The sequence below is a fragment of the Sunxiuqinia sp. genome, from assembly GCF_055140945.1.
Genome location: NZ_JBSQYS010000037.1, coordinates 1 through 48,529, shown reverse-complemented (window position 1 = coordinate 48,529; position 48,529 = coordinate 1). Strand labels below are relative to the sequence as shown.

The window sequence follows — 48,529 nt, the reverse complement described above, 5'->3', positions numbered from 1 at the left end:
TAAGCATTATTTTGCCCTAGTTAAGTGGCATGGAAAAGAGAATGAAAGAACGGATTGTGCAATATTTTCAACGAACAATATCACAAATGGAGCGGTTTGCGAAAACACTGTTTATTGTTTTGTGGGGGCTCCTCTATTTTTCGGCGGGTTTTGCTGCGAGCAACGAAGTAAGTTTCGACTCATTTACTCAGGAAAGCGGCCTGCCTAATAATTTGATACAGACAATTTATCAGGATCATAATGGATGGATGTGGATTGGCACCAGCCAGGGATTGAGTCGTTTTGATGGATATGAGTTTGTAAACTTTGTGCATTCTGATGATGATACAACAAGCCTGAACGGAAATTTGGTGAGGGTTATTTTTGAAGACAATAGAGGGCGTCTTTTGATTGGCACCGAAAATGGAGGGTTGAATGTGTTCGACAGGGAGTTAGAAATCTTTTATCGTCCCTACGAAAACAAGCTCCATTTCAGTGGCGAAGACATGTCTGTTAATGATATTGAGCAAGATGCCGCCGGAAATTTATGGTTGGCAACCAATCACGATATTTTAATTATTGATACGTTTGGTACTGTTTCTCGCCTGTCGCTTGCTCCCGAAGATTCACAAGATAAGAATGAGGCGTTTGTACGTGTGATTGAATTTGATCAGAATGGAATGCTTTGGGCTGGTACCAACGAGAGCGTTTTTCTGATTAACACCCGGCAGCAAACTTTTGAGAAGTTGAATTTGCCGTTAGCAGGAACGGGGCGCGATGAAATTTGGGAGCTTTTTCAGGATAAAAATGGGGATATGTGGATTGGCACCTACTCCAACGGTGTTTTTGTCGTCGATTCGGAGTCAAAAAAAATAGAATCTGTTGATTTGGAGTCGTCGTTTGAACGAACTAAGACGGTTCGTTCAATTTCACAAGGAGCCCACGGCAACTACTGGATTGGCACGCGTGGAGGAATTTTTGTTTATACTAAAAACGATGGAGTAGCTGCTTATTATCACAATGATGAGCGGGAGTCAGCTAGTTTGATCAACAATTCGGTATTGGACATTATTCACGATAATCGTGGTGAAGCATGGATTGGAACGCGCGGAGGATTGAATTTGTTGGCAAAAAATAAACAGGTATTTGAAAATTATATTCCACATCCATCCGACGATGGTAATAAGTATTTGAATAGTAGTATTGTTTATGCATTTTGGATTGACAGGGAGCAGAATATTTGGGTTGGAACTGAGGATGGAGGTATTAATATTTATCATCCGCAGAAAGAAAACTACAGCTATCTGAGAGCCAGCGTTGATGATCCAAAATCGATTTCAAGAGACTGTATTAAGGCATTTCAGGAAGATAAGAAAGGAAATCTCTGGGTAGGGACTTTCCTTGGAGGAGTTGATGTGGTAAACCTGAAAACGAAGAAAGTTGTCCGGCATTTCGATGCCAATCCATCAAACGAAGGGAGTATTTCGGATAATAAAATTTGGGACTTTCTACTGGACCACAATGGAAATATGTGGGTAGGTACATCAGCCGGAATTGACAGATACGATTCGCAGAATGACGAGTTTATTCACTATCCTCAATTGGCAGGGCAGGAGCAGGTAAACTGGATGGAGATGGACTCCTTTCGCCGTATTTGGTTTGGAACATCTGATATGGTTGGTATTTATGATCCTGAAAGCAAGAAAGTAACTCGTTTTAGTGAGCATTCAAGGGCTTTTGTTGAGGACTCGAAAGGTCGTTATTGGCTTACTACTTTAGATCAGGGAATTGCACAGTATTCAAGTGTAACCGGGGCTTTACAATACTACGATGCAGAAGATGGTTTATCGAATGATCAGGCTTTGTGTGTTTTAGAAGATAACAGCGGAAAATTGTGGGTTAGCACCTCAAACGGTTTGTCGAAGTTTGATCCTGAACGGGAGACTTTTCAAAACTTTACAAGTAAGGACGGACTGAGAAGCAATCAATTTTCTTATGGGGCTGCGTACAAAGCTGAGGATGGACGGTTACTTTTTGGTGGAGTTTCAGGCTTTAATATCTTCAACCCGAAAGAAGTGAAGCTGGAAGATGGCGATGTTCCCTTAGTTTTAACTGATCTGCGGATATTTAACAAGAAAGTTCCAATAAACAGCGACAAAGGAGTGCTTAAGAAAAGCATTTCAGAGACTAAGCATTTGGTTTTACCCTACGAGCAAAACGTGTTTACACTTGAGTTTGCAGCATTGAACTACGTGAATAGCCAAAATAATTTATACAGCTATTATTTAGAAGGTTTTGATAAAGATTGGAACGAGCCTAGTCAAAACCGAACAGCCACCTATACCAATTTGAATCCAGACGATTATATACTCCATGTTAAGCGAGTTGTTCCGGGTGAGATTGAACTTGAAAGTGAGTTGAGTCTGATGGTTACCATTTTGCCGCCTTTTTGGAAAACTATTTGGTTCCGTAGTTTGATTATTTTAATCATTTGTGTGCTGATTTATTTGTTGATCCAATTCTTCCTTTATCGTGAAAAGATTAAAAGTGAATTGATTTTGGAACGAATGAAAGCTCGCAAATTGCATGAGCTGGATATGCTCAAGTTGAAGTTTTTCACCAATGTATCGCACGAAATAAGAACACCGCTAACCTTGATTCTTGCGCCACTCGAAAAGTTAATTAAGCAAAAAATGACTACGCCGGAAGTTGGTACCAACCTTGAAATGATGCACCGAAATGCGAAACAGCTTGATCGTTTGGTCAATCAGCTACTGGATTTTCGGAAGCTTGAATCCGGAAACTTGAAACTGGAGCTTGTGCAGGGAGATATTGTAAGTTTTATTGCAAAAATTGTGGAGTCTTTTCAGGGATATGCCACAGAGAAGGACATTCAGCTAAAATTCAATTCCTTAAAAAAGAGCTTGACTGCACGCTTTGATGCCGATAAGCTTGAGAAGATGATCAATAACTTGCTTTCGAACGCATTCAAATTTACCGGAAAAGATGGTCAGATCACGGTGAATTTGTCTTTGGTTTTTGATACGAATGAGGAGGATTTGGCATCGGAAAACCCTGATAAGGAATTTATTGAAATTACTGTTCGCGATACCGGGCAGGGAATTTCGCAAACCAATGCGTCCAAAATATTTAACCGTTTTTTTCAGGCCAATGAAAAGGAGGTGCAAACAGGAGCCGGAATTGGTTTGTCGTATGTGAAGGAACTGGTGAAGCTTCATCATGGAAAAATATATGTCGAGAGTAAACCCGGCAAGGGCAGTAAGTTTACCATTCGGCTGCCCCATGTAAAAGACGAGTTAGCGGAAGCGCCTCATAAAACAGAAGCGCTGAAATATTCTGAGATGGAAGCCGTAAATGAATCGAATTTGGTTCGTGAGCCCGAGCATTTGAATAGTCGCATCATGTTGGTCGTTGATGATAATCCTGATGTGAGGAAATTGATCAGGAGTCATTTTGACTCCAGGTTTCAGGTGTTTGAGGCTGCTGATGGCCGAATTGGCTGGAAGATGGCATTGGAACAGGTACCCGATGTGATTGTTAGTGATGTGCTGATGCCCGACATTGATGGCTACGAGTTTTGTAAAAAGGTAAAGAAAGATGAGCGTACATCGCACATTCCGGTATTGCTTTTAACCGCGCTTCATTCAAAAGATCACGAAATAAAAGGATTGTCGAGTGGCGCGGATGATTATATCACCAAGCCTTTTGATCTGGCTATTTTGCAAACAAAAATTGAAAATATGCTTTCGATTCGCGATTCACTAAAACAGAAATACTCTGGTGAAATAACACTTCAGCCTAAAAATATCATCATTTCTTCGCCCGAAGAAAAATTTCTGCAGAAAGCAGTTGAAGTGGTCGAAAACAATATTGCTGACACCGATCTGGATATTGAGCGTTTTGCTCAGGAAGTTGGTGTCAGCCGTATGCAATTGTACCGTAAGTTGAATGCATTGACGGATATGACAGTCAAAGAATTTATAAGAAGTATTCGCTTGAAGCGAGCCACTCAATTACTGCTACAGGAAAAAATGACCGTCAGTGAAATAGCTTACGCCGTTGGTTTTAAAGATCTGTCACACTTCCGGAAATGCTTCCGCCAGACTTACGGCATGAATGCGACAGAATACAAGCAAAAAAAACTGAATTAGGTCGGGCCACTCTAATTTCAATACGACAATCGATTAAATCCAGTTTTTCTTTTTCAATAGCTTGTTTGCCACAGGATGAAAAGCCAAAGTCGTATTTGTAGCGTTTGTTTGTATTTTGTTGGTTGCCAGTTGTTTTATAGGTGCGCGAGTGGTGTGTGGGAAAATAGACCCCGCTATTTGGTATGTATTTCCCTCTTTGATATTGAGGCCTATTCTTTTTGGGAATTAATATAAACCGAGTGTGAGATTATCGTCTTATTTTTGGTAAGCTTAATAACAGGCATCAAAACTTATGGATAAAATGCGAAAAGATCTGAAAAGAAATTCCTGGACCATAACGATCGTTGTGATCGGGCTGGTTGTCGCATTGGTTATTCTTGTGAATATTATTTTTTAAAATAAGACTCCTCCCTAAGTTTGTTTATGCCTCTAAAAAATAAAACAAAATGTACCTGACAAAAATTAAACATGCTTATCTGATTCTGGCACTGATTGGCTTTGCCTTCAGCCAATGTACAACAACCGAAAAAAAAGAAAAGGAGTCTGACGAAATCGTTGCAGACTCAACAGCGATTAAAATGGCCGTTCGTATGGCCGACTCCGAGATGGTTCACTTCCCGGAAGCTTCAACCGTAGATTTTAGACCTGAAGGAAAATGGAGTTATACTGCCGGGCTGGTTTCTTCAGCCATGGTCGAATTGTCTGAAGAAACGGGTGATCCTACTTATTACGAATATGCCAAAGGATATGCAGATCAGTTTATTAACGAAGATGGTGAAATAAAAGGTTATAAAAAGAGTGATTTTAATATTGATAAAATTAACTCTGGTAAATTCTTGTTTGATCTATATGAAAAGACAGGCGATGAGCGCTACAAAAAGACTATTTTCATATTACGCGATCAATTGGAGGATCACCCACGTACTTCGGAAGGTGGGTTTTGGCACAAAAAAAGATACCCTCATCAAATGTGGCTGGATGGTTTGTATATGGGAGCTCCGTTTTATGCCGAGTTTGGAAAAGTGTTCGACGAGCCGGCAGCATTTGATGATGTGATCAATCAATTCGTCACCGTACACAAGCATACCTATGATTCAATCGTTGGATTGAACTACCACGGCTGGGATGAAAGCAAAGAGCAGCGTTGGGCAGATCCGGAAACCGGATGTTCTCCTCATTTCTGGGGACGTGCAATGGGATGGTACGCTGCAGCTCTGGTTGATGCTTTAGGTTTTATTCCTGAAGATCATCCTGAAAAACACCAAGTAGTTGAGATATTGCAAGAAGTAGCAGCCGGTTTGAAAAAGTGGCAGGACGAAGAAACAGGTCTTTGGTATCAGGTGTTGGATCAGGGAGACCGGGAAGGAAACTACCTGGAATCGTCTGCTTCAAGCATGTTTGTTTATGCATTGGCTAAAGCCACTCGAGTAGGATATATTGACGAAGAATATCGTGAGGTAGCCGAAAAAGGATACGCTGGCATTTTGGATAACTTCATTAAAGAAAATGAAAATGGCACGATTAGCCTAACCGATGTTTGTTCTGTAGCAGGACTTGGCGGCGATCCGTATCGTGATGCCTCTTTTGAGTATTACATTAGCGAGCCTATTCGTGATAACGATCCAAAAGGCGTCGGTCCATTTATCTTGGCCAGCCTGGAAATCAGCAAATAATGAATTAAGAGATCAAAAGGGTTGAAAAGTATTGTCATTTTGAATTTGTTTCAGAGTGACAATACACTTTTTTTTATCGTATTGTCACTTTTTTAGGTGAATCAAAAACTCTGCGACATTAGAAGACAGACCTGAACGATCAAAATATAGAAAACATGCAATTAAAAAACTACGGGCTACTGGTACTTTTTATTCTACTAAATACATTTGGTTTTGCCAATGTTGGGCAGCAATTTGATTTTGTAGTTTCGAAAGATGGATCAGGCGATTTTACCACTGTTCAGGAAGCCATTGATGCTGTTCCTCATTTTCGGAAAGAGAGAACGACCATCTTTATCAAAAACGGTGTTTACAAAGAAAAATTGATTTTGCCGACTTCTAAAAACAAGGTCACTTTTATCGGTGAAAGTGTTGAGAACACCCTTATTACAAACGATGATTATGCTTCCAAAGAAAATTGTTTTGGAGAAGAAATGGGAACAACCGGTTCGTCTGGCTTTTATGTGTTTGGCAACGACTTTAATGCCGAAAATATCACCTTCGAAAATTCAGCCGGGTTAGTTGGTCAGGCGGTTGCTGTTCGGGTTACCGGCGATCGCATTTTCTTTAATAATTGTCGTTTTTTGGGAAATCAGGACACCCTGTACCCGCAAGGAGAAAATAGTCGTCAATACTACAAAAACTGTTACATTGAGGGTACGGTCGATTTTATTTTTGGTTGGTCAACAGCTGTCTTCGAAGATTGCGAAATCTTTTGTAAATCCCCAGGCTATGTGACGGCCGCGTCAACCTTGGAAGAAACGCCCTTTGGCTTTGTCTTTTTGCATTGTAAAATCACAGGCGATGCTCCGGCAGGCTCCGTTTATCTGGGCCGTCCCTGGAGACCCTATGCAAAAACTGCTTTTATTGAATGTGAACTGAGCGAAGTGATTAAAGAAGAAGGTTGGCATAATTGGGGAAAAGAAGAAGCAGAAAAAAAATCAACTTACGTTGAATACCAAAATACAGGTGAGGGTGCTAATTCAGAAAAACGTGTAGCGTGGGCGCCACAACTAACAAAAGAGCAAAGAGCCAATTATACGTTAGAGAATATTTTTGATGGGTGGATGCCCGGAAAAGCATTTGTTGAAAAACGGAGATAAATTAACAAACTAAATAGAACATGAAGCTTAATAAACTACAATTACTAATTATCGCATGTCTTGTAGGCATGTTGAATCCTGTGTTAGCACAAAAAGGAGATGTTTCAAAACAGTATATTTCAAACGTATGGGTAGCCGATAACGGCGATGGAACGTATAAAAATCCCATTCTTCATGCCGATTATTCTGATCCGGATGCTGTGCGGGTTGGCGACGATTTTTATATGACTGCATCGTCGTTTAATTGTGTTCCCGGCTTACCGATTTTGCATTCTAAAGATTTGGTGAATTGGGAATTGATTAATTATGCTTTACCTAAACAACCACCCTTTGATGTGTTTGATAAACCACAACACGGCAATGGCGTGTGGGCTCCCTGTATCCGTTATCACGAAGGCGAGTACTACATTTACTATCCTGATCCTGACTTTGGAATTTATATGACAAAAGCTGAAGATCCGGCCGGTCAATGGTCTGAGCCTGTTTTAGTACGTGGAGGCAAAGGCCTGATTGATCCATCACCGCTTTGGGACGACGATGGGAAAGCTTATTTGGTATATGCATTTGCAGGAAGCAGAGCGACTGTAAAAAGTGTATTGATGCTGAGTGAAATGACCCCTGATGGAACACAATTGATAGGCAATGATGTCATGTTAATTGATGGTCACGAAGCTCATCCAACAGTTGAAGGGCCTAAATTTTACAAACGAAACGGTTACTACTATATTTTTGCTCCAGCCGGAGGTGTTTCAACTGGTTGGCAGTTGATATTACGCTCAAAAAATATTTATGGTCCTTACGAAGAGAAAGTTGTTTTAGAGCAAGGAGAAACAGATATTAATGGCCCTCATCAAGGAGCTTGGGTAGATACCCAAACTGGCGAAGATTGGTTCATCCATTTTCAGGATAAAGAAGCCTACGGACGTATTGTGCACTTGCAACCCATGAGTTGGGAAAACGATTGGCCTGTGATGGGAGTTGATCAGGATGGCAATGGAATCGGTGAGCCTGTTGCATCGTACAAAAAACCCGACGTTGGTGGTACTTACCCAATTGTAACTCCGCCCGAAAACGATGAATTTAATACACATAAGTTGGGAATTCAATGGCAATGGCATGCTAATCCGAAACTTAAATTTGGTTACCCATCAGGTAATTTGGGGTATTACAGGTTAAACTGCAAACCTCGCCCTGAGAATTATGTAAGTCTTTGGCCTATTCCGAATTTATTATTACAAAAATTTCCGGCGGAAGAATTCATGGCAACGACCAAACTGACCTTCAATCACCGATTTGATGGCGAGGAAGTCGGGTTTGTTGTGATGGGTGAAAACTATCAATACATTTCCTTAAAGCAGGTTGGCGAAAAGCTGATGGCCCGAGTGGTAAATTGCGAAAATGCCCGCACAGGAGGTGTCGAAAAAGAACTGTATAGCGACGATTTTGATAGCAATACCGTTTATTTCCGAATTAAAGTAAAAGAAGGAGCTGTTTGCAGTTTTAGTATCAGTAAGAACGGAAAGAAATTTAAGGAAGTTGGAGAGGATTTCTCTGCAGTTCCTGGTCGTTGGATTGGTGCAAAAATTGGCTATTTCGCGCTTCGCGATGGAATCATCAATGATTCGGGTACCGTTGACATCGACTGGTTTAGAATTGACGAGCTTAAGAAATAATTCATGCAGCAAAAACTAGGTAAATATTGTGCAATTGCTCTGATGCTGATTTTAGGATTGTCACCAATCCTAAAATCATGTACCGACAAGCAAGAGGAACCTAAAGAAAAAGTAAGCAAGGTTTGGTTGATTGGAGATTCAACGGTTGCCAATTATGCTTTAGAAGAAGATTACCAGTCGAAACGACATCCAATTACCGGTTGGGGGCAGGTATTTCAGCCATTTATGTCAACAGACAGCATTATCCAAATCAGACAATTGACTGATGCCGACAGTTTGCTTGTTGACGACCGAGCCAAGGGTGGGCGCAGCACTCGTACTTTTTTTCAGGAAGGACGCTGGCGAGCTGTTTATAACGAAATGCAAGTCGGCGATTTGGTCTTGATGCAGTTTGGACATAATGATGCAGCGGAAAGCAAGCCCGCGCGATATGTTAATATTGAGGGCTACAAAGAGTTTTTACGCTTGTTTATCAATCAAACACGCGAAAAAGGAGGTACTCCAATATTAGTAACTCCCGTTGCCCGAAACTATCCCTGGGAAGATGGCCACCTTCAAAACGTTCATGGAGATTACCCTGATGCGATGAAAGCGGTTGGTGATGAAATGGATGTTTTGTTGATTGACTTGAATCAACGATCAATGGATTCTTTTTCTGAAAAAGGGAAAGAGTACGTATCAAAAAATTATTTCATGAACTTACCTGCCGACGTTTACGAAGCCTATCCAGATGGACAGGATGATAATACGCACTTTCAACCAGAAGGAGCAAAAGAAGTGGCTCGATTGGTTTATGAAGAAATGAAAAAAATAGGAAAACAATAAATACATAATAGAATGAAAAAGCTAGCTAGATTTTTTACAACGCATTTATACCTGTTGTTATTTGTCGCTGTCGCTTGTACAGCACAGCAACCTAAAGTCGAAAAATCAATTGATATTTATGAGGGAGTTGAATTTGAAATGCCAACGGTCATTGAACCAAGTTTCCCAGATTATTCAGCATCGATTACAGAATATGGTGCAGTTGGTGATGGCCAAGTATTAAATACCAAAGCATTCGCTGATGCGATTGACGAAGTTGCTGAAAAAGGTGGCGGAATAGTATCTGTTCCTCGCGGAATTTGGCTGACCGGACCAGTCGTATTAAAGAGTAACATCAATCTTCATTTGGAAGATGGTGCGTTGATTATTTTCAGCACGAATAAAGATCTTTATCCGTTGGTTGAAACCAGTTTTGAAGGACTGAATACCGTACGTTGTCAGTCTCCGATTTCAGGGAATGATCTGGAGAATATTGCTATTACAGGAACTGGTGTGATTGATGGTTCAGGCGATGCCTGGCGTCCTGTTAAGCGGTCGAAATTGACAGATAAACAATGGAACGAGTTTGTCAAGTCAGGTGGCGTTGTCGATAAAGACGGACGCATCTGGTATCCTTCTCAGCAATATCTTGACGCAGTTGAGATGGCCGATATGAATGTGGTTCAGAAATATGATAACATTGAGGATTACAATAAGATTAAAGATTTTATGCGTCCGGTGATGGTGAGCCTGGTAAATTGTAACAAGGTATTGCTTGACGGACCTGTTTTTCAAAACTCTCCGGCCTGGAATATTCACCCGCTAATGTGCGAGAACTTGACGGTCCGCAATATTGATGTCCGCAACCCATGGTACTCGCAAAACGGTGATGGTATAGATGTTGAGTCATGCAAAAACACGGTGTTGTACGACTCTTCTTTTGATGTGGGCGATGACGCAATTTGCATCAAATCAGGAAAAGATGAAGATGGACGTGAACGTGGAATTGCCAATGAAAATATGGTGGTTAAGAATTGCATTGTTTATCATGGACATGGTGGTGTAACTGTTGGAAGCGAGATGTCCGGAGGCGTAAAAAACCTGCACGTTTCAGGATGTACTTTTATGGGGACTGATGTTGGTTTGCGTTTTAAAAGTACCCGTGGGCGCGGCGGTGTTGTTGAAGGAATCTATATTTCAGATGTCGATATGATTGATATTCCGACCAATGCGATTTCGTTCAACTTATATTATGGAGGCAAATCGGTTTCTGAAATGTTGGCAGACAAGGATAATGAAAAAATAGAGGAAGTTATCCCTCCGGTAACGGAAGAAACTCCTCAGTTTAAAGATATCACGATAAAAAATATTCGATGCAAAGGTGCTCATCAGGCGATTTATTTACAGGGTCTTCCTGAAATGAATCTGGAGAATGTTTTGTTGGAAAACCTAACGATGGAAGCAGAAAATGGCTTGCTATGCATGGATGCAAAAGGCATTACGGTGAAAAATCTTCACTTAAAGACAAAGGTGCAACCTGCTCTTAATTTTTATAATGTGAAAGATGTGAGAATTTCAGGGCTTGAAATTCCGAAAGCTGATCAACCCATGATTTCAGTGAGTGGAGCAAAGACCGAGAATGTGGAAATTAAGATAGTGTCGGATATAAATGTCGATGAAGTATTGGTTCTCGATAAGGAAGTGAATAGTAGTGAGGTGAAGGTTAGTAAGTAATTTCAAGACGTTGAATTATGCAAAAACTAATTCTAATCATTCTGTTTTTTCCATTTTTTGTGCAGGCACAGCAGTTGGCATTTCCCGGAGCTGAAGGCTTTGGGCGCTATACAAAAGGTGGACGCGGTGGCGATGTTTATATCGTAGACAAGCTGACTGATAATCCTGATAGTCCTCAAGAAGGCTCACTGCGTTGGGCACTTGAGTTGGATGGCAGGCGAACCATCGTTTTTGCTGTTTCCGGAACAATTGCACTCAACGCTCCTTTAAAAGTTAGCCACGGACATGTGACCATCGCCGGACAAACAGCGCCGGGAGATGGAATCTGCGTGAAAAATTATGCTTTTTCGGTTAGTTCAAGCGATGTGATTATTCGTCATCTGCGTTTTCGATGTGGCGACGAAACATTACAAAGTAGTGCACAGGATGCCATGAATGGTAAGCGCAAGGAGGATATCATTATCGATCATTGCTCCTTAAGTTGGTCGATTGATGAGACAATGTCTTTTTACGACAACAAGAGCTTAACGGTTCAGTGGTGTATTGTAAGTGAGAGCTTGTATGATTCGGGACACAAAAAAGGCAAGCACGGTTATGGTGGAATTTGGGGTGGAACAGGAGCCTCATTTCATCATAATTTAATTGCCAGTCACACCAGCCGACTGCCACGTTTTAATGGTGCCCGGTTTGATACTACTCCTGAAACCGAATATACTGATTTCAGAAATAATGTGATTTTCAACTGGGGCTTTCAAAATGTTTACGGTGGCGAAGAGGGCAACTACAACATGGTGAATAACTATTATAAGGCAGGTCCGGCTACAAAAAGAAATGGCGAGCTACCACATCGTATCCTAAGTTTAACGCATGAGTACATCAAAAATAAAGGCAAAGAAAATGCAGATACTTTGGGAGCTGGCAAGTTTTATATTGAGGGAAATTATGTAGAAGGTTTTCCTGAGGTTACCGCCGATAATTGGACCAAGGGAGTTCAAAAAGCTAGTGATGAAGTTATCCACGAAGCCCGATTAGAAGAACCCGTGCCGTTTGCACCTGTTAGTACGCAGGATGCTGAAGAGGCGTACCGGTTGGTATTGAAATACGCAGGAGCAACGAAACCCGAAAGAGACCCGATTGATCAACGAATCGTTTGGGAAACAGAAACCGGCGTTTGTAAATTTGGTGATAGCTGGGGAGCAAACTCCGGAATTATTGATTCGCAAAAATCAGTTGGAGGCTGGCCTGAATTAAAATCAAAGCCGGCACCAACGGATACCGATCGGGATGGCATGCCTGATGAATGGGAAGTAAAAAATAAACTTGATCCTAAAAATGCGTCCGATAGAAATGGTGATCGCGATGGTGATGGATACACCAATTTGGAGGAATATTTAAATGAATTGGCTGAATGCTAAAATCAAATTTCAACAAAAGATACTGAAAACGAGTAGGTAAAAATTTGCACATGTAGACGATTGGTAACAACTGGTTTATATTGATGTGCGTAAAATAAAATGATTAAAAACGGATGAAGAATACCATTTTAATAGTTGTGCTTGCATTGGTTCTGTCGGCATGCAGCACAAAAGAAAAAAGCATTGATGTTTTTATGGTTGGCGATTCAACCATGGCAAATAAAAAGGCCGAAGTTTATCCTGAAACAGGGTGGGGACAAGTTGTAAGCCAGTATTTTGATTCTTTAGTTACGGTTCATAATCACGCGGTGAACGGACGCAGTACCAAAAGTTTTATAGACGAAGGTCGGTGGCAAGTTATTTTGGATAGCTTGAAGAAAGGTGATTTCGTTCTGATTCAATTTGGGCACAACGACCAAAAAATTAAGGACAGCACACGATACACCATTCCTTTTGAAAGCTACTCAGAAAATTTGGAAAAGTATGTGTTGGAAACTCGTGAGAAAGGTGCGACTCCAATTTTACTAACCTCTATTATTCGCCGTAAGTTTGACGAAAATGGACAGTTGATAGATACGCATGGCGATTATCCTGTAGCAATGAGGCAGGTAGCAGAGACGCTTAATGTTCCTTTAATTGACTTGCAAAAGCTAACGGAAGACTTGGTTCAGTCGATGGGCGATGAGCCTTCGAAAGAGCTTTATTTGTGGACCGAACCTACTGAGAGATTTCCGGAAGGTAGAGAAGATAATACGCATCTTCGAGTTCAAGGTGCAAAGAAAGTAGCCGAATTAGCGACACGACAACTTGCAGAGTTGCCCAATGACTTGGCAGAACACGTTGTTGTGATCGATTAATTTTGTACAAAACAGTATTGATTATTTTTTATGCAAAAGAGATCCTCTCAAAACTATTTTATGAGAAGATCTCTTTTTTTTGAAGTATTGGATCGATCAATATCAGAAGCATTGTGGGAGATTTATAAACCTGATGACTGCATTCATTTAGGCTAATTGTGTCACATTTCAATTGGTGAGATATCGAATGCAGGGTTAATTTTAAGGAACAATCTCTAGCAAGTTTTAATTTATACTCCTTTCGAAAAACCAGAAACTAAAATATCAAATGATGAAAAGCACAGCTAAACTATTATTATTACTAATTACGATCAGTTTATCCTGCACCAAAGCGGAGAAGCCGGAAACGAATTTATTAAAGCTCTGGTACAATCAACCAGCCCAGGCATGGGAAGAAGCTTTACCCGTCGGTAATGGTCGATTGGGAGCGATGATTTATGGTACTCCATCCATTGAGCATTTGCAATTGAATGAAGAAACTGTATGGGCCGGAGAGCCTGGAAATAACCTTCCCAAAAACTTCATCGACGTTTTGTCCGGTGTTAGAAAGCTGTTGTTTGAAAAAAAATACAAAGAGGCTGAATCGCTATTAATGACCCGTTTCCCGCGTCATGCCCCGGAAGACAACAACTACGGAATGCCATACCAAACCGTTGGAGATTTGTATGTTGAATTTCCGGGACACGAAAATGTAACCAATTATTACCGGGACCTGGATATTGCCAATGCCATCAGTTCTGTAAGTTACACTGTGGATGGCGTCTCCTACCTACGAGAATTCCTCTCAACCCCGGTTGATCAAGTGATAGCAATGCATATGACAGCCAGTCAAAAAGAGAAGATTACTTTTACCCTTAAAACAACTACACCACATACTTCTTATAAGGTTATAACACAAGACAGCACATTGATTTTATCAGGGAAAGGAGAAACGGTAGAGAATAAAAAAGGCAAAGTGGAGTTTGATGCTCGTTTTTATCCGGTACTTGAAGGAGGAACACTCACTCAAACCGATTCAACCCTTACTGTTGAGAATGCCAATTCAGCCACTGTTTACATTTCTATTGGGACTAATTTTAAGACCTACAAAGACCTGAGTGGTAACGCGGAGGAAGTCGCAAAAAGCTACCTGTCAAAAGCCGCTGCTAAAACCTACGATGCCATCAAAGGAGCGCACGTGGAGAATTACCGTCAGTATTTTGATCGTGTTCAGCTGGATCTCGGTGTCACTGATTCAATTAACAACCCAACAGACCAGCGGATTCGTGACTTTGCAAATGCCGACGATCCTCAGTTGGTTTCGCTATATTTCCAGTTTGGGCGCTATCTGTTGATTTCATCTTCGTATCCGGGGACGCAGCCAGCTAACTTGCAGGGAATTTGGAACTACCAACTTTCACCGCCGTGGGATAGTAAATACACTGTAAATATTAATACAGAAATGAATTACTGGCCCGCAGAGGTGACAAACCTTTCAGAGATGCACCATCCGTTGTTTTCGATGTTGAAGGATTTGTCCGAAACAGGTAAAGAATCAGCTCGGCAAATGTATAATGCCCGAGGATGGATGTTGCACCACAATACCGATATTTGGCGTATTAACGGGCCAATTGATGGGGCTTTTTATGGCATGTGGCTCATGGGGGGTGCCTGGTTGAGCCAGCACGTATGGCAACATTACTTGTTTACCGGAGATCAAGAGTTCTTAGCGGAGTACTACCCGGTTTTGAAAGGCATTGCGACTTATTACGTGGATGTATTACGACCTGAGCCAACACACGATTGGTTAGTTGTTGTGCCGTCTATGTCACCAGAGAACAGGCATTCTGAAGGGACTTCATTGGCAGCTGGAAATACAATGGATAACCAGTTGGTTTTTGATGTTTTTTCAAACCTGATTGATGCTGCTGAGGTTCTGGGAGAGGATAAAGCTTTTGCTGATACTGTAGAAAGTATGAAAGATCGTTTACCGCCGATGCAAATTGGGCAACATTCCCAGTTGCAGGAATGGATGTTTGACTGGGATCGAACTGATGACCATCATCGTCATGTTTCGCATTTGTATGGATTATTTCCCAGTGACCAGGTTTCTCCGTACAGTTCTCCGGAATTATTTCAAGCTGCAAAAAAATCACTGGAATATCGAGGCGACAAATCTACAGGTTGGTCTATGGGGTGGAAAGTGAACCTTTGGGCTCGGTTATTGAATGGCAACCGAGCCTATAAACTCATTGCCGATCAATTAACTCCATCACCGCTCGATAAAATTGGTGAAAAAGGTGGAACTTATCCTAACTTGTTTGATGCACACCCACCATTTCAAATTGATGGTAACTTCGGATGTACTTCCGGTATTGCCGAAATGTTGATCCAAAGTCATGATGGAGCTATACAAGTATTACCCGCATTGCCATCAAACTGGCTCAACGGAGAGGTCAAAGGGCTAAAAGCCCGGGGAGGATTTACTGTTGATATGAAATGGAAAGATGGCAAGGTTGATTTGTTAACAATTTACTCAGACCTGGGAGGTAACTGCCGATTAAGAGTGGCTACTGAATTGACTGGCGATGTGGAGTTGAAGCCAGTTGAAGAAGATACTCCTAATATTAATCCATTTTATCAAAAGGCTGGGATCAAAAAGCCGTTAGTTAGCGAAAAGGCGGACATCAAACCACTGGAGCTTCCAAAATCATTGCTATTTGATATACACACTGAGGAAGGCGGTACTTATCATTTTTCAGCTAAATAATAGAAATTAGCTAGCTTGTAGGTAGTTGAATTTGAAAAGCCAGCCATTCTTTTCATCCCCGTGGTTACTTTTTTACTTTTCGATTCTGAAATTTGTAATATTCAAAATTGGGAGCAGATACGGATGATATTCTAATAACGGTAATGGAGTTATTCTAAATGATATTTGTTACGGAGAGCCACTCGGCAATCAGACTATTTCTCATGTTTGTTAATTCTTGCTAAAGAGTGCTAAAGAATGTTTTACGATGCACTTCTGGAATAGATCTTGCTATTTGATCAGTAGAAAAAAGAAAAACAGGAGGAAAAATAATGAAAAAGATAGCTTTATTGATCATGTGCGTTGTTGTATCGAGTACCATTTTTGCACAAAAAAATGACAAGGACTCGGTTCTGTCCAAAAAAGAGATACGGCAGATCGAGATGGAGAAACAATATGAATTAACAAAGTATATGTTGGAGAATAAAAGCTTTGTGCTGGAGGCCGATTTTTTACAGGATAAGTATGGAAATCGAGTCTTTGCGAGTTCCAACATCAACTTCGTATCAGTTGACTCAGCAACAACAGTCATTCAGGTTGGCTCGAACTCCCGCATTGGGCCGAATGGTGTTGGTGGAGTAACAGCTAAAGGTACCATTACAAAATATGAGCTTAAGGAGAATGAGCGAAAGAGAACTTTTAGTTTGGCTTTAAATGTGATGACTCCACTAGGAATTTACGACTTGCGGTTTTCAATCAGTCCGTCAGGAAACACAAGGGCAACCTTAACAGGTTTAAGGCGGGGGCAGCTAACCTTTGAAGGTGACTTGGTTCCGTTGGAAGAATCACGTGTTTATGAAGGACAATCGCTATAGGGTTAAGAACAGAAAGGGCATTCGAAAGAATGTCCTTTTTATTCTTATAAATACTTGATATATGGGACTGAAAAAAGAAATGCAACTCGATTTGGCGAGCTGCATTTCTTTTTTCAGGTGTTAAATTCCTTATCCGACTACAAATAGCATCCATATTTGTGTGGTGAAAAAGCAAATAACCAGTCCCATAACAATGGGTAGAAAAGTTGAAACAAGTGTCCATTTCCAACTTTTGGTTTCTTTAAAAATTGTATAAATGGTTGTTGAGCACGGATTATGCAGCAAGCTGAAAAGCATCAGGTTTACGGCCGTAAGCAAAGTCCAGCCTCCCGCGTGCAATATGTTGGCAGTGTCGCCCACCGAGTCGAGCTCGAACATAACTCCATCACCGGCTCCTCCGGTTAGTTTTGTGCTTAATACGGTTAGCATCAATATTGTTGGAATAACTATTTCGTTGGCTGGAATAGCAATGATATAGGCCAGTAAAATAACTCCATTCAACCCAAATATAATGGCAAAAGGATCGGACCACTGAATAAAGTGTTCGGCCAGACTGAGTTCACCGATATGAATATTGGCTACCAGCCAAATAACAATTCCGGCAGGAATTGCAAAAATGATCGCACGCCAAAGTACGAATATGGTTCGGTCGATCAGCGAGGTATAAAGTGTTTGCCATATTCTAGGCGGTCGATAGGGAGGAAGCTCCAGACTAAAAGCGGATGCTTCACCACGCAATACAGATTTGCTCAATCCCCAGGAAACAACCAAACTCAGGAATATTCCAAAAACCGCTATGCCCACAACTGCTCCGGCGGAAACGACTCCGGCAAGCTGTGCTGGAACAAGTCCTCCGATAAAGATTGAGGCAATTAATATTTGCGTGGGCCAGCGACCATTACACAGCGAAAAATTGTTGGTGATAATGGCTACCAATCGTTCGCGCGGACTATCGATTACGCGGGTGGCAATCACTCCGGCGGCGTTACATCCAAATCCCATACTCATCGATAGTGCTTGCTTACCATGTGCTCCGGCTTTGCGGAACAGGTTGTCCATATTGAAGGCCACTCGTGGCAGATAACCAAGATCTTCGAGCAAGGTAAATAGTGGAAAAAAGATCGCCATTGGGGGCAGCATTACTGCGATGACCCAGGTCATTGACAGGTAAGCACCATCAATTAGAACACCATCAAGCCACCAGGGCATGTTAATTGATGCCGCTGCACTCTTTAATATTGGGTGTATGTAGTCGACTAATAGCGATGCAAGAAGACCGGATGGATAGTTGGCTCCAGCTACAGTTAGCCAGAAAACGGTGGCAAGCATCAAAAACATCAGTGGAAAACCGAGCCATCTGCTTGTGACAATTTTATCAATTTTAAGATCGGTGCTATAGGCTTCTTTTTCGCCTTTTTGTGTTACTGTTTTTCGGGCAATCTGCGAGGCATTGGCGTAAATCGATTCAATTACAGTATCATGAAAGTTTAGCCCCAATTCCCATCGGGCTGAGTTGGCCTCATTTAATATATCTTCTCTTTCTTTATTGGATGTATTTTGCATGTTATTGTTTTTAGGATTGAACCACTGATTCGTTTATGTTGATACTTCCCAGTTCGCCGCTGCGAATAGCCTCAATGATGCTGTTATCGCCTTCGAGCAGGCGTAGCGCTACCCAATTCGTGTTCGGAAGATTGGGGTATTGCCTGGCAAGTTTCTCGGCAAGAGTTGAAATGGCATGTTGCAATTTGGGTGACCGGTTCTTGATTTTGTGAGGTTTACAAACGTACTTGCCGGTCGCTACTTCTTCAATAGCTGCTAAAAGTTCCTGCATACCTTGTTTTCGTCTGGCCGCAGTGGGAATCACCGGAATTCCCAATTCTTTGGATAAGGCTCTTGTGTCAATTTCAATACGATTTCGTTTGGCTTCATCCATTAGGTTGAGGCACAAAACAGCACGGTCGGTTATTTCTAGTATTTGCAGTGCCAGGTTCAGGTTGCGTTCCAATCTTGTGGCATCCACTACAATGACGGTCACATCTGGCTGACCAAACAAGATGAAATTTCGTGCTACTTCCTCGTCAGTACTGGTTGAAAGCAGTGAGTAAGTTCCCGGAAGATCGATTACTTTATAGCGCTTTTCATTATAACTGAATCCTCCTTCGGCTCGTGTAACTGTTTTCCCCGGCCAGTTGCCGGTATGTTGACGAAGGCCGGTCAGGTTATTAAAAACCGTACTTTTCCCCGTGTTTGGGTTTCCGGCCATGGTGATTACGTAGTCCACATCATCCAGATTCAGTCCTAGCTTTACCAGGTTGGCAGCATTGTGGACGGAACAATTGTTGCAGTTGTTCGTATTTTGTATAATTGACTTCATGTGTTTCTAGTTTAAAATTCTCAAAAGGTATTGAATGGAACTCGTTTCTAATCACTGTTTCATGCTCGTCTCTTTTTGGCGGTCGATAAAGATTAATTCGGCTTCTTTCTGTCGTATTCCGATGGTGGTTCCCATTACCCTGTAGCCAACCGGGTCGCCGGAGGCGCTTCTTATTTCGGGTGAAATCAGACTTCCGGGAACAATCCCCAGGTCCATCAGCCTTCGTCGTTGTTGTCCCCGACAATTTGGTGAGATTGCTGCTACCTTGGCTTTTTCACCAACAGCAAGCTCTGAAAGCAATTCGTATTTCTGTGTTAATGGCACTTTCCCTGAAAGCAGCTCTACCGTGATGTGTGCTGCAAAAAGCGGGGTTAGGATACATTCGTCACCATCAGCAGCAAAGGTGATCTTCTTTTCGTTAACGTCGGTTACATATACTTGCATGCCGGGATATAGTCCGAGCACCACCAATTGTTCGTAAATATTTCTGGGCTCATCTTCGATATGAATAATGCGCCCAATGTTGCCTTCTTTTAATTGGCTCAGGGACTTTCCTTTATGATCGGGTAGGTTTCCCTCTGCGGTCGGAATCGGATCACCATGAGGATCAAATACCGGGTGTCCCATTTGGGCTGCCAGTTTTTCGGTATCTTCCGGTGTTACCTGATGCTCAATTTTATCGGCATGGTTATGCCAGTCGGCTTGCGAAACACTGGTTTCGTCCGCCAGGTATCTTTCCCAAATACGATGCACCCGAATTACACGAAGGGAGTAGGAGCGGCCAGTATCAGTCAATGTTATATTTTGATGATTGATAGCGATCAGTCCCATGGAAAGCAGGCGTTCGAGCAATTTACTGGTTTGGTCTCCGGTAATGTTCAAGTTGCCGGCAATTCCGTTCATGTCGCATGTGCTGTTTCTGTATTCACAATCGAACAGGTACTTCAATGCATCTTCCAGATGAACCCGCTGGTTGTTCATGTTTACTTTCGAAAGAAGAGCGATTAAACCCTTTTCGGGCCAAAAGATCCAGAAGAGGATTCCGGTGATCACGACCCCGGATAAAATCATGGTTCCGGGCTGGATCTGTAATATTGATAGGATATTCATTTCGTAAACGTATTATAGTTTCATTTTATCGCTATTATTGAGGTAGTCGGAAGCTTAGACCAGCTCCGACAAAGCTGTCGGCAGCATTCTCTGAAAGTCCGATTCCTCCCGAAATATCAACTTGGAGATTTGGCAGCAGCAAATAGGTAACTCCGGCATCCAGGAGGTGTTCTTCTTTATCGTTCGCACCCAGCAAGCCGAAGCTTTCAGCAAAGACTCCAATTTTGTCAGAAATACCGATGCCCAGGGCAATGGAGTAGAAATAGCCGGGTGTTGGCGTTTCTCCATCCCATTCAGCTCCCAAGTTATAGCCCAGCGAAATGCGGTCCGAAAGCGTGTGCGAAATGGATAGACGCATATTGGCCGCCGGCTCCGAGGGTTTGTATTCTTCATTGGCTGTAAAAGGCAAAGTCAGTGCACCTAAGATAGCGATGGCAGGCATTCCTTTTTGCTCATCACTAATTTTTACTTTGAAGCCGGTGTATAGTGGTCCAAATCCAGAAATTGAGTTTGAGGAGATCTCTGTTTTATCCCCAAGGTACTCCAAGCCTAAACGCAACTCGAAATTTGGCAGAATACCATAACGCAACAAGGTTGAATTATAAGCGTATGAGGTATGCTGTACCTGATTAGTTTTGTCATTGAATACAACAAAGCCGGTCTCTATTTGTAGCGCGTTTAACGGAACAACTTCAGCTGATTCTGTTTGATCAGGCCTATCGGTAATCAATTCTGGAATATTTTCCTGGGCTTTAGCACCCGCTGCAATTAGAATTAGGAGGAAAAGTAATCGTACGTTCATTTATTTCTATTTTAATTTTTTGACATAAATTGTATTTGCAAGCTCCATCGTCAGCAGAAGCTTTGTATCGCTTAATTCTATTTCAGTCATCTTGTTTTTCTTATAATGTTTCTTCACACAAAGTTTCGAGCCAATTTTGAGCTGATTCGAGTGGCAGAAATCAAAATATTCTTTGTCAGAACCTGATAAGCGTGCTATTTCATATTCACATCCGGTTTCAGCCAACGACAGAATGACGTTATTTTCGTTTGTTGGAATGATACCTTGCTTTGTGGGGATTGGGTCGCCGTGCGGATCAGTCAACGGATTTCCCAGAAATAAGTCAATTTTATCAGTTAGAAAATCAGAAGTCAGGTGCTCCAGTAATTCGGCTTCGCGATGTATTTCGTGCATACTTAGCTCAAATACCTGATGAAGGAAGGTCTCCCAAAGCCGATGTTTCCGAAGAACACTCAAAGCCAACTTTTTCCCGGCGGGCGTTAGCTTTAGTTCTTTGTATTTCTCGTAATTAATAAGCTTTTTACGAGCGAGTTTTTGGGCCATGTCTGTTGCCCCGGCATTGGTAATTCCCAATTCTTTAGCAATTGAACCGGGCTTGGTGTCTAGATCTACTCCTTGCTCATATTTGTATATGGCTTTAATAAAATTCTCTGTTGAAGTTGAAATGTTGTGGCTCATTCTAAAACAAATATTTAAGTATGCTTAAAAAAACAAACAAGCATATTGAAATAAGGTTTTTAGAAGTGCTTGTTTTTTTGATCTTTTTTTGAGCGTACAATGGATGCCAAACTTGCTTCGTGGAAATTGGGGTTACGAATAATTCGTTTTAAAAAGCAAAAATCGACAAATTAGATTATTTTTGTGGGGATTATTTTTAACTGACCCCATTTTCCCAAAACTTATTTGCTGTTTATTGGTTTAAAGTTATTCTTAATAGTTAATCAGTTTTTAACCGTTGTCCGCTGATGAGTTCCTGCAGGATTAGATTCGGTCCGAATTTATATATCAATTCAAACATGAAGTTAAACAACAGAAAGATCAATCCAAATCAGGTAACCGTGAAGCGGTTAGTATTGTTAAATCGCTATTACCGGATTTCCCGATTTTATGAATTTATACGCAATACCTCGGTAAAGGGAGGAGTTATTATTGCCGCTTTTGTATTGCTGATCGTTGGTTTGGATTATTTTGTGCTAGACTTTGATGCGTTGCTGAACCAGCTGGTGGAAACCTATTCGGCAGGGAAAGTATTTCTGGTTTTTTTCCTTTCTGAAACGTTTTTGGGCTTGCTGCCTCCCGAAATTTTTATTGCCTGGGCTTCAAAGGCTGCGTCACCGTGGCTCTTTCTGTTTGTGTTATCGTTCCTGTCATACTTAGGCGGTGTTTTATCGTATTTTGCAGGAAATCGTTTGTTTCTGATTCCAACTGTTAAGGATTATATTGAAATAAAGATTAAAAGCCATATTGTCAATTTGCGCAAGTGGGGAGCTTTGTTCATCGTCATTGGAGCGCTTTTGCCCTTGCCGCATTCGATCGTTAGTGTGGCGTGCGGATTAATTAAATTTAATTTCCGCAGTTACCTGCTATGGGCACTGTTTCGTTTTGGGCGTTTTGCAATTTACGCGTTCATTATTTTCCAAATTTTTTAGCTACTCGAGGTTGTTTTGGTGTAGAAGGATACGTTGACTAGAAAGAGAGCTCTCTTTTACAGATATTGAATATTTTCAAGGGCTAAACAGATAACAATGAATCGATATTCAAATTGGTGAACTAGCGATTGCCCTGACAAATATGTTTAGTAATTTAGCAAAACTAATTTTAGAACGGATTGTCATGAAATTTCACCCAATTAAGTTATTTGTTTTCTTGTGTGCATGTCTTTTATCAGTAGAAAGTCAAGCTCAAACTCCCGATTTCAGAATGGTTGGTTTTGCCACGCTGGATGGAGGAACTACAGGAGGAGCGGCCGGACAGACTGTTACTCCGGAAACATTTGTAGAGCTGAAGCAGTACGTTGAAGATCCATCAACACCGTATATTATTCGGATTGAAAAGGAGTTTAATACCGGTGTTCAAACGTGGGTGGATGCAGACGGGAGCATTGTTACCAACGAAGCTGCCGGAGCTATAGAAACTACCTTCGGCGCGATCTTCAAAGTTGGATCAAACAAAACCCTTCTTGGTGTCGGAGACCAAGGCTTTTTAAATCGAATTGGACTTGTTATTCAATGCCAGTCTAACATTATCATCCGAAATATCAAATTTACCATGAAAAATGTTCCTGCTACCCGCGATGGGGAATATAAGATTTTAGATACGGATGGGACAACCACAATTGGCGATCCGGATTGTATTGGTATACAAGCCGATGCTGAGAGTGTTCCGGAAGCCGAACGCATCAGCCAGCATATTTGGATTGACCATTGTGAATTTTACAACGAAAACATCGATAATAAAGACCGCTACGATGGTTTGGTCGACAATAAAAACAATGTGCAGAATCTCACCATTTCCTGGTGCTATTTTCACGATCATTCTAAAGCATTACTTTCGGGTAAAGGCAGCAGTGACGATTATAACCGAACCATTACATTTCACCACAACTATTTCTATCAGGTCTTTGGTTCGCGTTTGCCTCTTCTAAGATTTGGGCAACACCACTATTTCAACAATTTTATGGAGAATTGTGAAGGTGATGGTTTAAATCTCCGCATCAACACAAACTGTTACATTGAACGCAACTACTTTAAGGATTCGAAGAAGCCGGTATTTGGGAAGCTTTCAGAAAATGGTCAGGGGAAATTGATCGACAATATCTTTAAAAATTGTAGTCGACTACCTGATGGAGTTACGAATGTTGATGGAGCAAAATCGGAGCCTTTGAGTAGCTCCGAGGAGTTTGTGCGGGAATGCAACTTTACTCCGTCGGACTTATACTCTTATGATGATGTATTGACGGCTACTGAAGATGTTCCTGAGGTAGTAAAAGCATACAGCGGAGTTGGTGTTATTTCGGGCGATGCCACTGCGATTAATACGACTCAAAAATTAGATCAAGCGGTTTGGGTTAGTGATCATGAACTTGTAATTCGGGCAGTACCAAACACCACTGCAGTGGTCTACGATCTGAGCGGAAGAACCGTTTATCAGGCTATGTTGACAGATGAGATTAGCCACATTCAATTAAATAAAAAAGGAATATATGTGGTGAGGTTAATCCTGAATAGTCAAGCAACCAATTATAAAGTAGCTTTTTAGGTGAAAAGGTTGAAGGGTGTAAAATCTCGATAGTCTGTTTCCTTTTTGCTGCCATATTCTGTGTTTGTACAAAAAAATTGCATACCAATCAGGTAGGTTACTTTTTTTTGAATTGATTCGGAAGCAAAGTAATGAGACCAGAGTTGAAAATTAGCTCTTTTGTAACACAATATTTGATCAACTAAAAGAGGTGTCCTTAAATTTTGAATCGTTACTTTTAGCCAGAAGTAAATTCTCCAAAACTTAATCTTTGATTTGTGGTTAATTAAGCTGTTTTGTGAGTTGTAGCCTAATCAATAAAAACGATTTATGTGGGAAGTGGTCTATAAGGTTTTAACAGTTGTTACTTCTGGTATTAGTCTCTTGATGGGACTCTATATGTTGTTGCTTTATCGAAGTACATTTGGGGTGAGAGGCATTCGGTATTGGGCTACGGGAAGTCTGATAATTGGGGGGGGATTGCTTTTTAAGCTTGTGCCACCTTTCGGTAGTTTTTGGACAATTGTTATTCCAACAATTTTTACTGCAACTGGGCTTTATCTTTATTTAGCAGGTATATGGCTGTTTAAAGGAAAGAAAATCAAGACCTGGGTTGTAGTTGGATTTCCGGCAATACACCTCATTCAGTCCATCGTGTTTTATCAGTTCATTCCATCACACTCCATTCGTTCAATTGTATATGCAACCATACTCATGATCTATTGTATGATAGCTATTTATGAGATGTTAGTGTTAAATGATGAGCAAAATCATCTCCGAAATCTATTTCGGATCAATGCAGTAGCGTTTTTTATTTTTTTGATCATATTGGTTCTCAGTATTGCATCAATGTTAACTACACCAAATTTTGATCCTACTAATATTGACGAATTTGCATTAATCCGTGTGGCAATTTCCGGCTTTTTGATGACTGTTTTGACTTTTGGGTTTATGTCAGCAGTTAATATTCAACTGCAAATGCAGCTTGAAAGGCAACTGGTCTCCAAAAACAAATTCCTTAAAATAATTGCTCACGATTTGCGTGGTTCGGTCGGGACGATGAGCAGCTTTCTGAACCTGCTGAACAATGCACCGGATATTCTTGAGAAGGAAAGAAATCATTACCTAGCCGAATTGGAAAAGCTGAGTGAATCTACTTTTCATCTGCTCCAAAATTTATTGGAATGGTCGTCAGGTTCGAATAATACGTTTCAAGGGGATTTAGAGCCAATTAAACTGACTCGTTTGGTTGAGGAGCATATTGATCATTTTGTGAGTTTGGCCAGATTTAAATCGATTGATGTAGATTATGACCAGAGGCCAACAGCACCAATCAATGGAGATAGAAAGATGCTTGAAACCGTTGTTCGAAATTTGTTTTCAAATGCCTTGAAATATACTCCAGAATATGGTCGAATTGAAATTAAAACGGAAAATTGGAACGATAAGGTTCGGCTGCTGATTAAGGACAGTGGAGTGGGTATCCCGCCAGATAAGCTGAAGGAGATCTTCACTTTTGAGAAAAGCAATTCATCGCTTGGAACTAATGGAGAAGTTGGATCGGGTTTTGGTTTGGTTGTATGTCACGATTTCGTTAAGAAGAACAGGGGCTTCATTAAAATAAATAGTCAATTGAATGCTGGAACGGAAGTTATTTTGGAGTTTCCTACGATAGGTTCCAATGGCAAAGGGATCGACGAGGGCGCTGAGAAATTGAACTGTAAAAAGAAATGGCTTACTCCCGAATTCTCGCAAAATGTAGGTGGTAAGAAAACCAGCATTAGGAGTTAACTGATGTTTGATAAACGAATTTTTTTGGAGCTAATAGAAGCGTTAAAAGCTACATCTTTGTAAAACCAAGATAGAAAATGCATGTTCTAATTCGGGTTGATAGCTAAGACACAATAAGTTAAATTGTGAAGAGTCAAATTCGTTGCAACTCATAAACCATAAAAAATAAAGCCAAGCCGCCACCAACCAAAAACAAATTTGGAAATCTTGCCCAGCTGGATTTTTTCAATCCTAACACGAAACCCACAATGGCAATTATGCCGGCAATAACCAGCCCTGAAAAATAAGTTAAGGCTTTAGCTTCAACAGGTGGCTCTTGTCCGTTAGCTATTTCGGGAACCGTAATTTGATCACCCAAAATAACCCACAATGCAAACAGAGCTAACACAACAAATGTACCTTGACCCAATTGCTGAAATAGTTGCTTCTTTTTAGTCCACGAGTAAATGATCAAGCCAATACCTAAAAATAAAATCCATTGTGAGGTAGAGGTCAGCGTAAGGAATGCTTGTCGATCCATTATTTTAAATTTGGTCAAAAGTGTTCATTTTTTAGTAAAGAAAAAAATGAACTTGATTTATTCTATTTGGTTACATTTGTTAGCTTATAAACAGAAAAAATTAGTTGAATACAATGACAAAGAAATTTACAGTACCCACAAACATAAAAGGTCTGATTTTTGATTTGGACGGCACAATTGCTGACACGATGCCCATTCATTATATTGCCTGGAAAAATGCAGCCGCCCGTTATGGCATTGATTTTACCACCGAATTGTTCGAGCAATTGGCAGGTATTCCATTGTATGGAACGGTAAAAAAATTGAATGAGCTTTTCAATAAGAATATTGATTCAAAAGAAATGGGCGATTCTAAAGAAAAGGAATACGAAGATAATATGGACAAGGCACAGCCTGTAGAGCCGGTTGTCGACCTTATTCGAGAATATTACGGCAAGATGCCAATGGCTGTTGGAACCGGTGGTGGACGAGAAATCTCAAAAAAGGCCATGCGTATTGTTGGGGTTGACAAATATATTGAACACTTGGTTTCGGCCGATGATGTGATGAAGCATAAACCACATCCGGAGACTTTTTTGAAATGTGCTGAGCTGATTGGTGTTGATCCAAAGGACTGCCTGGTTTTTGAAGATGGTGTATTGGGAATTGAAGCAGCGAAGGCAGGCGGCATGCAAGTGATTGACGTTAGAGATTATTATCAGGTAACCATCGGACAAGAATAAGGCTATGAGATCAAAAATTATCTTTTTATCATTGTTGGTTGTTTTTCTGGTTTCCTGCCAAAGGGATCCGTTAAAAAAGAAAGCAACAATTGTTTTTTACAATCTTGAAAACCTCTTCGATACGATTGACGATCCGGCTATTGATGATGAAGAGTTTTTACCGGAAGCTGACAGACATTGGAACACGGAACGCTACGAGAAAAAGCTACAGGATATTGCTCAGGTTATAGCAGCCATAAACACAGAAGAACTTCCGGAATTGATTGGCGTTTGTGAAATTGAGAACCAAACTGTGTTAAATGATTTGGTTGAAGAGGAACCGTTGGCAGGTGGAAATTACCAGATTGTACATATCGACAGTCCTGATAAACGCGGAATAGATGTTGGCTTACTTTACCGAAAAGGAGAATTTAAAGTGTTGGACAAAGAAGCCATTCTGGTCGATCCGGGTTTTGAGACTCGTGATATTCTTCATGTGTTTGGCAAGCTGGGGAAAGACAAAGTGCATGTGTTTGTCAATCATTGGCCATCGCGTTGGGGTGGAATGGAAAAATCGCAACCGAACCGGATTGTTGCGGCTCAAACCTTAAAAAACAAGGTGAATGATATTTTAAAAGATAATGCGAAGGCAAAAATTATCATCATCGGCGATATGAATGACGAACCGGATAATAAAAGTTTAGCTGAAATTTTAGATGCCCAAACGCCCGACTCTAAAGCCGATCTCTATAATTTGATGATTCCGCTGGACGAACAAAACCTGGGTAGTTATAACTATCGTGGAGATTGGAATATGATTGACAATATCGTGGTTTCCGCTTCCGTTTTGCACGGCAACGGATTTGTTGCCAACGATCAACTCGGGCAGGTTTTTCACCAGCCGTGGATGGAGTATCACAACAACTCGGGACAAATGTCGCCCAACAGAACTTATGGCGGGCCCAATTACTATGGCGGAATCTCCGACCACTTTCCGGTGTTCTTGCAACTAAATTGGGATAAATAGTAAAACAGGAATTATTGTCCTGGATTAAGAAAATCGAGAAGCAGCTAAATGGATCTTAAAGTAGTTTCACCATATCAACCAACGGGAGACCAGCCCGGAGCAATCCGCCAGCTTTCTGAAGGGATCCGGCAAGGGGAGCGAAATCAGACTTTGCTGGGGGTAACGGGGTCTGGAAAAACGTTTACAATGGCAAAAGTAATTGAGGAGGTGCAACGCCCAACCTTAATTTTGAGTCACAATAAAACCCTGGCCGCTCAGCTTTACAGCGAGATGAAAGCCTTCTTCCCGGAAAATGCGGTGGAGTACTTTGTGTCGTATTACGATTATTACCAGCCCGAAGCTTATTTGCCCACCACCGATACTTATATTGAAAAGGATCTTTCGATTAATGCCGATATTGAAAAACTACGACTGAGCACAACTTCGGCACTTCTTTCCGGAAGGCGCGATGTAGTGGTGGTTTCATCGGTTTCGTGTTTGTACGGTATTGGAAATCCGGAGGATTTTCATGCCAATGTTACAAGTGTTAGCGTGGGCGAAACCTTGAGCCGGAATCAGTTTTTACACAAATTGGTCGATGCACTTTATTCGCGAAATGAGGTTGACTTTACGCGCGGTAACTTCAGGGTGAAAGGTGACACGATCGATATTTTTTTAGCTTATGACGATAAAGCTGTTCGGGTTGTTTTTTGGGGCGACGAAATTGAAGAGATTTACAGTTTTGATCCGGTTGAGGGCACGACTATCGAGTCGATGGAAACGGCAATTATTTATCCGGCCAACATATTTGTAACTACCAAAGAGCGTATGAAATCGGCCATTCATCAAATTCAGGATGACCTGGTGAAGCATGTCGATTTTTTCAAGGAAATTGGCAAACCACTCGAAGCCAAGCGTATTTTGGAGCGGGTGGAATACGACATGGAAATGATGCGTGAATTGGGCTATTGTCCCGGAGTTGAAAACTACTCTCGCTATTTTGATGGGCGTGATCCCGGTACCCGGCCCTTCTGCTTGTTGGATTATTTCCCGGATGATTTTTTGACCATTTTGGATGAAAGCCATGTTACCATTCCTCAAATTCGGGCGATGTATGGTGGCGACCATTCCCGAAAAATAAACCTGGTCGATTATGGTTTCCGGCTTCCGGCAGCGATCGATAACCGACCATTGAAATTTGAGGAGTTTGAAGATCTGGTGAATCAAACTATGTACGTTAGTGCAACACCTGCAGATTATGAATTGGAAAAATCGGAGGGGGTAATTGTTGAGCAAATTATTCGGCCAACCGGACTGCTCGACCCTGTTATTGAAGTGCGTCCTTCGGGCAACCAGATTGATGATCTGATTCACGAGATCCATCTCCGGATTAAAAAGAATGAGCGGATTTTGGTGACAACGCTTACCAAACGAATGTCGGAAGAGTTGAGTAAGTATCTGGTGAATATGGGGATTAAAACTCGTTATATTCACTCGGATATTGACACGATGGAGCGCATCGAAATTATGGAGGAACTACGCAAAGGCGGTTTTGATGTGCTGGTCGGAATTAACCTGCTGCGTGAAGGATTAGATTTGCCCGAAGTTTCGCTGGTTGCCATTATCGATGCCGATAAGGAAGGCTTTTTACGCTCCGAGCGATCATTGACACAAACAGCAGGACGTGCGGCGCGAAACCTCAATGGGATGGTGATTATGTATGCTGATAAGATTACCCAATCGATGCAAAAAACGATTGACTCCACGAATTATCGTCGCGAAAAGCAGCTGAAGTACAACGAAGAAAATGGCATTACACCTACGGCTATCGTAAAACCAACGCGTGAAATTATTGGTTACGCGTATCGCGATGACAAGCAGAAAGCATATTCCGGAGGAGCTGGTCATCCCGACATCGCGGCTGATCCGGTTGTTCAATACATGAGCATTGATGGTTTGGAAAAAGCCATTGCGAAAACGAAAAAGGAAATGCAAAAAGCTTCCAAAGAGCTCGACTTTATTGAGGCTGCCCGCTTGCGTGATGAAATGTACCGTTTGCAGGAAATTGTTCTGCAAAAGAGAACGTAGTCGGGATTTACAGCATATAGCCTTTCCCAAAATGTGACGAATATGGCACTTTCTCTAGGTAATGGTAATATTGGGGGCAAAAGTTTACAAGTTATCGTGTTCAGTTCGGTTGATGATTTCGTTTTGCAAATCTTCACCCAGGTCATTAAAATAATCGCTATATCCGGCTACGCGGACAATCAGGTCTTTGTAATGCTCCGGATGTTTTTGTGCATCACGCAGCGTGTCGGCATTCACCACGTTAAACTGAATATGGTGACCGTCCATTTTGAAGTAACTGCGAACTAAACTGGACACTTTTGAGATGGATGTTTCATCTTCGAAAAATGAAGGGGTAAACTTTTGGTTGAGCAACGTTCCTCCCGTTCTCAGATGATCAATCTTTGCAGCTGATTTAGCCACCGATGTTGGCCCTTTTCGATCGGCTCCCTGTACCGGCGAAATACCTTCCGATACGGGTGTTTTTGCCATACGACCATCGGCACTTGCCTGCATCACACTTCCGAAATAAACATGGCAGGTTGTAGGCAACAGGTTGATGCGATAGGCAGCACCACGAGGACTTTTGTGCCCATTCACCGCATTGTAATAGAGTTCGAAAACGTCTTTTAGTTGATCGTCAGCCCGGTCATCATCGTTACCATATTTTGGAGTTTTATAAACCAGTTTGTAGTGCAGGTCTTCGGCACCTTCGAAGTTGTTTTCCAGCGCTTTCAGAAAGTCATTCATGCTCGTGTTTTTTTCTTCAAAAACATGTTGTTTTAGGGCTGTTAACGAGTCGGTGATTGTTCCCATTCCCACTCCCTGAATGTAGTTGGTGTTGTAACGCGCACCTCCATTGATGTAGTCAGTTCCTGTGGCCACACAGTCATCAATAATGATTGACAAAAATGGCGTCGGAATGTGAGTCATAAATGTTTTCTCGATGATGTTGCTACCTTCAATTTTGATATTCACAAAATGTTGAACCTGCTTTTCGAAGGCATTCATCAGATCCTGCATGGTTTTAAACGATTTTGGATCTCCTGTTTGAAGCCCGATTTGCTTTAGGGTTCGCGGATCGAATCCATTGTGTAAAGTAACTTCCAGTATTTTGGGCAGGTTGAAATAACCGGTTAATAAGTAACTCTCGGTACCAAAGGCACCACTTTCCACACAGCCACTGGCACCACCATTTCGGGCATCAATCAAGCTTTTTCCCTGGTTTGTTAGTTCTTGAATAATGGCATCGGTGTTGAAAATGGAAGGCTGTCCAAATCCGGTTTTTACAATTTTTACTGCTCGGTTGATAAAGCTTTCCGGGTTCTTTTTACTTAGCTGAACCATGGAGCTTGGCTGAAGCAGGCGCATCTCTTCAATGACATCCAGAATAATGTACGACATCTCATTCACGGCATCCGATCCGTCCGGTTTAACCCCTCCTAAATTTATCAGGGCGAAGTCGGTGTACGTGTTGCTTTCCAAAGCTGTAATTCCAACCTTTGGCGGGGCAGGGTGGTTGTTAAATTTCACCCAAAATGACTGTAGTAATTCAGTTGCTTTGTCTTTTGTCAATGTCCCTTCAGCAAGTTCTTTTTTGTAAAAAGGATAAAGGTGCTGATCCAACCGACCCGGGTTAAATGAATCCCAGGGGTTCAGCTCAGTTACAACTCCAAGGTGTACAAACCAGTAATACTGCAAAGCTTCGTGGAATGTTTGTGGCGCATTGGCAGGCACATTCTGACAAACCTCAGCCATGATTTCAAGTTCCATTTTTCGAACTTCATCTTTTTCATCTTTTGCCAATTCTTCCAACTTTTGAGCGTGGCGGCTGGCAAAAAGGATGATGGTTTCGGCAGCTACCTGCATGGCATTTAATTCTTCTTGCTTATCGTAGGCTTTCGGATCATTAATAAAATTCAATTTGCTCAGACTTTCTTTAATATCAAGAATAATATCGAGCATGCCTTTCTGATAAATTTTATTACCTGCAACAGTGTGTCCGGGAGCTCTTTGCTCCATAAATTCAGTGAAAATCCCTGCATTGTAGGCATCCATCCAGGGTTGTTTCATCCGGTTCATCACGCGGTCGCGGTTCGAGTGTCCTTCCCAAAAAGGAATGATCGTATTTTCGTAGGCATTGCGAGTCTCCTTGTCGACCCGGAACCAAACTTTTTCGCGTGTGTTCAGAATGTCTAGATCTTGCAACGAGTGTACTGTAATTTCGGGGTAGGTTGGGGTTGCCTTTGGAGCAGGTCCTCGTTCTCCTACAATCAATTCCCCATCGTTAATACAGATGGATTTGTTTTTCATAATATAGCGAAAAGCTTTAGCTCGCTGTACCGGAATTGAGTCGCCTGGCGATTGATGACTTTTATAAAACTCGGTAATTAGTAAAGCCCGTTCGGCTGAAATTTTAGTGACGGCGTTCAGGCTTTGTTTGCGTAATTTTTTTATTCTTGGTGTCATAATTTCTTTGTTTTTAGTTCATGTCGATTACAGTGGTTAACCTCCTGGTTGAACTGTAAAACCAGCGTTTTCAAATTGTTTTTTAATCGTTGCCAGTTCTTCCTTTTTTAAAGAATGCTCTTCAACGAAATGGTTTTCCATATGAAAGCGCTTGTACTTTTCCTTTGCTGTATTGTGAAAAGGCAGCAAGTCTACTCGACCGAATGGATGTTTCAGAGTTTGCAGGAATTCAATACTCTCACTTACATTTTCTGGGGTGGTACTAACTCCCGGAATCATTGGGATCCGGATGGTTATCAGACTCCCATTTTTAGTCAATCGTTGAATATTTTCCAGTATCGTTTTATTGGAAACTCCTGTGTAGTGTTGGTGTTGCTGGTCATTCATTATTTTCAGGTCGACCAAAAACAGATCAGTGAGCCTGGCGATTTTTTCGATGACCGACCAGTTGGCAAACAAGGTGGTATCTACCGTTGTATGAATTCCTGAAGCTTGACATTTCTGTAGCATTTCCGTTAAAAACTCGTGCTGTAATAATGGCTCTCCTCCCGAGAAGGTAACGCCGCCTCCGGATTCTTCCATGAAAACCTGCTCCTTGAGAAGTTCTTTTATCAACTCATCAGCACTTGTTGTATAACCAACGGTCTCCTTTTCGGTGAATTTACGACCGTTTAGCTGCACTGTTTTTTCAATGCAAACCGGGCTTTTATCAATGCTTTCCGGGTTGTGGCACCATTGGCACTTTAACGGACACCCTTTTAGGAAGATGGTTGTTCGGATGCCAGGTCCATCATGCACTGCAAAGCGTTTAATATCAAAGATAATCCCATTCATGGGAATCGTATTTTTAGTGAAACAGAATAAAAAAAGATAAATGAAACGAGCATGAACTTTTTTAATCAAAAATTCACAAACAAGGATGATTAAAAAAGTTTGTGTGAGAGCGGAGCGGTTCCATCCGTTCTCAAATTTTAAAGTAAGTTTTTAAAAACTTGAAAATTTTAAACGGATGAAAAGGAGTTGCATCAGAATCGATGCGGGAAAAAATCAATTGATCCAGCATTCGTACAAACCTTTTCCAAAGTTGTGATAAAGGTTGGAATAATGTTTGATTTTGAATTTCATATTGGATACAATAATTACTTGCGTAATTTACTCATTTTTATTCGTTCTTATTTGAATAAATTCTTATCCGTAAGTAATTTAAACTCGTTAAAAATAGATAAAAAAAGAGATGCCAGTTTTTCCCTGACACCCCTTCATTTTAAGAATGGAATTGATTTACTAATGAACTATCGTTTCTTGGTTCGCACACTAAAAATGGGACCTGCTCTATGCCCATCGTGTGGATCCATTTTAACCTTAATTTTTCCTGCGGATACAGTCAGTTTGTGTGATAGTTCATATTTTTTTTGCCATGTAGGAATTGTTTCGTTTGAAGGAACGGATGCCTATGGATTTTCGTCAATTAATCTCTCAAACTCCGAGTCGAATTCCTCCGATAAATTAGTTCCTTAATTTGTTGGCATGCTCTTTTATTAAATCCATTGTAGAATCGATATCGTAAACTGAGTTTAGACCTTGCGGCTCCTGGGGTGGGTCGCCCATTAAGTCATCACCAAGTTTCCAGTATGGATCGTCGCCGCTATGGCGCCCCGATCCTGCAAATGCCCAGAAATTGCTTCCGGCCAAAACATCTCCATTCTGCGCGCTCTTTTCAACCAACTTGAAAGCAGCTCCGTAATATTTATCCCGAGCTGTTGTCGTATCGTCAGGACCAAAAGTATGGTGGTCTCTAGGTAATCCAAATTCTTCGAGCACAATTGGTTTGTTGAGTTCGCGGGCTACCTCGATATGATCAGCCATGTATTTTTTTGTGAGCACAATGGAGGTATCAACGGTTTCGGCAATGTGATCAGAATCGAGCCAGTTCCAGTTTTTTGGCCAGGTATGCATGGTGAGGTAGTCGATGTTAGGATCACCATGTATTTTTCGGAAAAGTTCCATGTCTCCTTCACAACCCCACTGTCCCTCTGATCCTGTCGTGACCAGATGATTGGGGTCAATCGATTTAATGAAGGCAGCAGTTTCTCCTATCCATTCGGCAAAGCGGGGCTTGTTTGCATCGGAGAAAGCACGGGGCTCGTTGGCTATTTCCCAGGTCATGATGGCTGGATCATCCACATATTTTTTTCCATTGTATTGGTTGGTGCGAGACAACAAAAAGCGGATGTGGTTTTGAAATTTTTCCTGGCAAGGTTCGCAATTGATGAATTGCCCTGAAAAGCTCATGAACTCAGGCCAGGTATGAGGGGCAATTTGAGGATAAGGAATGTCGCCATAGCCACTCCAATTGAGGTATTGCGAAAAGCCACCCGACCATTCCCAACTGTTATTTAGGAAAAGAACTGCATACATTTTTCGTTTACCCAATTCGGTCATTAAAAAGTCGAGTCCATCCAAAAGAGTGTCGTTGTAAACTCCGGGCGACAATTGCAAGGCAGGAGTAACACGATAGGGCTCATTGTTTGGCCCTTCTGCTCCTGCTAATATCCGAAGGTTGGTAATCCCGTGCTGTTTCATTAAATCCAGTTCATTTATGAGCCTGTCCCTGTCGCCTCCTTGGCCGGTTGAAGCAAGGATGGCACCATACCAATAGTTGGTACCTACAAAATAATAAGGGTCATCATTCACCGTTAGTTGGTGTCCCTGTCGCTTCACAAACGGATCAGATGTCTTTGGTTGGCTACATGATCCTAAGATGAACACGAAAATGGAAAGCAGTATCGATAATTTTCTCATGATTAGATGATTATTTGTTGGTTTTATTGCGTTGGACATTCAATTCATTGTTGATCTGGGTCATGTAGGCATCGCTCAATTTATAGGAGTATACAAACACTACCGAGAGTAGTGCCCCAATGGCGGGAAATACGCTCAACATGAGCCGGATAGCATTTTGTGTTTCTTCGGACTGTACGGCATCTGCCTTAAAACCATAGAGTGCCAGTAACCAACCGGTGACAGCACCACCAAGTGTCCATCCAAATTTTTGCGACATGGATGATGACGAGAAAATAAGGCCAGTGGCACGGCGTCCGGTTTTCCACTCGGAATAATCAGCAATGTCAGCATACATCGACCAAAGTAGCGGAAAGATAATTCCTGCACAAATGCTGATCAGAAATTGAAAAGTGAAGATCATCATAATTGCACTCCGGTCGAATAAGTAGAAAATGAAGCTCAGTACAGCAGCTAAAAGCATGGCAAACAAAAACGTATGACGTTTCCCAAGTCGATCGGATATCGGCTTTGCAAGGACAACCCCAATAATGTTTGCTGCCTGACCTAGCACAAGGAAAATGGTACTGTATGCGATTGGCAGCGACATCCCTAAAAGTGTCATATCAATAGCATCTTCATTTTGAATGAAATAGCGGAAGTAATAAATGGCCGCTCCATCTCTGATCGAATTAAATATAAGTGCCGATACCCCGGCTCCTAAAAGGATAAACCAAGGTCCGTTTTTAAGTAAGTCTTTAAAATCATCTTTAACGGTTGATTTTGTTTCTTGTACGGGTTTCACCCGTTCTTTGGTCCATAAAAATGTTAGGAAGAAAAATAAAACGGCTACTACTGCAATAACCATGACTGCTTTTTTTGTTCCCGATTTGAAATCAATTTCGTTGATCTCCAGTTTTTTAAATTCGAATGAATTTGGATTGGCTGTTACAATAGCCAACTGCAGCTTTTCCGGAGCTTGAAGCCAGTTTGCCGACGGAACCAAATCCGTGAGTTTTATTTTTACGGTACTCCATGTTCCATCACGCCTGAGGCCAAGGGTATCAGTAGCTGAGGGAATATTCGCAAATGCATATTCATTTGTTTTGGCAGAATAAACCCCAATTTTAAGAGCATCGCTGCTGGATGTCTTCATCTTTGTGCTTAACACTAGCAGTGAGTCCGTCACTTCAGGATGGGCGGATAGGGTGTTGTCAAACAATAATGTTTTTCCTGATCCGTCCAACATCGGAGTGCTTGCCATTTCTGTTTCAGAGAATTGGGCAACGGCTTTCGATCCGAAGGTGTCAAACAGCGGCTGAAAGGTGCCCAATACCAAAATACTACCTCCAAAGGCAAAAACCATTCGAAAAGAGGAGAGGGTGGTGCGCTGTTTTGAGTCGGGTGTCATCACCCCCATTAATGCGGCGTAAGGCACATTGATGGCGGTATAAACCATCATCATCAGAGTGTAGGTGACGTATGCGTACACTATTTTTCCGGTCATTCCGAGGTCGGGCGTTGTAAATAACAATACGCCGATAATTCCGAATGGCAATGCCATCCAAAGCAAGTAAGGCCTGAATTTTCCCCATCTACTTTTTGTGCGGTCAGCAATGATCCCCATAATTGGATCGTTGGTGGCATCCCAAATTCGCGTGAGCAGAAACATGGTTCCGGCAGCAGCAGCTGGTATACCAAACACATCGGTATAAAAAAACAACAAATACATTGAGAAGAGTTTCCAGAACATGGATGATGCGGCATCACCAAGTCCGTAGCCAATTTTTTCTTTCAGTTTGAGTTTATATTCCATTTGGTTTACTGTAGGGGATTCGTTTGGTCTAATTTAAGTTTTTGATGACTTCGATTAATGCCCGACTATTGTGGTATGGGCATTTCCAGAATCCTGCTTTGTCGTTGTTCGTTGTTGGAATGCCATTATTGTCAACGCTCCAAAACCATTCGCCATTTTTGTTGTCGATGAGGTAGGTTTGAATAAAATGCCAGGTCTTGTTCATCGTTTCAAGATAATTCTTATCACCTGAAATTTTCCAGGCATATATCAAGCCAACCATTGCTTCGGCCTGAGGCCACCAATGTTTGTCGGTGTCTAAGTGCTTGTTTTCCTGCTCATAATAGACAGATCCATCATTTGCCATCCCTTCAGCAAGCACGGCGTCGACCATTTTTAAACTTATGTCTTCAACCTCGTCAATTAGTTTGTCATCATCCAGTTCGTAGGCTGCTTCGGCCAGTAGCCAAGCGCCTTCAATATCGTGCCCAAATGAAACGATCCCGGAGCGAACAGTCCAGTCATAGTCGAAGAACAGTTGAAAGTGGCTTGTTTTTTTGTTGATGATGTGATCGAGAAAAACCCGTGTTAAATCGCCCATCTTCTTTTTCAGTTGCTCGTCTGGCCATACCCGATAAAGATTAGTGTAAGGTTCTAAAATATGCAGATGTGTGTTCATCGATTTAGGCTCATTGGCATCTTTGGGACTCAGTCGCATATCTTCAAGCGGACTCCAATCTTCAGAAAGTGACTCGATATATCCCCCGTAGTTGCGGTCGCAGCTGTGCTTTTCTATCAATTTAAATAAGTAGATGGCGTGTTGTAGTGCTTCTTTGTTTTGGGTTGCTTTATAATATTCTGAAAAACCATAGATGCCAAATCCCTGAGCGTAAATTTGCTTTCGGGAATTGGCGACTTTGCCATCTTCGTTTAACGACCAATACAGTCCGCTGTTAATAGGATCGATAAACCGATCAACCATATAATGATAAGCACGGTTTGCCAATTTTAAATAGCCTGGATTTTGGGTGAAATTATAGGCTGCCGAAAATGTCCATAAAATTCGGGCATTCAGAACAGCTCCTTTTTCGGCTCCAGGGACTAGCTGATTGTAATGATCGCGAGTGCCAACAAAACCGCCATGTTCTTTATCTTGTGTCTGATCAATCCAATACGATAAAATGCGCTGTAACTCAGCCTTCATTTCCTTTTTCAGGTTTATGAAGTTATCTTGCTCTGTTGTTCCTTGAGACATTTATTTTGGTCTATCAGATGATTAATATGATTGACTGATGCTGCTGATCGCAACTCGTCTTGTGGCGAATTTACACAATAGTCTATTAATTGATCAAGTGTTGACGTGGCCACATGCATTCTGGTGTCAGACGATGCATAATAGATGAATATTTTTCCATTTTCATCCATAATCCAGCCATTGGAAAATAATACGTTTGAAACATCGCCAACCCGTTCTTTTTCTATTGGAGCAAGAAAATACCCGGCCGGCTTATAGGTCACTTCCCACGGACGCTTCAGGTCGGTCATGAAAACGTACAAGGTGTAACGAAGTCCTGCCGCCGTATTACGTACGCCATGAGCTAATTGCAACCATCCTTTTTCGGTTCGAATTGGAGCTGGTCCCAGTCCATTTTTCACCTCGTAAATTGTATGGTATGTTTTAGCATCAACAATTGTTTCCTTTTTTATTTCGGCCTTTTCAATGGTGTCCGACAAGCCGAATCCAATTCCGCCGCCACTTCCGGTGTCGATAAATCCATCTTGTGGACGGGTATAAAAGGCATATTTCCCGTTAATGAGGTGTGGAAACAAAACAACATTCCGTTGTTGTCCGGCATGACTTTTCAAGTCGGGTAGGCGTTCCCATTTCAGGAGGTCTTTTGTTCGGGCAATTCCTGCTGCAGCAACAGCGCTGCAGGTATCACCACTTGGAGCATTCGGATCTTTTCGTTCGGTGCAAAATACACCATATATATAGCCATCATCGTGTTTGGTTAGGCGCATATCGTAAACATTCGTGTCGGGCTCATCAGTTTCCGGAAGTGTGATTGGGCGATCCCAAAAGCGAAAGTTATCCACCCCATTGGGGCTTTCAGCGATTGCAAAAAACGATTTTCGGTCGTTTCCTTCAGTTCGCACTACCAAAAGATACTTGTCTTTCCACTTTATTGCGCCGGCATTCATGGTGGCGTTGAACCCAATTCGTTCCATGAATCGAGGATTGGTTTCCTGGTTGTAATCGAAACGCCAGTTAAGTGGCACATGATCGCGTGTTAATATCGGATATTTGTATCGGCTGTAGATGCCATTCGTGCTAAAAAGCTCTTCGTTTTTTCTTGACAATAATGCCTCGTGCTCCTTCGTAATTCGTTTTTTTCTCTCTTCAAACAATTGCATTGACATATTCAGTTTTTTTTGTGTTGAGTCTCAATCAGCACTTTATTTCTTGTTCTTATTAAAATCATTTAGTAACCAGATGTTGGGTTGATTTAAAAAGCTTTTTGCATTCGCTTCTGAAGGGTGTCCGTCATAAGCAAAGAAGTGATGAACGTTGGAGTCGTTTCGCCAAACCATCACATAGCTCAGATTTTGGGCAATGCTGTCGGGCTCAATGGCTTTCCCCAATTGGTCGGTAAACCATAAAGAGTCAGGTATGTTTTCGTATCCCGTTTCAGAAAAGGCTGCAAGCTTTTGGTTTTTATTTGCCGTTTTAATTACAATGTCTAACGTTTTTTGCAACTGACCAGGCCAGTCGACCGTGCTTGGGTGTTGATAATCATCAACACCCATAATATCAATAATATCGTTTCCCGGGTACCAGGTTAGATACTCCTGTTCGGTTTGGAATCCACTATTTGGTGAATAGCAAATTACCATGTTGGTCAATCCTTTTTCATGTACTAAATAGTCGATGGTAAACCTGAAAAGTGTTTTGTATTCTTCGGGTGAAGTCAACTTTGTTCCCCACCAGAACCAGCCGCCACTCATCTCATGCCATGGCCGAAAAATTACAGGCATGAGCTTTCCGTCGCTTGTTTTTAGTTGCAGAAAGAAATTGGCTATTTGATCTAGCTGAGCTTTAAATTGCTCATGACGCGAACCTCCGGGAATAATATACTTCACTGTAGTCGTGTCCGTATTCCAGGAGTTCTTTCCGTTTACCACTGAGTACGGATGCCAGCTAAAGGTGTTGATTCCACCCATTTCATCTGCTTTGATTGCTAACTGGCGCATTACATCAAACGGTACGTCATCAAGATTTTTCAAATCGCCACGTTCCAAGCCGCCAAGTTCCCATCCAAACAGGGCAGGATAATCTCCTGCGACCCTTTTAACATCCGATTCCCCCTCGATATAGCTCCATTTCATTCCGTAAGCCAGATCATCCTGATGGCCAAACAACGTGCCTTTAGCTTGAACTGATTTCAGTGTTTCAATCAGTCGCTGTGCTTGTGTCTGTTCTGTTTTGTCGGCTTTACAGCCAGCCCACATAGCTGTGATTAAAAGGAGTAGTTTGATTTCTATTCTCATAACGTTCTATTTTAGACTAGGCATTTGGTCGCGTGTGATAACATCGCTATGGTTAAAGGCATCGGTCCACCAACTTGCATCAGCATATTCGTGATTGGTTTCATTAAAGTCAGACTCATTTAAATCGTCGGTGCGTTCGTAATCGTACCAAGGCATAAAATAGGACCATTGAGCACCGGCATTCCATTGTGCCAATATGTTGGCAGCATTACCACATTCGCTCAATGTAACCATTTTGGTAGGGTAACTTTCCTGAATGGATGCGAATTCATCTGCAATATCCAATGCGTTGGAGTTGTTGTAGATGTCTCTTCCAATAATGTCAACATAGTTGTCACCTGGATAAAATTCACGATCCTTGGTTTGTGTTGTCCATACCCAAATCAGGTTATTCAATCCTTGCGTTTTGAAATAGTCGAACATATAAATCCATAGATCCTTGTAGGCTTTAGCTCCATTGTTGCCCCACCAAAACCAAGCAGATCCGCCGCTAAATTCGTAAATGTTTCCGGCAGCCTCATGCAGTGGACGCCAAATAACCGGAATGTTTTTCGCTTGAAGTAACTTCAGGTAGTCGGCAGCTTTTTTTAAGTCAGCCTTTACCAGATCATTTTCCCAGGTACCATCAATCGTGACATTCGAAGCTTTGAAGGTTGTTTCTTCGGGTTTATATGTGTAGTCTGTTGCTCCTTCCGCTGTTGGCACGATCCAGTGCCATCCAATACTAATCAGCCCGTTGTTGTTCCACCAGTCTTCTTGTATCGCAGTGTTTGAATAGTCGATCCAGTTGGCTGGTGAATAGGGGAGGTGGACATAATCAAATGTTGCAATAGCGGGATACTTGCCGGTTTGTAGTTTTACCCATTCTGCTTCGTTGGTGTTCCAGTTTACGTTAGCCATGGTACCCGAAAGCACTTTCTGTCCATAGTTTTCGAGTAGAAAATCATACAGATTCTGTGCTTGCTGAGAAGGATTATCTATCGCCAGCGAAGTGGTAATGGCGGTTTGTACCTCTTCTTGTATTGAAAAACTAATAATTATTTCGGCGGCAGCTACTTTTGTGGGCCCAAGAACTACTCCTTTGGGAACAACGAGCTGGTAGGTACTTCCTTTTTCCAGCCCCGTAGCTTTAATGGTTACCTGAGTTAACGAGGCAGTTACGCTTGTAACTGTTGCATCAGTAATTGTAACCTGGCTATGTGTTGATGAAGGAGAGGTGACATTTTGATCAAAAGTAAGAGTAATTGTTAAGTTTCCCTCGCTTAAGTCAGTAGCACCATCGACAGGTATAGATCCAACCAGTAGAGGGGCATCCAGCACGGGGGTGGGCTCATCGTCCTCCCCGTTGCTGCATGCCGTTACTGTAACTGATAGTATAAAGAGTATTACAAAGCAGGTATTCAGAAACCTATTTGCTATTGCGGTCATTTAATTCGAATTTATTTTGCGGTAACTGAAACTTTAGAGATAATCAGGTTTTGCCCCTGCACTACTAAAGCTGTTTCAGACCAGCCATCATTTGTACTTAAAATATGATCCAGAAATTCCTGAGTCATTTCTAATTCATAGGACGTCTTTGAAGCATCTTCAAAAGCGAGGATATCTCCCTGTTGTGCCCAGTTTGCATCATTTATTTGCAGTTGGCCTGATCCTGTTACTGTGAAATAGAATTTCAATATTGATCCGGCCGATAGATCGGTAAATGATGATTTGTAAAGTCGGAACGCGCCACCGTCAGCTTCACCCGTCCAAGATCCCAAGTCGCGGGTTTCATCCATAATTACGGTTTCGGAAGGAGCTGTAACGATGATCGATACTTTTGAGATGATTAGATTTTGTCCTTGAATAACGAGTGCTGTTTCAGACCAGCCATCATCTGTACTTAAAATATGATCCAGGAATTCCTGAGTTAATTCCATTTCGTAGGAAGTTTGAGTCTCATCGGTAAATTCGAGCATCGCTTGTTGTCCCCAGTTTGCATCATTAATTTGTAATTGCCCATAACCAGTTACCGTGAAATAGAATTTCATTATTGAACCAGCAGGTACATCTGCAAATGATGATTTGTTTAGCCGGAATGCTCCTCCGTCAGCCTCGCCTGCCCAGGTTCCAAGATCGCGGATTTCACTCATAATTATAGTTTCGGTTGTGCCGGATCCAATCACTGGCAAGGTATAAGACACGCTGCCATTGGATGATACCAAACTAAGTTCAGTATCTCCACTTGCTGATTCAGGTATTAATACGTATAATATCGCTCCCTGAAGGATATATTGAGTTGACGTACCGTTGACGGTAACATCGGTCAACTTGTCTTCATTATATACATCTAAGGTCAATACTGTACCGGCATTGATTTCTGTTCCCGGATCAGGTAGTACCGGAACGTAACAGAATGCAGGTTTTTCAACAGTTAAAGAAGGAGCCGTTACTGTTTCACCATTGGCCATATTCAGGATTAATTCGCCGCTTTCTGCATCCACCGGTACTGTAACCGTAATGCTTGTGTTGGATGATGGACTTACGTCGACGGTAAGATCGCCTGCAAATGTCACCGACACTACCAAGTCAAGGTTGGTTCCGGTTATAGTAACATCACTTCCTGCCGAAACAGGTGATGGGCTGTATTCTGTTACTTCAGGTTTCTGCGTAGCAATGGCCACAGAAGCCGTTTTGCCACTTGCCGTATTCAATACCAAATCGCCGCTGGTGGCAGCGTCGGGAATGGTTACCGTAATCGTAACGTTCGTTGTAGAAGAAGGGGTGATTGCATTATCTATCCCCGGGAAAACAACTGAGCTTATCAAGTCCATATTTAAGCCTGAAATGGTAATGACATCTCCTGCACGAAGATCCGAAGCTGGTGAAGCCGACAGTTCAGTTGGCAAAGCCATTGTAACTTGAGCAACAGGTACAGCAATGCCTGAAAAGGCAATCATGTTAACCGTACCGTCAGTCGTCCCTGATGGCAAGGAAAATGTAAGTGTATTATCGTTTACCGAAAATTCAATTGTATCGCTGTTGGCGAGTACCACAAACTCGGCCAAATCAAGGTTGGCGCCTGCAATTGCGATTTCATCTTCCGGTTTTTTATTTGTCAATTCTTCTACCGAAGATACTGATGGTAAAGTGAGTTCAAGAACTGTTTCTGATTTAAGCTCAATTGGCATTGCAGCTGTATCGGCTAGCATAATGATGCCGGATTGCACTTCTTTTGGAACAACCAAGGCTATCTTTTTCCGTTCCCAGATAGTGAAATCGGAACTCATGACAGTCACATCATCAGCAAAAACTACTTTCTGAATCAAGTTCAGGTAGTCGCCTTCAATCGTAAGTGTTTCGCCAGCCTTAACCGGATTTGGCGAAATCTTGGAAATGGAAATAGGCTCGATGTAGGCCAATAAAGTTTTCGAAGTAATTTGACCCTCAGGCGTATTCAGTTTCACATATCCTTCAATTGCCTCCTGCGAGATCGTCACTTTTATTCTTTCGCTGCTGACTACTTCGATATCTGAAATTTCAATGTTATCGGGTAAAACAATACTGGTTACCTTATCCAGGTTTCTCCCGACAAAGGTTAGTTCGCTACCTCTTAATGCAGGGCTTGGTCCGTAGGCTTCCAGTACAACCTGACTGGATACGATCTCGTCATCATCATCATCATTACAAGCTGCGAAAGTCACTGCTATTAATACCAATAACATGATCAGCTTCCATTGATTTAGTAATTTATCTGGTTTCATAATATTCCTTAGTTTTGGTGATTAATCAATTGGAACTACACGGACATTGTCAATCCATAGCGTTGGAGAACAGGCTATTCCTGTTGAGCTTCCTTGACCCATCCAAATCGTGAGTCCGGAATAATGTCCCGCAGGGTTCACAGTGCTTTCACTTCCATCGGCGCCATATTTAAATTCGTCCATTGGAATTGATACTGTGATCCATTTTTCTGTTGAAAAAGAGCCATTTGCAGCCCATGGAGTCCAAAGGCCACGCGGGTAAGACGTAGAGCGCTTCCAGTTTTCATTTCCACCGTGCGTGTCTTCATAGTTAGGCCAAGCAGCATTGTTCTGCCAATTAAGCCAAACTTCATCTGCTCCGGTAAATATAAACTGCAATGCTGCCGCTGACCAATCGCCGGCTACTTTTACCTCAAACTTTAACGCTTGATCCGACAAATTAGAGGCATCTGCAAAATCGGGATCCTCCGGAGTGTATGTCCAGCGATCAAAACAGTAGTCTTTATCCGCTGTAGAACCAGCTGCATCAATGTCTCCTGAAAAAATCAAATAATTGCCGTTGATGCCATCATCTGAAATAACACCTTTACCTCCGTGCCATCCAAAGAAGTAGTCGTAATCAGGATAATTACCGTTATTAAAATCAAGAATAATATTTCGTTGATCACGGAAATGAAAAGCGCTAACACCATCACCATAAACTGATGAAACTGTAACAGGGCCACTCTCGGCACCTTCGGGAACAACGACATCAATTGAAGTAATATCCTGTGATACGATTTCTCCCTGAACGCCACCGGTAAAGGTTACGGTTAGTGGACTGTTCTCGTCGTCGATAAAATATAGACCTTCAATGTGAGCGACACCTCCTGCATCGATATATTCGCAAGCCATTGAATTTACTGATGGTTCAGGAACAATTGTTGCAAAAGTGAAAGAAGTTGAATCTTCGCTTGTATACAATTTAATCAGATCCTCTTTGATTCCGGGAATTGAGTTTGGAATAGATACAATAATGGCATTGTCGGTTACCATATTGGGATTTAACTTAGCTTTCTTGTCGTTGAAATAGATCTCGTTTACGCCTGCTAATGATTCTCCAATAATCGCAATTTTAGAACCCAGATAGCCTCCCGTTAAAAGAGAGTCGGAAGCATCAACGTCACATGGACGGACATACCGAACGATGGGTGTTCCTCCGGTTGGCCATTCGTTGTCGTTATCTTGGCAAGCAACCAAACTGAGCAGTACTAGTATGGCGATAACCGCTTTTGATATATATTTTTTCATCATGTTTACTTTTCAATTAAATTCGTATTCAACAGGTTCAGCTGTAATTGACGGAGTCTTTGTCAAGGTTTCAGCAGGAATTGGCAATACCAGATTTTCTGCGCTTATGGTTATGCTGGCAACGTCTGGATTCAGGTAGAAAATAGATCCTTCACCGCTGGAATCGTCTTCAGGATTTACGGAAGTAAATCCGCCATGATAAGCATTATCAGCATTTCGTTCCTGCCAGTTATAGCTGCCATTGGAAAGGTATTGGCGCTCACGATCCATATCGTTCAGGTAAGTCAATGCTTTCGTCATATTTCGATAGCTCATTCGTTTGATGTCGAGGAAGTTGATGCTTTCGAAAGCGAATTCCACCCGGCGTTCTTTAATGAGTTGGTCGTAGGTAATCGAACTTGCCGACCAGCTTAATCCGGCACGAGAACGAACCTGTTTAAACAAATTGAGGGCAGTCGCATCAGCGGTTGATGAACCGGAACCAATGCAAGCTTCCACGTAACAAAGATAAACATCAGTTAGACGGAGCAGGTAGGTGTTATTTCCTGCATCCTGGTTGGAAGCACCGGCAACTCCACCGCAATCAGAATTGGCACCAATCACGTATTTTCGCACATGGGCTAACATTTCGTTGCTTGTTTCCGTTGATTCATCTTCGGAGAAATTATAGTAGGAGTAGCCACCGCCACCGAGGTTGTCATACTGGTCGCCATTGCGCATAAAGGTATATTTGCGGCGAAGGTCGCCATTTTCATACGATTCCTGCAAGTCTAGCGTGGGACCTTTTCCTGCTCCCCATGAAGCACCAAGTGTGATCAATGCATTACGCGATTGTGAAACATTTCGTCCGTTACCATACCCATATCCATCGTTGGTACACTGGATGGCAAACAATGATTCTGAATTATTATTTCCCGCAGGATAAAACATCGTTGACAAATCGTTGTACAGGCTGTAACTACTTTCATTAATAACCTGTAGGGCATATTGCTTGGCCAATCCAAAATTACTGTCTGAGTCCGCATCATCCAGATGTGAAGCCATTGTTAGATGTAATTTAGCCAGCATTCCGATGGCTGTGTATTTTGAGCAGCGACCTTCCTGAAATGGGGTTGAAGGTAGGTTTTCGGAGGCAAATACCAAATCACGACGAATAAATTCGTATACACTGGATTGCTTATTCCGGATCACTTGATCACTTGAAATGTTATTGTCGGTAATGATTGGAACATCTTGCCAATATTCTGAGAGAAAATAGTAGGCAATACCTCGAATACAGCGGGCTTCTGCTAAGGCACGATTTATAATTTCTTCTGAAATTCCATTGGCACTTGCTGCCGCCGGCATACCATTAATGATATTATTACAATAGGAAACCACTCGAAAAAGTCCATTCCATCCTTCTTTCAGGAAAGAATTTCCGTTTTGAAAAGTCATATAGTAAAACTGACCTTCCTGATCGTATGTGTAATACAAGTCACCAGCCAATTCGTCACCAGCCATCCATATGAAATTCATGTTGAAATCTTGCCAAACAAGGGCACTGTAGAGAGAAGCTGTGTTTGCATTTACGCTGGATTCTGAAGTATAATAAGTTTCCAGTACCTGCTCGTCTTCAGGTACGATCGTTAGAAATTGATCGCAGGAAGTGATACCCAGTACAAGAAACAAAAGATAAATTGTCGTTAATATATTCTTCATTTTCATTTAGCTTTAAAGTTAGAAAGTGATATTAGCACCAAGCGTGAATACCCGGGGTGAAGGGTATCTTCCCATATCTACGTTAGACAAACCCGCTTTCTGGTTGTACGACCCAATTTCCGGATCAAGTCCCGAGTAGTTGGTAAACGTGTAAACATTTTGAGCGTTTAAGTACAGTTTGCATGTTGATATACCCGCTTTGTTTATCCAATCTCTAGGGAATGAATATGAAATTGAAATATTCTGAATACGTAGGTAAGAACCATCTTCAATCCAGCGGTCACTCATTCGGTTATTTCCGTTAAGGTCGTTTCCGCTCCATCGAGGCAGGGTTGCATCTGGATTGATTAAATAGGTATTGTCGATGTTTTCTACATTCGAATTGTCACCATCAAGGTAAGCTGGTTGTGCGCGATCAAGTACCGCTGCATCCTGATTGTCCCATTGCGACATCAGGCCTTCTGTTTTAACTCTAACATAGTTTAAAACATCTGCACCAACAGAGCCCGTCAGTCCAACTCCCAGCTCCCAGTTTTTG

General features: G+C 41.8%; 34 protein-coding genes and 1 pseudogene. 17 read left to right on the top strand and 18 right to left on the bottom strand.

Annotated features, from left to right (window positions below; translation table 11 throughout):
- Window positions 1-29 precede the first annotated feature (29 nt).
- The 10 genes from ACTB00_RS15645 (at window position 30) to ACTB00_RS15600 (ending at window position 17,052) form a co-directional block, all read left to right on the top strand.
- The gene (locus ACTB00_RS15645) at window positions 30-4,151 is read left to right on the top strand and encodes a hybrid sensor histidine kinase/response regulator transcription factor (RefSeq protein ID WP_463300857.1); all 4,122 of its coding nucleotides are present in this window, start codon (window positions 30-32) and stop codon (window positions 4,149-4,151) included.
- 446 nt (window positions 4,152-4,597) lie between these two features.
- Entirely contained in the window at window positions 4,598-5,824 is a 1,227-nt protein-coding gene (locus ACTB00_RS15640) for a glycoside hydrolase family 88/105 protein (RefSeq protein ID WP_463300856.1), read from the top strand.
- A 155-nt stretch (window positions 5,825-5,979) separates the two neighbouring features.
- Complete coding sequence (locus ACTB00_RS15635) at window positions 5,980-6,966, top strand: pectinesterase family protein (RefSeq protein WP_463300855.1); 987 nt, start codon at window positions 5,980-5,982, stop codon at window positions 6,964-6,966.
- 20 nt (window positions 6,967-6,986) lie between these two features.
- Window positions 6,987-8,639 carry a glycoside hydrolase family 43 protein gene (locus tag ACTB00_RS15630; protein WP_463300854.1) on the top strand — a complete coding sequence of 551 codons (1,653 nt, stop codon included), beginning with the start codon at window positions 6,987-6,989 and terminating at the stop codon, window positions 8,637-8,639.
- A gap of 3 nt (window positions 8,640-8,642) precedes the next feature.
- Window positions 8,643-9,464 (top strand): rhamnogalacturonan acetylesterase, encoded by an 822-nt coding sequence (locus tag ACTB00_RS15625; RefSeq protein ID WP_463300853.1) that lies wholly within the window; start codon window positions 8,643-8,645, stop codon window positions 9,462-9,464.
- Window positions 9,465-9,476: 12 nt separating this feature from the next.
- Window positions 9,477-11,177 carry a glycoside hydrolase family 28 protein gene (locus tag ACTB00_RS15620; RefSeq protein WP_463300852.1) on the top strand — a complete coding sequence of 567 codons (1,701 nt, stop codon included), beginning with the start codon at window positions 9,477-9,479 and terminating at the stop codon, window positions 11,175-11,177.
- A 17-nt stretch (window positions 11,178-11,194) separates the two neighbouring features.
- The gene (locus tag ACTB00_RS15615) at window positions 11,195-12,592 is read left to right on the top strand and encodes a pectate lyase family protein (protein ID WP_463300851.1); all 1,398 of its coding nucleotides are present in this window, start codon (window positions 11,195-11,197) and stop codon (window positions 12,590-12,592) included.
- Between the two features lie 113 nt (window positions 12,593-12,705).
- Window positions 12,706-13,449: a rhamnogalacturonan acetylesterase gene (locus ACTB00_RS15610; RefSeq protein WP_463300850.1), complete on the top strand. Its 744-nt coding sequence runs from the start codon at window positions 12,706-12,708 to the stop codon at window positions 13,447-13,449.
- Window positions 13,450-13,717: 268 nt separating this feature from the next.
- Entirely contained in the window at window positions 13,718-16,198 is a 2,481-nt protein-coding gene (locus ACTB00_RS15605; RefSeq protein WP_463300849.1) for a glycoside hydrolase family 95 protein, read from the top strand.
- A gap of 311 nt (window positions 16,199-16,509) precedes the next feature.
- Window positions 16,510-17,052: a DUF4251 domain-containing protein gene (locus ACTB00_RS15600; RefSeq protein WP_463300848.1), complete on the top strand. Its 543-nt coding sequence runs from the start codon at window positions 16,510-16,512 to the stop codon at window positions 17,050-17,052.
- Between the two features lie 129 nt (window positions 17,053-17,181).
- On the opposite strand, the gene ACTB00_RS15595 is transcribed toward ACTB00_RS15600, so the two are convergent.
- The 5 genes from ACTB00_RS15595 to ACTB00_RS15575 are packed head-to-tail and all read right to left on the bottom strand — an operon-like array spanning window position 17,182 to window position 22,019.
- The gene (locus ACTB00_RS15595) at window positions 17,182-18,615 is read right to left on the bottom strand and encodes a nucleoside recognition domain-containing protein (RefSeq protein ID WP_463300847.1); all 1,434 of its coding nucleotides are present in this window, start codon (window positions 18,613-18,615) and stop codon (window positions 17,182-17,184) included.
- A 10-nt stretch (window positions 18,616-18,625) separates the two neighbouring features.
- Window positions 18,626-19,429: a FeoB small GTPase domain-containing protein gene (locus ACTB00_RS15590; protein WP_463300846.1), complete on the bottom strand. Its 804-nt coding sequence runs from the start codon at window positions 19,427-19,429 to the stop codon at window positions 18,626-18,628.
- Between the two features lie 51 nt (window positions 19,430-19,480).
- Window positions 19,481-20,539, bottom strand: coding sequence for a metal-dependent transcriptional regulator (locus tag ACTB00_RS15585; RefSeq protein WP_463300845.1), 1,059 nt, complete (start codon window positions 20,537-20,539; stop codon window positions 19,481-19,483).
- A gap of 34 nt (window positions 20,540-20,573) precedes the next feature.
- Window positions 20,574-21,341, bottom strand: coding sequence for a transporter (locus ACTB00_RS15580; protein ID WP_463300844.1), 768 nt, complete (start codon window positions 21,339-21,341; stop codon window positions 20,574-20,576).
- A 6-nt stretch (window positions 21,342-21,347) separates the two neighbouring features.
- Window positions 21,348-22,019, bottom strand: coding sequence for a metal-dependent transcriptional regulator (locus ACTB00_RS15575; RefSeq protein WP_463300843.1), 672 nt, complete (start codon window positions 22,017-22,019; stop codon window positions 21,348-21,350).
- Window positions 22,020-22,357: 338 nt separating this feature from the next.
- On the opposite strand from ACTB00_RS15575, the gene ACTB00_RS15570 reads away from it, so the two are divergent.
- From ACTB00_RS15570 to ACTB00_RS15560, 3 genes are all read left to right on the top strand, one after another.
- Window positions 22,358-22,990 (top strand): YqaA family protein, encoded by a 633-nt coding sequence (locus ACTB00_RS15570; protein ID WP_463300842.1) that lies wholly within the window; start codon window positions 22,358-22,360, stop codon window positions 22,988-22,990.
- 142 nt (window positions 22,991-23,132) lie between these two features.
- The gene (locus ACTB00_RS15565; protein WP_463300841.1) at window positions 23,133-24,599 is read left to right on the top strand and encodes a pectate lyase family protein; all 1,467 of its coding nucleotides are present in this window, start codon (window positions 23,133-23,135) and stop codon (window positions 24,597-24,599) included.
- 309 nt (window positions 24,600-24,908) lie between these two features.
- Window positions 24,909-26,369: a sensor histidine kinase gene (locus ACTB00_RS15560; RefSeq protein WP_463300840.1), complete on the top strand. Its 1,461-nt coding sequence runs from the start codon at window positions 24,909-24,911 to the stop codon at window positions 26,367-26,369.
- 133 nt (window positions 26,370-26,502) lie between these two features.
- Here the strand turns inward: ACTB00_RS15560 and ACTB00_RS15555 are convergent, their stop codons facing one another.
- A complete protein-coding gene (locus tag ACTB00_RS15555; RefSeq protein ID WP_463300839.1) occupies window positions 26,503-26,889 on the bottom strand; it encodes a hypothetical protein in 387 nt (128 codons plus the stop codon).
- Between the two features lie 113 nt (window positions 26,890-27,002).
- Here ACTB00_RS15555 and ACTB00_RS15550 point away from each other — a divergent pair, with 113 nt between their 5' ends.
- The 3 genes from ACTB00_RS15550 to uvrB are packed head-to-tail and all read left to right on the top strand — an operon-like array spanning window position 27,003 to window position 30,684.
- On the top strand, window positions 27,003-27,611 hold the full coding sequence (locus ACTB00_RS15550; RefSeq protein ID WP_463300838.1) for an HAD family hydrolase: 609 nt from the start codon (window positions 27,003-27,005) through the stop codon (window positions 27,609-27,611).
- Between the two features lie 4 nt (window positions 27,612-27,615).
- On the top strand, window positions 27,616-28,617 hold the full coding sequence (locus ACTB00_RS15545; protein ID WP_463300837.1) for an endonuclease/exonuclease/phosphatase family protein: 1,002 nt from the start codon (window positions 27,616-27,618) through the stop codon (window positions 28,615-28,617).
- A 48-nt stretch (window positions 28,618-28,665) separates the two neighbouring features.
- On the top strand, window positions 28,666-30,684 hold the full coding sequence (uvrB, locus tag ACTB00_RS15540; RefSeq protein ID WP_463300836.1) for an excinuclease ABC subunit UvrB: 2,019 nt from the start codon (window positions 28,666-28,668) through the stop codon (window positions 30,682-30,684).
- Window positions 30,685-30,768: 84 nt separating this feature from the next.
- Here uvrB and hypD read toward each other — a convergent pair whose 3' ends face one another.
- Both hypD and ACTB00_RS15530 read right to left on the bottom strand, forming a co-directional pair.
- Window positions 30,769-33,132, bottom strand: a complete 2,364-nt coding sequence (gene hypD / locus ACTB00_RS15535) for a trans-4-hydroxy-L-proline dehydratase (RefSeq protein WP_463300835.1) — start codon at window positions 33,130-33,132, stop codon at window positions 30,769-30,771.
- 36 nt (window positions 33,133-33,168) lie between these two features.
- Window positions 33,169-33,966 (bottom strand): glycyl-radical enzyme activating protein, encoded by a 798-nt coding sequence (locus ACTB00_RS15530; RefSeq protein WP_463300834.1) that lies wholly within the window; start codon window positions 33,964-33,966, stop codon window positions 33,169-33,171.
- A 270-nt stretch (window positions 33,967-34,236) separates the two neighbouring features.
- Here ACTB00_RS15530 and ACTB00_RS15525 point away from each other — a divergent pair, with 270 nt between their 5' ends.
- A complete protein-coding gene (locus ACTB00_RS15525) occupies window positions 34,237-34,650 on the top strand; it encodes a hypothetical protein (protein WP_463300833.1) in 414 nt (137 codons plus the stop codon).
- Here the strand turns inward: ACTB00_RS15525 and ACTB00_RS15520 are convergent.
- From ACTB00_RS15520 to ACTB00_RS15475, 10 genes and pseudogenes are all read right to left on the bottom strand, one after another.
- Window positions 34,639-35,934, bottom strand: a complete 1,296-nt coding sequence (locus ACTB00_RS15520) for a glycoside hydrolase 5 family protein (protein ID WP_463300832.1) — start codon at window positions 35,932-35,934, stop codon at window positions 34,639-34,641. The two genes, ACTB00_RS15525 and ACTB00_RS15520, sit on opposite strands and share 12 nt — an antisense overlap.
- A gap of 10 nt (window positions 35,935-35,944) precedes the next feature.
- Window positions 35,945-37,729: an MFS transporter gene (locus ACTB00_RS15515; RefSeq protein ID WP_463300831.1), complete on the bottom strand. Its 1,785-nt coding sequence runs from the start codon at window positions 37,727-37,729 to the stop codon at window positions 35,945-35,947.
- A gap of 28 nt (window positions 37,730-37,757) precedes the next feature.
- Complete coding sequence (locus ACTB00_RS15510) at window positions 37,758-38,963, bottom strand: AGE family epimerase/isomerase (RefSeq protein WP_463300830.1); 1,206 nt, start codon at window positions 38,961-38,963, stop codon at window positions 37,758-37,760.
- The gene (locus tag ACTB00_RS15505; RefSeq protein WP_463300829.1) at window positions 38,927-40,129 is read right to left on the bottom strand and encodes a glycoside hydrolase family 130 protein; all 1,203 of its coding nucleotides are present in this window, start codon (window positions 40,127-40,129) and stop codon (window positions 38,927-38,929) included. Before ACTB00_RS15505 ends, ACTB00_RS15510 begins: the two co-directional genes overlap by 37 nt.
- Before the next feature lie 36 nt (window positions 40,130-40,165).
- On the bottom strand, window positions 40,166-41,257 hold the full coding sequence (locus ACTB00_RS15500; RefSeq protein ID WP_463300828.1) for a glycoside hydrolase family 26 protein: 1,092 nt from the start codon (window positions 41,255-41,257) through the stop codon (window positions 40,166-40,168).
- A gap of 6 nt (window positions 41,258-41,263) precedes the next feature.
- Complete coding sequence (locus ACTB00_RS15495; protein ID WP_463300827.1) at window positions 41,264-42,685, bottom strand: glycosyl hydrolase; 1,422 nt, start codon at window positions 42,683-42,685, stop codon at window positions 41,264-41,266.
- A gap of 11 nt (window positions 42,686-42,696) precedes the next feature.
- Window positions 42,697-45,000 carry an IPT/TIG domain-containing protein gene (locus ACTB00_RS15490; protein WP_463300826.1) on the bottom strand — a complete coding sequence of 768 codons (2,304 nt, stop codon included), beginning with the start codon at window positions 44,998-45,000 and terminating at the stop codon, window positions 42,697-42,699.
- A 21-nt stretch (window positions 45,001-45,021) separates the two neighbouring features.
- Complete coding sequence (locus tag ACTB00_RS15485) at window positions 45,022-46,293, bottom strand: glycan-binding surface protein (protein ID WP_463300825.1); 1,272 nt, start codon at window positions 46,291-46,293, stop codon at window positions 45,022-45,024.
- A gap of 9 nt (window positions 46,294-46,302) precedes the next feature.
- On the bottom strand, window positions 46,303-47,991 hold the full coding sequence (locus ACTB00_RS15480) for a RagB/SusD family nutrient uptake outer membrane protein (RefSeq protein WP_463300824.1): 1,689 nt from the start codon (window positions 47,989-47,991) through the stop codon (window positions 46,303-46,305).
- 18 nt (window positions 47,992-48,009) lie between these two features.
- Window positions 48,010-48,529: pseudogene (locus ACTB00_RS15475) on the bottom strand (SusC/RagA family TonB-linked outer membrane protein); the annotation flags it as partial.

What these genes read in the sequence shown, in the direction of transcription:
- ACTB00_RS15645 (WP_463300857.1), top strand. Translation starts at nt 30, where the DNA reads ATGGAAAAGAGAATGAAAGAACGGATTGTGCAATATTTTCAACGAACA.
- ACTB00_RS15640 (WP_463300856.1), top strand. Translation starts at nt 4,598, where the DNA reads ATGTACCTGACAAAAATTAAACATGCTTATCTGATTCTGGCACTGATT.
- ACTB00_RS15635 (WP_463300855.1), top strand. Translation starts at nt 5,980, where the DNA reads ATGCAATTAAAAAACTACGGGCTACTGGTACTTTTTATTCTACTAAAT.
- ACTB00_RS15630 (WP_463300854.1), top strand. Translation starts at nt 6,987, where the DNA reads ATGAAGCTTAATAAACTACAATTACTAATTATCGCATGTCTTGTAGGC.
- ACTB00_RS15625 (WP_463300853.1), top strand. Translation starts at nt 8,643, where the DNA reads ATGCAGCAAAAACTAGGTAAATATTGTGCAATTGCTCTGATGCTGATT.
- ACTB00_RS15620 (WP_463300852.1), top strand. Translation starts at nt 9,477, where the DNA reads ATGAAAAAGCTAGCTAGATTTTTTACAACGCATTTATACCTGTTGTTA.
- ACTB00_RS15615 (WP_463300851.1), top strand. Translation starts at nt 11,195, where the DNA reads ATGCAAAAACTAATTCTAATCATTCTGTTTTTTCCATTTTTTGTGCAG.
- ACTB00_RS15610 (WP_463300850.1), top strand. Translation starts at nt 12,706, where the DNA reads ATGAAGAATACCATTTTAATAGTTGTGCTTGCATTGGTTCTGTCGGCA.
- ACTB00_RS15605 (WP_463300849.1), top strand. Translation starts at nt 13,718, where the DNA reads ATGATGAAAAGCACAGCTAAACTATTATTATTACTAATTACGATCAGT.
- ACTB00_RS15600 (WP_463300848.1), top strand. Translation starts at nt 16,510, where the DNA reads ATGAAAAAGATAGCTTTATTGATCATGTGCGTTGTTGTATCGAGTACC.
- ACTB00_RS15595 (WP_463300847.1), bottom strand. Translation starts at nt 18,615, where the DNA reads ATGCAAAATACATCCAATAAAGAAAGAGAAGATATATTAAATGAGGCC.
- ACTB00_RS15590 (WP_463300846.1), bottom strand. Translation starts at nt 19,429, where the DNA reads ATGAAGTCAATTATACAAAATACGAACAACTGCAACAATTGTTCCGTC.
- ACTB00_RS15585 (WP_463300845.1), bottom strand. Translation starts at nt 20,539, where the DNA reads ATGAATATCCTATCAATATTACAGATCCAGCCCGGAACCATGATTTTA.
- ACTB00_RS15580 (WP_463300844.1), bottom strand. Translation starts at nt 21,341, where the DNA reads ATGAACGTACGATTACTTTTCCTCCTAATTCTAATTGCAGCGGGTGCT.
- ACTB00_RS15575 (WP_463300843.1), bottom strand. Translation starts at nt 22,019, where the DNA reads ATGAGCCACAACATTTCAACTTCAACAGAGAATTTTATTAAAGCCATA.
- ACTB00_RS15570 (WP_463300842.1), top strand. Translation starts at nt 22,358, where the DNA reads ATGAAGTTAAACAACAGAAAGATCAATCCAAATCAGGTAACCGTGAAG.
- ACTB00_RS15565 (WP_463300841.1), top strand. Translation starts at nt 23,133, where the DNA reads ATGTTTAGTAATTTAGCAAAACTAATTTTAGAACGGATTGTCATGAAA.
- ACTB00_RS15560 (WP_463300840.1), top strand. Translation starts at nt 24,909, where the DNA reads ATGTGGGAAGTGGTCTATAAGGTTTTAACAGTTGTTACTTCTGGTATT.
- ACTB00_RS15555 (WP_463300839.1), bottom strand. Translation starts at nt 26,889, where the DNA reads ATGGATCGACAAGCATTCCTTACGCTGACCTCTACCTCACAATGGATT.
- ACTB00_RS15550 (WP_463300838.1), top strand. Translation starts at nt 27,003, where the DNA reads ATGACAAAGAAATTTACAGTACCCACAAACATAAAAGGTCTGATTTTT.
- ACTB00_RS15545 (WP_463300837.1), top strand. Translation starts at nt 27,616, where the DNA reads ATGAGATCAAAAATTATCTTTTTATCATTGTTGGTTGTTTTTCTGGTT.
- uvrB (WP_463300836.1), top strand. Translation starts at nt 28,666, where the DNA reads ATGGATCTTAAAGTAGTTTCACCATATCAACCAACGGGAGACCAGCCC.
- hypD (WP_463300835.1), bottom strand. Translation starts at nt 33,132, where the DNA reads ATGACACCAAGAATAAAAAAATTACGCAAACAAAGCCTGAACGCCGTC.
- ACTB00_RS15530 (WP_463300834.1), bottom strand. Translation starts at nt 33,966, where the DNA reads ATGAATGGGATTATCTTTGATATTAAACGCTTTGCAGTGCATGATGGA.
- ACTB00_RS15525 (WP_463300833.1), top strand. Translation starts at nt 34,237, where the DNA reads ATGTTTGATTTTGAATTTCATATTGGATACAATAATTACTTGCGTAAT.
- ACTB00_RS15520 (WP_463300832.1), bottom strand. Translation starts at nt 35,934, where the DNA reads ATGAGAAAATTATCGATACTGCTTTCCATTTTCGTGTTCATCTTAGGA.
- ACTB00_RS15515 (WP_463300831.1), bottom strand. Translation starts at nt 37,729, where the DNA reads ATGGAATATAAACTCAAACTGAAAGAAAAAATTGGCTACGGACTTGGT.
- ACTB00_RS15510 (WP_463300830.1), bottom strand. Translation starts at nt 38,963, where the DNA reads ATGTCTCAAGGAACAACAGAGCAAGATAACTTCATAAACCTGAAAAAG.
- ACTB00_RS15505 (WP_463300829.1), bottom strand. Translation starts at nt 40,129, where the DNA reads ATGTCAATGCAATTGTTTGAAGAGAGAAAAAAACGAATTACGAAGGAG.
- ACTB00_RS15500 (WP_463300828.1), bottom strand. Translation starts at nt 41,257, where the DNA reads ATGAGAATAGAAATCAAACTACTCCTTTTAATCACAGCTATGTGGGCT.
- ACTB00_RS15495 (WP_463300827.1), bottom strand. Translation starts at nt 42,685, where the DNA reads ATGACCGCAATAGCAAATAGGTTTCTGAATACCTGCTTTGTAATACTC.
- ACTB00_RS15490 (WP_463300826.1), bottom strand. Translation starts at nt 45,000, where the DNA reads ATGAAACCAGATAAATTACTAAATCAATGGAAGCTGATCATGTTATTG.
- ACTB00_RS15485 (WP_463300825.1), bottom strand. Translation starts at nt 46,293, where the DNA reads ATGATGAAAAAATATATATCAAAAGCGGTTATCGCCATACTAGTACTG.
- ACTB00_RS15480 (WP_463300824.1), bottom strand. Translation starts at nt 47,991, where the DNA reads ATGAAGAATATATTAACGACAATTTATCTTTTGTTTCTTGTACTGGGT.